General features: G+C 64.7%; 51 protein-coding genes (2 of these 51 only partly in view). 24 read left to right on the forward strand and 27 right to left on the reverse strand.

The window, feature by feature from the left end; all coding sequences use genetic code 11:
• Together dinG and LR961_RS01550 are read left to right on the forward strand one after the other, a co-directional pair.
• On the forward strand, nt 1-658 hold the end of the coding sequence (gene dinG, locus LR961_RS01545; protein WP_232146669.1) for an ATP-dependent DNA helicase DinG. The gene continues 1442 nt to the left of window position 1, outside the view; the window shows 658 of its 2100 coding nt (coding positions 1443-2100); the start codon falls outside the window, past its left edge; the stop codon is at nt 656-658.
• A 209-nt stretch (nt 659-867) separates the two neighbouring features.
• On the forward strand, nt 868-1281 hold the full coding sequence (locus LR961_RS01550; protein ID WP_232146670.1) for a hypothetical protein: 414 nt from the start codon (nt 868-870) through the stop codon (nt 1279-1281).
• A gap of 768 nt (nt 1282-2049) precedes the next feature.
• Here LR961_RS01550 and LR961_RS01555 read toward each other — a convergent pair.
• The 4 genes from LR961_RS01555 to LR961_RS01570 all read right to left on the reverse strand — a co-directional run bounded on the left by LR961_RS01555 (nt 2050) and on the right by LR961_RS01570 (nt 5788).
• Nucleotides 2050-2430, reverse strand: a complete 381-nt coding sequence (locus LR961_RS01555; protein WP_232146671.1) for a DUF1761 domain-containing protein — start codon at nt 2428-2430, stop codon at nt 2050-2052.
• A gap of 269 nt (nt 2431-2699) precedes the next feature.
• Nucleotides 2700-3881 (reverse strand): NO-inducible flavohemoprotein, encoded by a 1182-nt coding sequence (gene hmpA / locus LR961_RS01560; protein ID WP_232146672.1) that lies wholly within the window; start codon nt 3879-3881, stop codon nt 2700-2702.
• Nucleotides 3882-3976: 95 nt separating this feature from the next.
• Nucleotides 3977-4240: a hypothetical protein gene (locus LR961_RS01565; RefSeq protein WP_232146673.1), complete on the reverse strand. Its 264-nt coding sequence runs from the start codon at nt 4238-4240 to the stop codon at nt 3977-3979.
• 171 nt (nt 4241-4411) lie between these two features.
• Complete coding sequence (locus LR961_RS01570) at nt 4412-5788, reverse strand: amino acid permease (protein WP_232146674.1); 1377 nt, start codon at nt 5786-5788, stop codon at nt 4412-4414.
• A 132-nt stretch (nt 5789-5920) separates the two neighbouring features.
• Here LR961_RS01570 and LR961_RS01575 point away from each other — a divergent pair, with 132 nt between their 5' ends.
• Nucleotides 5921-6664: a hypothetical protein gene (locus LR961_RS01575; protein WP_232146675.1), complete on the forward strand. Its 744-nt coding sequence runs from the start codon at nt 5921-5923 to the stop codon at nt 6662-6664.
• Between the two features lie 276 nt (nt 6665-6940).
• Here the strand turns inward: LR961_RS01575 and LR961_RS01580 are convergent, their stop codons facing one another.
• The 4 genes from LR961_RS01580 to LR961_RS01595 form a co-directional block, all read right to left on the reverse strand.
• Nucleotides 6941-8083 (reverse strand): nitrilase-related carbon-nitrogen hydrolase, encoded by a 1143-nt coding sequence (locus tag LR961_RS01580; RefSeq protein ID WP_232146676.1) that lies wholly within the window; start codon nt 8081-8083, stop codon nt 6941-6943.
• Nucleotides 8084-8324: 241 nt separating this feature from the next.
• A complete protein-coding gene (locus LR961_RS01585; RefSeq protein WP_232146677.1) occupies nt 8325-8831 on the reverse strand; it encodes a hypothetical protein in 507 nt (168 codons plus the stop codon).
• 50 nt (nt 8832-8881) lie between these two features.
• On the reverse strand, nt 8882-9244 hold the full coding sequence (locus LR961_RS01590) for a hypothetical protein (RefSeq protein ID WP_232146678.1): 363 nt from the start codon (nt 9242-9244) through the stop codon (nt 8882-8884).
• Entirely contained in the window at nt 9241-10428 is a 1188-nt protein-coding gene (locus LR961_RS01595) for a class I SAM-dependent methyltransferase (protein ID WP_232146679.1), read from the reverse strand. The genes LR961_RS01590 and LR961_RS01595 overlap by 4 nt, the downstream gene beginning before the upstream one ends.
• Nucleotides 10429-10860: 432 nt before the next feature.
• Between LR961_RS01595 and LR961_RS01600 the strand changes: the two genes are divergently transcribed.
• From LR961_RS01600 to LR961_RS01645, 10 genes are all read left to right on the forward strand, one after another.
• Entirely contained in the window at nt 10861-11712 is an 852-nt protein-coding gene (locus LR961_RS01600; protein WP_232146680.1) for a DUF1838 family protein, read from the forward strand.
• Between the two features lie 90 nt (nt 11713-11802).
• Complete coding sequence (locus LR961_RS01605; RefSeq protein WP_232146681.1) at nt 11803-14238, forward strand: TonB-dependent receptor; 2436 nt, start codon at nt 11803-11805, stop codon at nt 14236-14238.
• A gap of 161 nt (nt 14239-14399) precedes the next feature.
• A complete protein-coding gene (locus LR961_RS01610) occupies nt 14400-15800 on the forward strand; it encodes an NAD(P)/FAD-dependent oxidoreductase (RefSeq protein WP_232146682.1) in 1401 nt (466 codons plus the stop codon).
• A gap of 56 nt (nt 15801-15856) precedes the next feature.
• A complete protein-coding gene (locus tag LR961_RS01615) occupies nt 15857-17029 on the forward strand; it encodes an acyl-CoA dehydrogenase family protein (protein WP_057634261.1) in 1173 nt (390 codons plus the stop codon).
• A gap of 3 nt (nt 17030-17032) precedes the next feature.
• The gene (locus LR961_RS01620; RefSeq protein ID WP_232146683.1) at nt 17033-18049 is read left to right on the forward strand and encodes an NADP-dependent oxidoreductase; all 1017 of its coding nucleotides are present in this window, start codon (nt 17033-17035) and stop codon (nt 18047-18049) included.
• Entirely contained in the window at nt 18046-19623 is a 1578-nt protein-coding gene (locus LR961_RS01625; RefSeq protein ID WP_232146684.1) for an alpha/beta fold hydrolase, read from the forward strand. The genes LR961_RS01620 and LR961_RS01625 overlap by 4 nt, the downstream gene beginning before the upstream one ends.
• A gap of 15 nt (nt 19624-19638) precedes the next feature.
• The gene (locus LR961_RS01630; protein ID WP_232146685.1) at nt 19639-21201 is read left to right on the forward strand and encodes an FAD-binding oxidoreductase; all 1563 of its coding nucleotides are present in this window, start codon (nt 19639-19641) and stop codon (nt 21199-21201) included.
• A gap of 417 nt (nt 21202-21618) precedes the next feature.
• A complete protein-coding gene (locus LR961_RS01635) occupies nt 21619-22482 on the forward strand; it encodes a PA4780 family RIO1-like protein kinase (RefSeq protein WP_232146686.1) in 864 nt (287 codons plus the stop codon).
• Nucleotides 22483-22986: 504 nt separating this feature from the next.
• Complete coding sequence (locus LR961_RS01640) at nt 22987-23886, forward strand: LysR substrate-binding domain-containing protein (protein ID WP_232146687.1); 900 nt, start codon at nt 22987-22989, stop codon at nt 23884-23886.
• Between the two features lie 116 nt (nt 23887-24002).
• Complete coding sequence (locus tag LR961_RS01645) at nt 24003-24878, forward strand: hypothetical protein (RefSeq protein WP_232146688.1); 876 nt, start codon at nt 24003-24005, stop codon at nt 24876-24878.
• A gap of 75 nt (nt 24879-24953) precedes the next feature.
• Here LR961_RS01645 and LR961_RS01650 read toward each other — a convergent pair whose 3' ends face one another.
• The 15 genes from LR961_RS01650 to LR961_RS01720 all read right to left on the reverse strand — a co-directional run bounded on the left by LR961_RS01650 (nt 24954) and on the right by LR961_RS01720 (nt 38324).
• On the reverse strand, nt 24954-25277 hold the full coding sequence (locus LR961_RS01650) for a DUF3325 domain-containing protein (RefSeq protein WP_232146689.1): 324 nt from the start codon (nt 25275-25277) through the stop codon (nt 24954-24956).
• A complete protein-coding gene (locus tag LR961_RS01655) occupies nt 25270-26937 on the reverse strand; it encodes a PepSY-associated TM helix domain-containing protein (RefSeq protein WP_232146690.1) in 1668 nt (555 codons plus the stop codon). The genes LR961_RS01650 and LR961_RS01655 overlap by 8 nt, the downstream gene beginning before the upstream one ends.
• 14 nt (nt 26938-26951) lie before the next feature.
• Nucleotides 26952-27269, reverse strand: a complete 318-nt coding sequence (locus LR961_RS01660; RefSeq protein ID WP_232146691.1) for an iron uptake protein — start codon at nt 27267-27269, stop codon at nt 26952-26954.
• Between the two features lie 400 nt (nt 27270-27669).
• Nucleotides 27670-29289 carry a TonB-dependent receptor gene (locus LR961_RS01665; protein WP_232146692.1) on the reverse strand — a complete coding sequence of 540 codons (1620 nt, stop codon included), beginning with the start codon at nt 29287-29289 and terminating at the stop codon, nt 27670-27672.
• Nucleotides 29290-29817, reverse strand: coding sequence for a TonB-dependent receptor plug domain-containing protein (locus tag LR961_RS01670; protein ID WP_232146693.1), 528 nt, complete (start codon nt 29815-29817; stop codon nt 29290-29292).
• 397 nt (nt 29818-30214) lie between these two features.
• On the reverse strand, nt 30215-30877 hold the full coding sequence (locus tag LR961_RS01675) for a Pr6Pr family membrane protein (RefSeq protein WP_232146694.1): 663 nt from the start codon (nt 30875-30877) through the stop codon (nt 30215-30217).
• Nucleotides 30878-30960: 83 nt separating this feature from the next.
• A complete protein-coding gene (locus LR961_RS01680) occupies nt 30961-31974 on the reverse strand; it encodes a hypothetical protein (RefSeq protein ID WP_232146695.1) in 1014 nt (337 codons plus the stop codon).
• Nucleotides 31975-32040: 66 nt separating this feature from the next.
• Nucleotides 32041-32397: a ribonuclease E inhibitor RraB gene (locus LR961_RS01685; RefSeq protein ID WP_232146696.1), complete on the reverse strand. Its 357-nt coding sequence runs from the start codon at nt 32395-32397 to the stop codon at nt 32041-32043.
• A 68-nt stretch (nt 32398-32465) separates the two neighbouring features.
• The gene (locus tag LR961_RS01690) at nt 32466-32846 is read right to left on the reverse strand and encodes a YbjQ family protein (protein ID WP_232146697.1); all 381 of its coding nucleotides are present in this window, start codon (nt 32844-32846) and stop codon (nt 32466-32468) included.
• Between the two features lie 283 nt (nt 32847-33129).
• Complete coding sequence (locus tag LR961_RS01695) at nt 33130-33678, reverse strand: dihydrofolate reductase family protein (RefSeq protein ID WP_232146698.1); 549 nt, start codon at nt 33676-33678, stop codon at nt 33130-33132.
• Nucleotides 33679-33811: 133 nt separating this feature from the next.
• Nucleotides 33812-34012 (reverse strand): DUF677 domain-containing protein, encoded by a 201-nt coding sequence (locus LR961_RS01700; RefSeq protein WP_232146699.1) that lies wholly within the window; start codon nt 34010-34012, stop codon nt 33812-33814.
• Between the two features lie 186 nt (nt 34013-34198).
• On the reverse strand, nt 34199-35095 hold the full coding sequence (locus LR961_RS01705; protein WP_232146700.1) for a hypothetical protein: 897 nt from the start codon (nt 35093-35095) through the stop codon (nt 34199-34201).
• A 472-nt stretch (nt 35096-35567) separates the two neighbouring features.
• Nucleotides 35568-36026, reverse strand: a complete 459-nt coding sequence (locus tag LR961_RS01710; protein WP_232146701.1) for a hypothetical protein — start codon at nt 36024-36026, stop codon at nt 35568-35570.
• Between the two features lie 730 nt (nt 36027-36756).
• Nucleotides 36757-37191: a gamma-glutamylcyclotransferase gene (locus LR961_RS01715; RefSeq protein WP_232146702.1), complete on the reverse strand. Its 435-nt coding sequence runs from the start codon at nt 37189-37191 to the stop codon at nt 36757-36759.
• 209 nt (nt 37192-37400) lie between these two features.
• Nucleotides 37401-38324 carry a LysR family transcriptional regulator gene (locus LR961_RS01720; protein ID WP_232146703.1) on the reverse strand — a complete coding sequence of 308 codons (924 nt, stop codon included), beginning with the start codon at nt 38322-38324 and terminating at the stop codon, nt 37401-37403.
• A gap of 107 nt (nt 38325-38431) precedes the next feature.
• Here LR961_RS01720 and LR961_RS01725 point away from each other — a divergent pair, with 107 nt between their 5' ends.
• Entirely contained in the window at nt 38432-39949 is a 1518-nt protein-coding gene (locus tag LR961_RS01725) for an FAD-binding protein (RefSeq protein ID WP_232146704.1), read from the forward strand.
• Nucleotides 39946-40137: a hypothetical protein gene (locus tag LR961_RS01730; RefSeq protein WP_232146705.1), complete on the forward strand. Its 192-nt coding sequence runs from the start codon at nt 39946-39948 to the stop codon at nt 40135-40137. The genes LR961_RS01725 and LR961_RS01730 overlap by 4 nt, the downstream gene beginning before the upstream one ends.
• A gap of 361 nt (nt 40138-40498) precedes the next feature.
• Here the strand turns inward: LR961_RS01730 and LR961_RS01735 are convergent, their stop codons facing one another.
• Nucleotides 40499-41239: a GntR family transcriptional regulator gene (locus LR961_RS01735; RefSeq protein ID WP_232146706.1), complete on the reverse strand. Its 741-nt coding sequence runs from the start codon at nt 41237-41239 to the stop codon at nt 40499-40501.
• 16 nt (nt 41240-41255) lie between these two features.
• Complete coding sequence (locus tag LR961_RS01740; RefSeq protein WP_232146707.1) at nt 41256-42500, reverse strand: acetyl-CoA hydrolase/transferase C-terminal domain-containing protein; 1245 nt, start codon at nt 42498-42500, stop codon at nt 41256-41258.
• A 107-nt stretch (nt 42501-42607) separates the two neighbouring features.
• Between LR961_RS01740 and LR961_RS01745 the strand changes: the two genes are divergently transcribed.
• The 5 genes from LR961_RS01745 to LR961_RS01765 are packed head-to-tail and all read left to right on the forward strand — an operon-like array spanning nt 42608 to nt 49400.
• Nucleotides 42608-43984, forward strand: a complete 1377-nt coding sequence (locus LR961_RS01745; protein WP_232146708.1) for an MmgE/PrpD family protein — start codon at nt 42608-42610, stop codon at nt 43982-43984.
• A complete protein-coding gene (locus tag LR961_RS01750) occupies nt 43984-45375 on the forward strand; it encodes an MmgE/PrpD family protein (protein WP_232146709.1) in 1392 nt (463 codons plus the stop codon). The genes LR961_RS01745 and LR961_RS01750 overlap by 1 nt, the downstream gene beginning before the upstream one ends.
• Nucleotides 45372-46769: an AMP-binding protein gene (locus LR961_RS01755; protein ID WP_232146710.1), complete on the forward strand. Its 1398-nt coding sequence runs from the start codon at nt 45372-45374 to the stop codon at nt 46767-46769. The genes LR961_RS01750 and LR961_RS01755 overlap by 4 nt, the downstream gene beginning before the upstream one ends.
• Nucleotides 46770-46779: 10 nt before the next feature.
• Complete coding sequence (locus tag LR961_RS01760) at nt 46780-48177, forward strand: amidase (protein ID WP_232146711.1); 1398 nt, start codon at nt 46780-46782, stop codon at nt 48175-48177.
• A complete protein-coding gene (locus tag LR961_RS01765; protein ID WP_232146712.1) occupies nt 48174-49400 on the forward strand; it encodes a CaiB/BaiF CoA-transferase family protein in 1227 nt (408 codons plus the stop codon). The genes LR961_RS01760 and LR961_RS01765 overlap by 4 nt, the downstream gene beginning before the upstream one ends.
• A gap of 333 nt (nt 49401-49733) precedes the next feature.
• On the opposite strand, the gene trmL is transcribed toward LR961_RS01765, so the two are convergent.
• Complete coding sequence (gene trmL, locus LR961_RS01770; protein WP_232146713.1) at nt 49734-50213, reverse strand: tRNA (uridine(34)/cytosine(34)/5-carboxymethylaminomethyluridine(34)-2'-O)-methyltransferase TrmL; 480 nt, start codon at nt 50211-50213, stop codon at nt 49734-49736.
• 40 nt (nt 50214-50253) lie between these two features.
• Nucleotides 50254-50649: a hypothetical protein gene (locus tag LR961_RS01775; RefSeq protein WP_232146714.1), complete on the reverse strand. Its 396-nt coding sequence runs from the start codon at nt 50647-50649 to the stop codon at nt 50254-50256.
• A 351-nt stretch (nt 50650-51000) separates the two neighbouring features.
• Here LR961_RS01775 and LR961_RS01780 point away from each other — a divergent pair, with 351 nt between their 5' ends.
• From LR961_RS01780 to LR961_RS01795, 4 genes are all read left to right on the forward strand, one after another.
• Complete coding sequence (locus LR961_RS01780) at nt 51001-53865, forward strand: pitrilysin family protein (RefSeq protein ID WP_232146715.1); 2865 nt, start codon at nt 51001-51003, stop codon at nt 53863-53865.
• Between the two features lie 346 nt (nt 53866-54211).
• A complete protein-coding gene (locus tag LR961_RS01785; RefSeq protein ID WP_232146716.1) occupies nt 54212-54529 on the forward strand; it encodes a DUF4156 domain-containing protein in 318 nt (105 codons plus the stop codon).
• A 183-nt stretch (nt 54530-54712) separates the two neighbouring features.
• A complete protein-coding gene (locus LR961_RS01790) occupies nt 54713-55729 on the forward strand; it encodes a 3-oxoacyl-ACP synthase III (RefSeq protein ID WP_232146717.1) in 1017 nt (338 codons plus the stop codon).
• 255 nt (nt 55730-55984) lie between these two features.
• Nucleotides 55985-56174: the 5' portion of an alpha/beta fold hydrolase gene (locus LR961_RS01795; RefSeq protein ID WP_232146718.1), read on the forward strand. The gene runs 704 nt beyond the window's last position; only the first 190 of its 894 coding nucleotides appear in the window; its start codon is at nt 55985-55987; its stop codon lies beyond the right edge, outside the window.

Genomic DNA, 56174 nt, shown 5'->3' on the forward strand with positions numbered 1-56174 from the left:
CATCGACAACGGTATTCCCGAGGAAGCGGAGATGGTGTCGCTGGCCTCGCCGTTCGACCTGCCGAACCAGGCTGAGTTGATCGTGCCGCAGTTCCCGGTGACGCCGGACGACCGCGAGCGCCATCCCAAGGAAGTGGCCAAGTACCTGGCCGCGGAGTTGGACTGGGAGAAGGGCAGCATCGTGCTGTTCACTTCGCGCTGGAAGATGGAAAAAGTGGCCGAGCTGATGCCGGCGACGCTGCGCAAGAAAGTGCTGGTGCAGGGTGAAAGCGCCAAGCAGAAGATGATCGACGAGCATCTCAAGCGCACCGCGGCGGGCGAGGGTTCGGTGCTGTTTGGTTTGAATTCGTTCGGCGAGGGTCTGGATCTGCCGGGCGAGGCCTGCACCACGGTGGTCATCACCCAGGTACCGTTCGCGGTGCCAACCGACCCGCAGACCTCGACGTTGAGCGAGTGGTTTGAGAGCCGCGGTTTGAACTCGTTCAACCTGATCGCCATTCCGCATGCATTGCGCACGCTGACGCAGTTTTCCGGGCGCTTGATTCGCACCTCGACCGACACCGGGCGGGTGATCATCCTGGATTCGCGCCTGCTGACGCGGCGTTATGGCAAGCGGATCATTGATTCGCTGCCGCCGTTCAAGCGGGTGATCGGGTAAGGCAACGGCTGCCCCCTCTCCCCAACCCCTCTCCCGCAAGGGGAGAGAGGCTTTGAAGGCTGGGTTGCAGGCAATGCTTCAGCTTGAAGCGTACTGAGCCCCTCTCCCCTTGCGGGAGAGGGGTTGGGGAGAGGGGGATGAAAAGCACTCCGCTGGCGCAGTAACAGCCCAACCCGTAAAGTCCGCCGCCTTCCTCCAGGTATCTCCTCATGCCCGATTTCACCGCCAACTTCCTTTGGGACGCCCAGTTGCAGCGACTCCAGCAGCGCGATGCGATCCTGGCGTCGCTGATGCTGTTTGCGGATACCGAGCTGACGGAGGCAGGCCATGCCTTGGAGCAGTTGCTGCAGGCCGGGCAGGCATTGGTGAAGAGTGAGGTGGACGTTGGGCTTGTGGCCGACGAGTTGCGTCGTTACCAGAAGTTCTCGCCGCCGGGCCGGCCGTCGTTGCAGATTGTGCAGTTGCGTCGGCAGCAATCGACGGTGCAGCAGGCGCAGCGGATGGCCAAGCAGGCATTCATCCGCCAGGCGGATGTGTTTGCGCGGGTCATGCAGTTGGATGTTCCTGCCAAGCTCGGAACGGTGGCTACGGTTGAGCGGTGGTTGCGAGCCAGGTTGGGCTGACGGTTGGCTGTTTGCTGAGCGTGTGATCGCAGCCGCGTGCCCGCAGCGCCTTGCCCTTGCCCTTGTCTTTGACTTGCCGGGTTCCCTTCCGCAGCGACGGAGCCGGCAGATAAGACCCCGAACGGGGCGCCGCACAAGGATGTGCGGCGTTTTTCGACGAGACAGGGATGTCTCGTCGAAAAATCCTGCTGGCGGAGTGGACCCGCGATGTGCAGCATCGTGGGCGCGTAGGCAGGGCGTGCTTGACCAGCCATTCGGCTGTTGAAGATCGTTTCTTTTGGTTAGCTTTTCTTTGCATAAGCAAAGAAGTGCCTTTCAACAGCCGAATGGCTGGTCAAAGTAACTCGCTCCCCGAACGGGAGTGAAAGCTCTGGCTTTGGGTTTGGTTGCGGCTTCGAGTGTGCAGAAGCACGGCAACATCAAAGGCAAAGACTTTCGTGCCCCTAAAGGGGCGCGAGCCACCTTTCTTTGCTTGTGCAAAGAAACCTGGCGCAAAGAAGAGCTTTTCAACAGCCGAAGGCTGGTCAAGCACACCCTGCCTGCGCGCCTTCCGCGCTGCGCGCTCCAGGTCCACTCCGCTACCGGGATTTTTCGACGAGACATCCCTGTCTCGTCGAAAAACGACGTGCATCCATGCACGTCGCCCCTGTGGGGTCTTGTCCGTCAGCTCCGTCGCTGCGGAAGGGAACCCGGTAGGTCAAAGGCAACATCCAAGGCAACGGCAAAAGCAGCAGCAAAAGCAGCAGCAAAAGCAGCAGCGATGCTCGCTTAGTGCCACAGCCCCAGGATCAACCCGAACAACACGAACTGCACCGTGTGGTAACCGCCATCAATCGCCCACAGCTTTCCACTGCGCTGGGCGAACTGATAGTTGATGCCAAAGCTGGCGGCGACCATGCCAAAGCCCACAACCACGCCGCACAACAGGGCCTTGCGCAGCTCCGGTTCCGGTCCGACGAACCAGGCAAACGCGAAGGCCGCCAGCAGCGAGAAGATGAAACTCACGCCGAAGACCTTGGCCGGATGCCCTTGCGGCACTTCGCCTCCGTTCTCGCGGTTCCAGGCGCGGCCGAACAACACCGGTGAATACCAAAGGCCGCCCAGCAGGAAGCTGGACACGGCGGCAACCACCACGGCAAAGACGTTCATGCGAATTCCCCCAATTCCCGATGATGCGCGCATCGTAACGCCCGGCGCGGGATTTGCGCTGCATGGTGCCGCCCGCACCTCCCTCCCTTTGCCGCAGGCCAAGGGGAAGGGGTGATGCTTCTGCACCTGTTCCCTGGCCAAAGGGCAGGCATGGTCAAGCGCATGGGGAGAGGGCACCCGCAGCACTCGTCCCGCCCGGGCAAAGAGAAAGGCCGGTGGATGTCCACCGGCCTTCTCTACCTCAACGCACGTCTACAACACTGTTCCGGTCAGGCTTCCAATGCCGCTGCCGGGCCGAAGAACTCGTAACGGCTCTGTGCTTCGGGCACGCCCACGTCGCGCAGCAGCTTCTTCACCTGCGCCATGAACGGCTTGGGGCCGAGGAAATAGGCGTCCACGTTGCCCGCTTCCGGCAACCACTGCTGCAGCAGCTCGTGGCTGAGGAAACCCTCGGCGTCGGCCTTGTCACCCGGTTGCGCGTCGCTGTAGCAGGTGTACGCGCGCAGGCGCGGATGCTGCTGCTGCTTGTGCGCGATGAACTCACGGAACGCATGTACCTGCCCGTTGCGTGCGCAGTGGATGAAGTGCACCTCACGGCCGCTGGCAAGGGCCTGCTCCAGCATCGGCAGGGTCGGGGTGATGCCGACGCCACCGGTGATGAACGCCACCGGGCGCTCGCTGGCAGCCAGGGTGAAATCGCCGGCCGGGGCAAACAGCTCCAGCGTGTCGCCGACCTGCACGTGGTCATGCAGGTGATTGGAGACCTTGCCGCCGTCCTCGCGCTTGACGCTGATGCGGTAGCTGCGGCCGTTCGGGGCGTCGGACAGGGAGTAGTTGCGGCGCACTTCCTGGCCATCGAGCAGCAGCCTCATGCCGATGTACTGGCCAGGCTGGAAGTCCACCACCGCGCCACCGTCGGCCGGAACCAGATGGAAGGAGGTGATTTCCTCGCTTTCACGCACCTTGTCGGCCACGCGGAAGCTGCGGCCGCCGCGCCAGCCGCCCGGGGCCTGCTCGTTGGCCGCATACACCGTTTCCTCGGCGCCGATCAGCAGGTCGGCCAGCATCTGGTAGGCCGCACCCCAGGCGTCGATGATCTCGTCGGTGGCCACGTCCGGGCCCAGCACTTCGCGGATCGCACGCAGCAGGTAATGGCCGACGATCGGGTAGTGCTCCGGCAGCACCTGCAATGCCACATGCTTGGCCACGATCTGCCCGACCAGCGGGCCCAAGGCCTCCAGCCGATCGATGTGCTTGGCGTACATCAGCACCGAGTTGGCCAGGGCGCGCGGTTGGTCGCCGGTGGCTTGGTGGACCTGGTTGAACAGCGGCCGGGCCGCATCGCTCTCGGCCAGCATCAGGCCGTAGAAGTGCTTGGTCAGCGCTTCGCCGCCGGTTTCCAGCAGCGGAACGGTGGCCTTGATCAGTTCGCGCTGTGCAGCAGTAAGCATGGTTTTTGGCATCCTTTTGGGGGTGCCTTATCAATCCATGCCGGCGCCGGCGCTGCCCTGACGAAAATCAAGGCATCGGGAAATGGACCCGGTTTTCAGCTCTCGGGCTTGTTCAGGGCTGCGGTCATCGCCGCGGCGTCTTCGCGCGACAGGAACAGGTATTCCAGCTCGGCACCGCCGAATTTGTCTTCCAGCTCGTGCAGGCGCACCGGGTGGCTGCCGAAGCGGTAGTGCATGTTGCCGTTGTCGGCATTCTCGATGGCATACACGCCAAAGGAGGGGGGATTGGTCAGGGTGCCTTCCAGCTTGACGGATGAAGGGTCGATGGCGCGCTGGATGAGGTCTTCTAGGTCGATCATGGCGTGGGGGTAAGGCAGGGGAGTGGGGGCGGCTACCGCGGGATCCTTGGGCGCGTCCTACGCCGGATGCGCGCAGCCTGCCGTCACTCGCGCACTAAAACAAGCCCGCCGTTGCGGCGGGCCTGCGAACAGCCTGTTCCGGCACGATTGTCCGTACCGGGGATGGGCGGCTCAGCCGCCGCGTGCGCGCCGCGCCAGCCCGCTGCACAGGGCGATGAAGGCGGTGAAGGCGGCCATCGACAGGAACTGCAGCCGGGTTTCCGGGGTGGCCATCAGCAGCACGAAGATCAGCGCCAGGATGGCCAGGGCCAGCAGGGTCAGGTACGGGAAGCCGGCCATGCGGAACGGCAGCACGGTGCCGTCGCGCTCGGCGCGGCGGCGCAGGATCAGCTGCGATACCAGGGTGATGGTCCAGACCAGCAGGCAGGTGGAGCCGACCACGTTCAGCAACACCGGCAGCACCTTGTTCGGGTACAGCAGCTCCAGCGCGGTGGCGGCGAAGCCGAACAGCACGCTGGCCAGTACCGCCAGCACCGGCACCTGGCGGGTGTTGGTATTGGCCAGCCAGCGCGGTGCTTCCCGGCGCGAAGCCAGTGAATAGATCATCCGCGAGGCGCCGTACAGGTTGGCGTTGAGCGCGGACAGCAGCGCGATCACGGCGATCAGGGTGATCGCGGTGGCGGCGCCGGGGATGTTGGCTACTTCCAGCACGGCGGCAAACGGCGAGTTGAGCGCCTTGCTGGTCCATGGCACCACCGCGATGATCACGCCGATGGAGCCGATGTAGAAGACCAGGATGCGCCAGGCCACGGTGCGGATGGCGCGGGCCAGGCTGCGCTCCGGGTCCTGGGTTTCGGCCGCGGCCACGGCCACGATCTCGGTGCCGCCGAAGGCGAAGATCACCACCAGCAATGCCGCGCCGATGCCGGTCAGGCCCTTGGGCATGAAGCCGCCGTGGCCGGTGATGTTGGACAACCCCGGCGAGGCCACGCCCGGCAGCAGGCCGCACAGCAGGGCAATGCCGATCAAAATGAAGGCGATGATGGCGCCGACCTTGAGGATGGCGAACCAGAACTCGAACTCGCCGTAGTTGCGCACGCCCATCAGGTTGATGACGGTGAATACCAGCATGAACGCCAGCGAGGTCAGCGGCACCGAAAGCTGTGGCCAAATGGTGGCCAGCAGCCCGGCCGCGCCCACTGATTCGGCGGCGATCACCACCACCAGCTGCGCCCACCACAGCCAGCCCACGGTGGCGCCGGCGGTCGGGCCCAGGGCGTCGGCGGCGTAGACCGAGAACGCGCCGCTGGTGGGCCGTGCGGCGGCCATCTCGCCCATGGCGTGCATCATGATGATGACCAGGGTGCCGGCCACCAGGTAGGAGATCAGCACGGCCGGGCCGGCGGCCTGGATGCCCACGCCCGAGCCAAGGAACAGGCCGGCGCCGATGGCGCTGCCCAGTCCCATCATGATCAGCTGGCGCGGCTTGAGCGCACGTTCCAGATTCTGCGACGGCGCGGTGGCCGGGGCCGAAAGGTTGGCGGGCATCGATGGGGTTCTGGTCACGAAAGAGGGCGACACCTTACCGCGTCCGCCCGCCATCGTGTCTGTCCCGTTGGTTGGGGCCGGGTAGGATGAGCGCTCCGGCGCGGATGTGCGCCTGCAGCAAGGAATGGACGCATGCGCGGCTTGGATTTCAGTTCGTGGCAGGGCCTGCTCTCGACCTTGCTGGGCCTGGCGATCATCACCCTGATCGGCGTGGGCATCCGCCTGCTGGTGATGCAGGCGGTGCAGCAGAAGCGGGAGGCGGCCAACCGTCAGATCAACGAGCGGCTGAAGACGCTGATTGCGGCCTACAAGACCCTGGGTGGCTCGTTCACCGGCGACCTGAGCGTGGACCCCAGCCATCTGCGTGACCTGCGCCGCCGCGCTGCCGAACTGGCGCAGGAGCAGCCGCTGACCACCGACGAAGGCGCGCTGATTCTGCCGGTGCCGGCCCCGGGCGATACCGGTGACCGCGCCCGGCGCATCCGTGATGCGGTGGAGGGCGCGTTGTCGGATGTGATCCTGCTGGGCACTGAAGACCAGGTGCGGCTGGCCGCGCGCGCTGCCACCGACATGGTCGAGGGCCGGCCGATCCATACCGCCGAGCTGGTGGTTTCGTTGCGTGACTTCATCCGTCAGGTGCTGGACCTGGATACGATTCCGGCCAGCGTGGCCATCCCACGCCAGGGTCCGGCGCGGCCGGCTGGCGGTGGCGGCGGCGGCGGCAACAAGGGTGCGGCCAAGGACGGGGAGCGTGGTGCCGCCGCCAAGGGCGGTGGTGGCGCGGGTGGTGCCGGTGGCATGGGCGCCGGCATGGGCATGGGGGCCGGACTGGGCTATGGCGCTGGCCGTGGCGCGGATGATGACGGGCGTGGCTGAGGGGGCTTTGGTTTTGGTTTTGGTTTGCGCTTGCGCTTGGCTCTGATCTTGCCCCCTCTCCCGTTTACGGGAGAGGGTTGGGGTGAGGGTAAGTGGTCAAGCAGCAGCCAAGGCAACAGCAAGTGCATGCCCTCACCCCTACCCCTCTCCCGTAAACGGGAGAGGGGATGAGCAACAGCTCAAGAGCAACAGCTCAAGAGCAACAGCTCAAGAGCAACAGCTCAAGAGCAACAGCTCAAGAGCAACGGTCCAGGCACCACAATCTGAAACTGCCGCTTACTTCCAGCGCGACTTGCCGCGGATGTAACGCGCCGCATCCTCCAGCGAAGTCGGCAGGTATTCCGACCACAGGTTCGGTGGGTAGGCGTTCTGGTAGGTGTCATAGATGTCGCGAAACAGGTCCATGTGTACGACCGGCTGGCGCTTGCGGGCGCGCAGGTCGGCGATCGGTACGCGGCCCAGCACCAGCGTTTCTTCCTTGCTCTGCGCCTCGGCGATGGCCTTGCCGGCCGGGTCGTACAGGGCGGTGCCGCCTGAACCCGGATCATCGAAGTACGGGCCGTTGTCCGGCGAGATCGAGTTGTTGACGATCGAGGAGTAGACGCCGTTGTACATGGCACAAGCGGCGATATCCATTTCCGAGAAGCCGCCCGAAGCGGTGCGCAGGAACACCTCCGCACCCTTGAACGCCATCGCGCGGAACAGCTCCGGCTCGCGCTGGGTCGAGCTGGTGCAGATGTTGCCCAGCGGGGTGCGGGTGACCGGCACCACCGCGTCGCGGCCGTACATTTCCACGTAGCGGTCGAGCACGTCGTAAGTAGTCGTGGTGAACAGCTCGAAGTCCGGGAACGCACCCTTCAGGTTGCGGGCCTTCCAGTGCTTGTCCACGATCTCGCCCTTGTCGTTCATGATCGTGGTGATCGACAGCACGTGGCCCGGCCAGTCCGGGTCGGTGGCGTAGGCACCGAACACGATCCAGGTGCCGTACTGGCGCGCCTTCTGCGCGATGGCCTCGGTTTCGGCGCCGGGAATGGTGATGGCGAACTTGAGGATTTCCTCGCGCGTCCACTTGCGCCAACCCGTCAGCGGGAATTCGTGGAACTGCAGCAGGTCGGGCTTGGCGTGGTAGTGCGCCTTGTCGATCAGTTCCAGCATGTGCGCCAGGTTGCGCCGGGTGCCGGCCTTCCATTCGCTGGCGTCGAAGCTGTGCACGCGTGACTGCACCAGCCCCAGTGTCCACGCCGGCTTGGCCAGTTCAACGGTGGCGTAGGTGCCATCGGTGCGTTCGTTCAATGCGTCAGGGCCTTTGCCCATGGCCGCCTGTGCGGGCGCCGGGGTGCCAAGCAGGGCGGGACCGACCGCGCCGAGTGCGGCCAGGCCGGCGGCGCTGCCGAGGAAATGTCTGCGGGTGTTGCTCATTGCGTACCTCGGTGGTTGATTGCCTGGATCAGGTTGGTTGCGGTTGCTGCTTGTCCCTTCTCCAGCGCAACGGTGCTCAGTTGGCTGCGAACCAAGGGTTCGCGAGCAAACCGCATCGCCCCGCAGGCGGAAGAGGGGCTTCACAGCTGCAACCGCTGGCTGCAAGGAGTGCTTCACTGCTGCACTACCGCAACAAACTCGGGGCGCCATGGCGCCCCGAGTCGTCGTTCTGCTGCTGCAATCAGATCGCGTCGCCGTTGAAGCTCTCGCCCTTGATCTTCTGCCAGTCGCGGCTGACGAACTTCTCGTCGATCAGGGTGCGCTGCACCAGCACGCCATGCTTGTACCAATGCCAGATGCGGTTGCGCATCTGCCCGTCGTCGGAGAGCTGGATCATCTCGTACAGCTCCAGGCCTTCCTCGCCCTTGCGCTTCCAGTACAGCATCACGGTGCGGTGGTAATCATCCAGCGGTACTTCGGCAGCCCAGCCGTAGATCAGCTCGTTGTCGAAGATGACACGGCCAAATTCGTAGCGGGTCGGGAAGTCGCGTACTTCCACCTTGCCGTCGGCCCAGCTGTAGTGGTTGGTCTGGTGGTACGGCACGTTCTCATCGCTGGGGAAGCGGCAGATCAGGCGCGACTTGTGCTCGTCGATCTTGTTGCCTTCGGCGTCGTAGTAGCGGTATACGCCGTCCCAGACGCCTTCGTGGCGGGCCAGCAGCGGCAGGTGCAGTTGCATGTTCGGCATTGCGGTTTCCCTTGTGGTCGTGTTGATGTCATCAGTTGAGGCGGCATGCCTCATTCCTTGCGAAGTGCGTCCATCACTTCTTCCATCGGCACGTCCATAGCACCGCTTTCCAACGCTTCGGTTTCCTGCTGCACGATGCGCAGCACCCGCGCGATGTATTCCTTCATCCACAGCGTGCGCTGTGCTTCGGCCTCTCGGTCCGGCCGGAACTGGTCCAGTTCCTCGCGGCTGAGCAGGCCCTTGCTTTCGATCAGGCGTTCCAGCGCGTCCAGGCGTTGATGGGTCACCGCGTTTTCCATCGCGATGGCCATGGCGATGGAGAGCACGCGCTCCACGTCCGGGTCCTTGAAGAAGTACGGACGCTTGCCACGGGCGCGGCTTCCGGCCAGGGCAATGGGGTCGATGCTGCTCATGCTTTCCACGCTCCAAACATGGTCCACAGCGCCGCACGGCCGTGGTCTTCTCCGCTCTCGCTGGCCACCGGGAAGATGTCCCGGTCCACCACGCCGCGTACCTTGGTTTCGAAATAGCGGTCGGCATCAAAGCCGGCCGCAGCCATCATCTGGCGCAGGTCGTATTCGTGCATCACGCTCCAGAACGGCTCGTTGTTGTTGTACGCATCCCAGTCACGGATGAACTGTTCGTACGGGTCCATGCCGTGGTACTGCGGCTGCTCCAGGTGCGCGGTGAGGCCACCCGGCGCGAGCAGGCGGTTGATCTCGCGCAGCTTGCGCGGCATCGCCGTGGACGAGCTCTCGTGCCAGAACATGGCCGTGGTGATCAGGTCGAAGTGGCCATCCGGGTACTCCAGCGCTTCGCCGTTGGCCTGCTGGAAGGCGATGTTGTTCACGCCAAGTGCGCGGGCACGGGCGTGCGCATAGCGCAGCATCGGTGCGGCCACGTCGATGGCGATCACTTCCGCATCGGGGAATGCCTGCGCCAGCGGCACGATGTTGTGGCCGACGGTGCAGCCGATATCCAGGATGCGGCGGGGTTTGAACTGGGGGTGTTGTTCCTTCAGCCATTGCGCCAGCGCCTGGCCGCCACCGTCGTTGTAACGGCCGAGCATGCCGCCGGTGGTGGCGAAGATGCCGCAGTCGTAGTTGGTCGCCGCCGACACGTCATCGGCCAGCAGTTCGGTGTGATAGCCGCCGGGCATGCAGTGGATGTCCACCGCGCTGGAGTAGCGCGGCACCTTGACCGAGGCATCCAGGCGCAGGCCATCGTCGCCTGCATTGAGTGCGCGGGTCTTTTCGATCAGCGCATCGACCTGCTTTAGCACCAGCCCGCGACCGGCCTGCTGACGCATCTCCATGCTGCTGCGGCGCAGGGCGCTCCAGGTCTGGTAGATGCCGTCGGCCGCCATGGCCTTGCGCACTTCATGCCGGGTTTCCGGGGCGCGGCCCTTTTCCTTCTCGAACGCCGGCTTCACCCGGCGCTCGTAGGCCACCTTGACCTTGGGGCTGAGCTGGGTGGCCAGGTAGCCGTTGAGGTTGGCCAGGAAGTCGAAGCGTGCGGTGTCGTCGTGCGTGCTTTCGGGAAAGACCGCGTGGCGGCCGACGTGCTGCCAACTAGGCGGCAGAGGGTGCTGGCTCATGGCGACTCCGGGCTCGGGGGTTAGGTTCTAAAGTTATATCTATATGTCATGTTGATCCGGACATGGTCAAGTGCCCCGATCAGACCTGTCTGTTGCTGCGACCGAAGCGGCCTGCGGTGTCATGGCGCCGACCCGAGCCTCTCAAATGTCCGGACAGCATGCTAGTGCTGCTTTCACATCCTGCGCAGCGAAATTTTTGTTGCGAAGCAGCATGTTGCGCATTGCGAGCGACGCATCCCGGGCACTGGATTTCACGCGGCCAGTGCGGCTGCGGGGTGCCGGATCCAGGTTCTATGAATGATTGGACATTCATGTACTAATGATATAGCTATATGTCATCTTCGCCGGGCCGGCAGCCATGTCGGTGGCGCATCGGGAAGGGGAAGCAGCAGCTTTCCAGGCCCATACAAACAGGGGGTTGTCGTGATCCGAATGTCATCGCTTTTACTGATTGCCGCAATTGCACTTTCGCCACAGGCAAACGCGCTGGATTTGCAGTCCGAACAGGGCAGCGTCGAAGCGATGGTCAAGCTGCGCTGCTCGCTGGACCCCAAGCAGGAAGAACTGCTGTGGTGGGCCGGCACGTTGTTCGCGCAGGAGCCGGGCAAGAAAGCCGCCCCGGTATTGGGCTTTGAGGGCTACAACATCTGCCGCGCCGAGAAGCAGGCCGACGGCGTGTGGCGCCTGTACACGCGTGAGCTGACGTTCTACCGCGACCTGAAGACCGGCAAGATCATCGACAGCTGGGACAACCCGCTCTCCGGCGAGCGCAACGAAGTCGTGCAGGTGGCCAACGATCCGGTCAACACCGTGATCAATGCACCGGGCCGTCCGCTGCACCTGCCGTGGGTGGAAGCCGGCGATCAGGTGATGCTGACCCTCAACATCCCGCTGGCCTATCCCAATCCGCTGCAGCCGGCCGAATTCCCGGCCGAATCCACCGGCCCGACCTACATGGGCTCGGAACATTTCATGTTCTTCGCACCGCGCGCAGATCTGGAAAACCCGGCGCTCAAAAGCGTGCCGGTCACCTACGGCTGGACCCGCATCGGGCCGTGGCTGCCCTGGATGAAGCTGGGCACCCGCCCGGGCAACCTGCTGTACGTGGCGCAAGGCAACAAGCGCGCCTCGGTCAGCGAACTGCCGGCCGACATCCAGGAACTGGTGCGTACCCGTTACCCGGAGTACGCCCGCGCACCTGAAACCTGGGTGCAACCCAACGTCACCAGCTGGAGCTACTACAAGCAGCTCAAGCAGGGCGCTGCGGAAAAACAGCAGGACTGAAGTACGGAAACACAGGACGGACCCCTCCCCCAAACGACGGCGCATCCATCCTCACATCTGTTCCGATCACACTTTCAAGTCGGGAATTTCATGAAGAACATCAAGCCAGACCTGCTGTGCTCCGCCATCGCCATGGCGCTGCTGTTGTGCACGGGCAACGCCGCCGCACAGGACGCGGCCGCAGCGAGCGCAACGCCGGCAGCCAGCGACGAAACCGTATACAGCCTGGACCAGATCACCGTCACCGCGCGTGGCGTGGCCGAGCCGCTGCAGCAGATGCCGCTGCCGATCACCGCCATGTCCGAGCAGACCATCGAGAAGAAGGGCCTGGTCGATATCCGTGACATCGCCAACCTGACCCCGAGCTTCTCGTTCAAGTCCGGCTATGGCCGTGGCTTCGACCGCCCGGTGATCCGTGGCATGTCCAACATCCAGGGCGAGGCCAACGCCTCATTCTTCATCGACGGCATCTATGTCGAAGGTGACGTCTCCAGCTACGGCCTGGAGAACATCCAGCGCGTGGAAGTGATCCGTGGCCCCCAGTCGGCAGCGTTCGGCCGCCGCACCTTCTCCGGCGCGATCAACTTCATCACCAAGCGTCCGGGCAGCGACCGCGGTGGCAAGATCCGATTGGGCGCGGGCAATTACGGCCAGGAGGAGATGGGCCTGTTCTACTCCGGTGGCAACGAAGACGGCTCGTTCGGCTACGACTTCAGCCTCAACAAGCGCGGCAATGACGGCGTGTTCTTCAACCAGGCTTCCGGTGACAAGGACCTGGGCGGCAATGAAACCACCAGCGTGATGGCTGCCGTGGCCTGGTCGCCCATCGATCAGCTCAACATCACCGCGCGGGTGATGCAGCAGAAGAGCCGCGATGAACATTTCCCGATTGCCCGCCTGGGCAGCGAGAACCTGAACTGCTACCTGCCCGAGTACACCGGTGCCAAGTATTTCGGCCTGTATCCGGTGCTGGATTCGCGCCGTCGCGGCTACTACTGCGGTGACCTGAAGGCACCGTCCGAGTACGCCATCAATACCAAGGAATTCGTGGCCGCCGGTTACTTCCCGGGCCGCAAGACCGACCTGCTGCGTACCAGCCTGGTGCTGGATTACCTGTTCGACAACGGTTGGAACTTCACTTCCACCTCGGCCTACAACGACAGCGAAACCTATTCGGCCAGCGACCAGGACTACAGCGCCATCCGCGGTTACGGCGGTGCGTTCGAAAGCTTCGCCAACAGCGGAATCAAGAACTGGTCGCAGGACTTCCGCCTGAGCAGCGACCAGAGCCTGCCGGTGTCGGGCATGGTCGGTGCGTACTACTACCAGCAGCAGGCGCAGCCGGGCTGGGGCGGCGACCTCACCGGCTTCACCATCGGCGGCAACAAGGTGGTCACCACCATCCCCACCGACCCGGATGACAAGACCACCAACAAGGCCATCTACGGCCTGATCAACTGGCACATCACCGACAAGTGGACCACCTCGCTGGAAGGCCGCTATGCGTGGGATGAGATCAGCAAGGGCGGCGTGGACACCCGCGTGCTGGGCACCACCACCTACACCCAGGCCTATGCGCTGAGCGAGACGTTCAAGAGCTTCACCCCGCGCTGGACGCTGAGCTACCAGGCCGCCGAGAACGTGAACCTGTACGGCCTGGTGTCCAAGGGCAACAAGCCCGGTGGCTTCAACACCGACGTGTACCGCGCCGACTTCCTGGAAGCCGAGCGTGACCTGCTGATCGCCCGTGGCCTTGAAACCTACGAGGAAGAAGAGGCCTGGAACTACGAGCTGGGCATCAAGAGCGACTGGCTGGACGGCACCCTGCGCCTGAACGCCAACATCTACCAGATCGACTGGACCAACCAGCAGCTGACCGAAACCGGCCCGGTGATGCGCAAGAACGGGACCCTGTTCGCGACCAGCTACACCACCAACGTGGGCGAGTCGCGCATCCGCGGTTTCGAACTGGAAGGCCAGTGGGCATTCGCCCACGGTTGGGTGGCGTCGCTGGCGTACTCGTACACCGATGCGGAAATCCTGCACTTCCTCAGCCAGGACCAGGCCGATCTGTTCTCCGATGCCAAGGCGCCGACCCTGGCCGACCCGGCAGCCGATGCCGCCGGCTACACGCTGCCGCGCGTGCCCAAGAACAAGGCCACGCTGGGCCTGATGTACGACGGCGCGCTGGGCAATGGTTGGGAGTACACGCTCAACATGGACACCACCTACGAAGGCCGTCGCTACGTGCAGGTGGACAACCTGGCGAGCCTGGCACCGTCCACCCGCACCAACTTCCGTTTCAGCCTGCGTCCGACCGAGCAGTGGCAGGTGTCGGCGTACGTGAACAACGCCTTCAACGACCGCACCCCTGAAGACGCACAGCGCACCATCAATCCGGACGCCTACATCGCGATTCCGGCGGTGCCGCCGTTGACCGGCCTGGCGGTGAGCAACCTGCGTGACTTTGGCGTCACGCCGTCGCTGCCGCGCATGTATGGCGTGGAAGTCAGCTACAAGTTCTAAGGAAAAACGTGGACCGGAACGGCGCGCTGCGGCGTTCCGGTTCGCGGCGGACGAGGCTGACGCAGGTGGTTTCGGAGCGTCATTCCCCCAGTGAGGGAATGACGACATTCAGAACAACGGCAACAGAAATGCCCTTTGCAGGGCAGTGAACGGACACAAGCATGCAACGACGCCATTTCATCCAAGGACTTTCCGGCATGGCCGCGCTGTCGCTGGTTCCCGGCGTGGTGCGTGCGGGCGTGCCCGCCAGTGACGTGATCGTGGTTGGCGCCGGCCTGGCCGGTCTGGCCGCTGCACACGCGCTGGAAGCGGCGGGCGCCAAGGTCACCGTGCTGGAAGCCAACCCGCGCGTGGGTGGCCGCCTGCAGACCGTGGAGCGCAACGGCCTGCGCTTTGAAATCGGCGGCGTGGAAGTAGGCACCGGCTACGCGCGCGTGCATGCCCACGCCCAGCGCGTGGGTGTCGGCATCGTGCCGCCGTCGGCCGCCCTGCCCACCGCTGCCGGCCTGGGGCTGGTGCTGGGCGATGCGCTGGTACCGGCACCGCAATGGGGGCAAAGCCCGCTCAATACGCTGCAGGGCCGCGAACATGGCCTGCTGCCGCCGATGCTGCTGTCCACCGCGATCGGTGAACTGGGCCTGCCGGCGGTGGACAGCTGGCGCGACCCGGCCAATCTCAATCTCGATATCCCGCTGTCCGAACTGATCGCCGGCAAGGGCTGGTCAGCGCAGGCGTTGCAGTGGATGGATATCGGCAACAGTTTTTCCTCGCTGCAGACCATCAGCGCGCTGGACGCATTGCGCCGCGATGCGCTGCGGCGGTTCGGCTCACGCGGCACCGGTTGGGTGCAGGGCGGCAGCCAGGCATTGCCGGAAGGCATGGCCGCCTCGCTGGCGCAGCCGCCGCTGCTGGGCGCGCAGGTGGTGCGGGTGGAATCCAGCGGCCGTGGCGTGCAGGTCCGCTGCGCCGATGGTCGCCGCTTCCGCGCCGCGCACCTGGTGCTGGCCCTGCCCAGCGGCCCGCTCAGTCGCATCGCCATCGATCCGGCACCGCCGGCCGAACAGCGCGCCGTCTGGTCGGCGCGTCGTTCCAACGCGGTCACCACCGTTCACCTGCATCCCACTCGCAAGTTCTGGGAAGAGGATGGCCAGCCGCTGTCGTTGTGGGGGGATGGCGCGTTGCAGCGCGTGTTCGCGGTGCCAGGCGGGGACGGGGAGATCAACCGCTTGATTGTCTGGCTCAACGGCGCCAGGGCGCAGCAGGCCGACCAGCTCGACCGCAACGCCCGCTTTGCCTGGGTCATCGATGCCATGGAGCGCCTGCGCCCGGCATCCAAGGGCGCGCTGCAGCCGCTGGAAACCCGCAGCTGGGGCAATGATCCGCTGGCCGACGGTGCCTTTTCGGAAATTGCGCCGGGCCGGTTCGCGCAGACCCTGCGCTGGAACAACACCCCGTTCGGGCGGATTCACTTCGCCGGTGAGCAGACCGAACTGCATGTGCCGGGCATGGAAGCGGCCGTCAGCTCGGGCGAGCGTGCGGCTGCAGCAATTCTTTCGGCCTGATTGAACTACCTTATCCCCTACCTTCCCGGGCGCGGACGCGCCTTCCAGAGACAGTAATGAGCCTGAAGACACTGAACCCCTACGATTTGTTCGACGTGCGTTCGCTGCTGAGCGAGGAAGAACGCGCTGTACAGGATTCCGTCGCCCGTTTCACCGATGAACGCGTGCTGCCGATCATCGGCGATTGCTTCGACCAGGGCCGCTTCCCGACCGAGCTGATCCCCGAGATCGCCGACATGGGCCTGCTGGGCTGCTCGCTGCCGGAACAGTACGGCGGCGCCGGCCTGAACGGTGTCAGCTACGGCCTGATCTGCCAGGAGCTGGAGCGCGGCGATTCGGGTATCCGCAGCTTCGTCTCGGTGCAGAGCTCGCTGTGCATGTACCCCATCTATGCCTACGGTTCGGAAGAGCAGCGCATGCGCTGGCTGCCGGACATGGCACGCGGCAAGGTCATAGGTTGTTTTGGCCTGACCGAAGCACACGGTGGTTCCGATCCGGCCGCGATGAAGACCCGCGCGGTGAAGGACGGTGGTGACTGGGTCATCAACGGTTCCAAGATGTGGATCACCAACGGCTCGGTGGCCGACATCGCCATCGTCTGGGCCAACACCGATGAAGGCGTACAGGGCTTCGTCATCGAGAAGGGCACCCCGGGTTTCACCACCCAGGAAATCAAGCACAAGATGAGCCTGCGTGCCTCGGTCACCGGCGCACTGTTCTTCGACAACGTGCGCGTGCCCGATGCCAACCGCCTGCCCAACGTGAAGGGCCTGAAGGGTCCGTTGGGCTGCCTGACCCAGGCCCGCTACGGCATCACCTGGGGCCCCATCGGCGCGGCCATCGCCTGCCTGGACGAAGTGCTGGCTTACACCAAGGAACGCATCCTGTTCGGCCGCCCGGTCGCGGCCACGCAGAGCGCGCAGATCAAGATGGCCGACATGGCCCGCCGCATCACCGCCGGCCAGTTGCTGGTGTTGCAGCTCGGTCGCCTGAAGGATGCCGGCGTGATGCAGCCGCAGCAGGTGTCGCTGGCCAAGTGGAACAACTGCCGCCTGGCCATCGATATCGCGCGCGAATGCCGTGACCTGCTCGGCGGTGCCGGCATCACCACCGAGCATGGCGCGATCCGTCACGCGCTGAACCTGGAATCGGTCATCACCTATGAAGGCACCGAGACCGTGCACCAGTTGGTGATCGGCCGCGAGCTGACCGGCATCAACGCGTTCTGATCGATGGACGGCTTGCACACCACCATGCAGGCCGTCTGCCTGCGGCAGGTTCCGCAAGGGATGCCGCAGGAGCAGGATTTCGAACTGCTGCAACGGCCTACACCGGTAACCGGTGATGGCCAGTTGAAGGTGCGGGTGCAGTGGTTGTCGCTGGACCCGTTCCTGCGCGCGCAGCTGGGTGGCCGTTATGCGGTGCCGTGCCCGCCGCTGGGCAGCATCGTGCCGGGCTACGGCATCGGCACCGTGCTGGAAGACCGCAGTGGCCGCTTCGCCGTGGGCGAGGTGGTCAGCGGCATGACTGGCTGGGCCGAACACGCCGTGCTCGATGCGGGCAGCGTGTCGCGCGTGGATACCACGCAGGCGCCGCCCAGCACCGCGGTTGGTGTACTGGGCATTCCCGGGCTGACCGCATGGGCCGGCGTACGCCACATTCTTGAACCCCAGGCCGGTCAAACCATTCTTGTTTCGACCGCTGCCGGTGCCGTGGGCAGCGTGGTCGGGCAGCTGTGCAAGGCTGCCGGTTGCCGCGTGGTCGGCATTGCCGGCAGCGCCGAAAAATGCGCCATCGTCACCGATGAGTTCGGCTTCGATGCCTGCGTGAATTACCGCGCTGCCGACTTCCCGCAGGCGCTGCATGCAGCCTGCCCGGAGGGTATCGATGGTTACTTCGACAACGTCGGCGGCGCTGTGCTGGAAGCGGCGCTGTCACTGCTGCGCCTGCACGCCCGCGTGGTGCTGTGCGGCCTGAGTGATCAATACAACCGCGCCGAGCGTCCCGCCGGCCCCAACCTCGGACCGGTGATTGGCGCGCGTGCGCGCCTGCAGGGGCTGGTGGTGTACGACCACCTGCATGAATTCGAACGTTGCCGCAGCGAACTGGCCGCGATGATCGCCGCCGGCACCCTGCGTTATCGCGAACACATCCATGACGGCCTGGCCAGCGCGCCGGCCGGCTTCATCGGTCTGCTCAACGGCGACAACCTGGGCAAGGCGCTGGTACGGCTTCAAGGAAACGCATGACTTCGATCCAACGGCGCTTCGTGTCCGTCAACGGACGCCAGGTGCATTACCGCATCGCCGGCACCGGCCCGGCCCTGCTGCTGATACACCAGTCGCCGCAGAACTCGCGCATGTGGCACACGATGATGCAGCGCTTCGCCGACCGCTACACGGTGATCGCGCCGGATACGCCGGGTTTTGGCTATTCCGATCCGCTGCCCGGCAACCCGATGACGATTGCCGATTTCGGCACGGCCACGCTGGCGTTCTGCCAGGCCATCGGCCTGCAACGCTTCGCCGTGTTCGGCATGCACACCGGCGGGCTGATCGCCACCTGGCTGGCCTGGGCGAATCCGCAACGTGTTGCTGCGCTGGTGGTGGATGGCTATGCCGCTTTCACCCCGGAAGAAAGCGCGCTGTATGGCGACGCCTACCTGCCGCCGTTCGTGCCGCAATGGGACGGTTCGCACCTGCGTTGGCTGTGGTCGCGCATGCGCGAGCAGAAGTATTACTTCCCGTGGTACGACGGTCGCGCTGAAGCGGCAATGCGGATCGCGCCGCAGACCACCGAAAGCACGCGCGAGACGGTGATGGACGTGCTCGACGTGGGGGACACCTACCGCGCCGGCTATGCCGCCGCGTTCCGTCACAACGATCATCATTGGGTCAGCGAACTGAAGATGCCGTCGTGGCTGGTGTTCCGCCACGGCGACCCGCTGCTGGCGCATATGCCGCGCCTGCTTGATCTGCCGGGCAACGTGCAGTTGATCGAAGAGCCCGATGGCATCGCGGCGATGCACGCGAAGATGGATGCGTGGCTGGCGCAGGTGCTCTCCGTCGAGCCTGTGTTTGAAGCAAGGGTGACTGAAGCATCCAGCGCAGGCTGGCAACGCCGCATCATCGCCACCGCTGCCGGTGACATGGCGGTATGGGAGTGTGCCGGCGAAGGTCCGCTGCATCTGGTGCTGCACGCGCCGGGCACGCGCCCGCTGTCGCCGGCGCAGCTGCCGGTCAGCGAAGGCGCCTGGCTGCTGCCGGATCTGCCCGGCCATGGCGCCTCCTGCGAAACCGACAGCGAACTCGGTGCCGATGTCGTCGTGCAGGCGCTGCTCGACGCCCTGCGCGGCAACGACACGCAACCACTGCTGATCGAAGCACACGGCGGCGCAGCCGGTTACGTGCCGGCGCTGGTTGATGCATTGGGCGCACGCGTGCAGAACGTACTGCTGCATTCGCCATGGCTGCTCGACGCCGCCGAACAAGCGGTGCTGCTGGACAACCTGCCGACCACCGTCATCGATCGCGCCGGTGGCTATCTGTGCGATGTGTGGCAGTGGGAGCGTGAGCGCCACCTGTTGTGGCCGTGGATGGCGCCCAGCGCCGACGCACGCCGTCGCGTCGATGCACCGTCGCCGGCATGCGTGCATGCCAACGTGGTCGAACTGCTGCGGCTTGGCCCGCGCCTGCACACGCTGCTGCGTGATGCCACCGCACCGGATCTGGCTGCGCGGCTGCGTGCCTTGCCGATGCCATTGCAGGTCAACGCCGATTCCGAATCCGACTTCCAGGGCCGCGCCGCCGCGCTGTCCGCCTGATCCCGAAGGACCCCCATGAGCAACGCCACCGCAACCGCGCAAGATGTCATCGCCCAGCTGAAGCTCAGTTGGGGCAAGGACATCGTTACCGATGCCAACGAGCTGGAATACTTCGGCACCGACGTCTATTCGCAGGGCCAGCCGCTGCTGGCGGTACTGCGCCCCGGCAACGCCCAACAGCTCGCCGACGCGGTCAAGCAGCTCACCGATGCCGGCATCGCGGTGGTGCCGCGCGGTGGTGGCATGAGCTACACCGGGGGTTACACCGCCGCGCGCAGCCCGAGCGTGCTGGTCGATACTGGTTCGCTCGACAAGATCGTCGAGATCAATCTGGAAGACGCCTATGTCGTTGTCGAAGCCGGCGTCACCTGGCGTGCGCTGAAGGAAGCACTGGATGCCAAGGGCGTGCGCACGCCGTACTTCGGGCCGATGTCCGGCTCGCATGCGACTGTCGGCGGTGGCATGTCTCAGAGCGCCATCTTCCACGGCTCGGCGCGCTACGGCTGCTCGGCCGACGTGGTGCTGGGGTTGCAGGTGGTCACCGCCAATGGCGACATCCTCACCACGGGTTCCGCGGCTGCGGCGAACACGTCGCCGTTTTTCCGTTGGTACGGACCTGACCTGACCGGCCTGTTCCTCGGCGATTGCGGCCTGCTCGGCATCAAGACCCGCATCGTGCTCAAGCTGATCCCCAAGCATGCGCACATCGATTACCTGTCCTGGCAGTTCGGCACCCCCGAGGGCCTGTTCGGCGCATTGAGCGCGCTGGCCCGCGCCGGCCTGGCCAGCGAGACGGCCGCGTTCGATCCGGCGCTGACCAGCATCCGCATGCGTCGTGCCAGCCTGTCCAGCGACGTCAAGGCGCTGACCAATGTCATCAGAAAGGGCGGGCTGATCTCCGGCCTGAAGCTGGCGGTGAAGGGCCGCGACATCGTCGACCAGCAGCAGTTCTCGCTGCACATCACGCTGGAAGGCGACAGCGCCGCCGAAGTAGCCGACCGTGTGTCGCGGGCGCGCAAGCTGGTGGAGGGTTTTGGCCAGAGTGTGGAACCGTCGATACCGAAGATGATGGCGGCCAATCCGTTCGCCGCCTGGAACTCGATGCTCGGCCCGCAGGGCGAGCGTTGGGCGCCGGTGCATGCCATCGTTCCGCATTCGAAGTCGGTGGCCGTGTTCAATGCGCTGCAGGAGCTGTTCGCCCGCGAGCAGGAAACCATGGACCGGCACGGGATCTTCATCGGCACGCTGATGTCCAGCGTCGGCGCACAGGCGGCGGTGATCGAGCCGTGCATCTACTGGCCGGACAGCCACAACGCCTTCCATGTACGCACCGTGGACGCCGACCACCGCGAGCGCATCGGCTGCCCGGGCGAGCACCTTGAGGCCCGCGCCGCAGCTGACACGCTCAAGCGCCAGATCGCCGATGTCATGCGCGCACATGGCGCAGCCAATCTGCAGCTGGGCAAGTTCTACGACTACCGCGCCGGCCGCGACCCGGCCGCGCTGGCGCTGCTGGATGCCATCAAGGCCCAGCTCGACCCCAAGGGCTTGATGAACCCGGGCGTCCTGTCGCGCTGAGCGATCAAGGCCCCTCTCCCGCCTACGGGGTGAGGGGCTGTTTGTGAATCAGCGCTTCGCGGCCCATCGAACGCCCTGGCACAAAGGCCGGAGCGCGGTGCAGGGGTGGGATGAGGGCGGGCTTGGCTGGGTTCAGGGCCCGGCCGGAGCGTCCTGGGCCTTGCGCGCCGCCGCCGCCCTTCACATGACGTACCCAACGGCCAAGCCCAACCCCGGGCCGTTCTGCCGTGCGCCGTTTCCGGCTCCCAGTGGCCAAATAGCCAGCGCAACGCACCGCTGAATGCTTCTGCCTGTTTTCATTTCGCGCCATCGGCAACAATATGCGCCCTTGATCCCCTCCTATCGGGCCACGTTCGACGCTGTTCGTTCGAGCGCCCTTCCTGTGCCGAGGCATCGGCCACCACGCACCGAGGAACTGTGAAGACACCCCAGCAACTACAGGCATTGATCGACGACGGCGTCATCGAAGAAGTGCTGCGCCCGCTCAAGAGCGGCAAGGAAGCAGCGGTCTACGTTGTCCGCAGCGGCGGTGAAGTGCGCTGCGCCAAGGTCTACAAGGACATGGCCCAGCGCAGCTTCCAGCAACGCGTGCAGTACCAGGAAGGCCGCAAGGTCCGTGGCAGCCGTGAGGCCCGCGCCATCGGCAAGGCCAGCAAGTACGGCCGCAAGCAGCAGGAAGTGGCCTGGAAGAACACCGAGGTGGACGCGCTGTACCAGCTGCGCGAAGCCGGCGTGCGCGTGCCCGAGCCGTTCGGTTACTTCCACGGCGTGCTGGTGATGGAGCTGGTCACCGACGCCGAGGGTTTCAGCGCCGCGCGCCTGGGCGAGGTGGAGCTCAGCGCCGAGCAGGCACGCCAGTTCCATGCGGTGCTGGTGGAGCAGGTCAAGCTGATGCTGTGCTGCGGCCTGATCCATGGCGATCTGTCGGCCTACAACGTGCTGGTGGGTCCGGATGGCCCGGTGGTCATCGATTTCCCACAGGTGGTCAGTGCCGGCGGCAACAACGCCGCGCGCACGATGCTGCTGCGTGACGTCAACAACCTCACCGCCAACCTCGGCCGCTGGGCACCGGAACTGCTGGAGACCTGGTACGGCGAGGAAATGTGGGAGTTGTTCCAGGCCGGCGATCTGTCGCCGGACACCGTGCTGACCGGCGAATTCACCCCGGACGAAAGCGCCGTGGATCTGGACAGCGTCCGCCACGCCATCAACGACGCGCGCGAGGAAGCACTCATCCGCCAGCAGGGCCGCGAGGCGGCAGCTGAGGAAGAGGGTTACTGACGCGTCGCCCCTTCCCTATGCCGCAGGCAAGGGGAGGGGTGAACTTCGCGGGATACACGGCTGTAGCGCCGAACCATGCTCGGCGTTGGCCTGGTCGGTGCAGCCCCCGCCGAGCATGGCTCGGCACTACCGATCGCCTGTCAGGCGCGGGGCATCTGCTCTGCTCCCTCCCTTTGCCGCAGGCAAGGGGAGGGCTGGTGAGGGGTGAACTTCGCGGGATACACGGCTGTAGCGTCGAGCCATGCTCGGCGTTGGCCTTGCCGATGCAGCCCCTGCCGAGCATGGCTCGGCACTACCGATGGCCGAATCCGACTCTGACCCCGGTTTCTCCTCAGCCAACGTACGGGCCAGGTCCACATTGGCGATATGGCCGTGCAGGAACAGCAGGTCGGTGAAGATGCGCATGTCCGTACTCCCACTTGAGTGATGCTCACGGTACGTCCAGGCAGAAGTCCAAACCAGCGAGTATTCTTCAACCAATTCTTGAGAAGAGCTAAAGGCTCCATGTCCAAGCCACCGCTCCATTTCCTGCAGGGCTTTGTCGCTGCCGCACGCCTGGGCAACCTGTCGCGTGCGGCCGAGGCGATGAACGTCACCGTCAGTGCGCTGAGCCACCAGATGCGGCAGCTGGAGGAGCGGCTGGGCTATCCGCTGCTGGTGCGGCAGGCGCGTGGGGTGGCGCTGACCGTGGAAGGGCGGCGCTTGTTCGAGCAGGTGGCGCCGCATCTGGATGCAATCAACGAAGCATTCCGGCCATTCGCCGCGCGGCACGAACGGGTGCTGACGGTGAGTGCGGTGCCGAGCATGGCCTCGGCGTGGCTGGTGCCGCGGTTGGGTCGATTCGTGGCGCTGCACCCGCAGATCGAGATCAACCTGCAGTCCAGCCAGCACCTGGTCGATTTCGAGCGGCAGTTGCAGTTCGATGCGGCGCTGCGCGTGGGCGACGGGCGCTGGCCGGGGCTGATCGCCGAGCCGCTGATTGATGAGTGGCTGGTGCCGATGGCCAGCCCGGCCCTGATCGAACGCATGGGCGGCATGGACGCGCTTCCGTTGTCGCAGTGGCCGCTGCTGGGCGATACGGGTGACGAATGGGATCGTTGGTTCGCGTTGATCGGCGAACAGGCCCCCAAGCGTTACGTGGCCATTCTTGATGACTCCGAATCGCACCACCGCGCAGCGTTGGACGGCGTGGGTGTCGCGCTGGGCCGGGTGACGCGCGCACGCCTGCTGTTGGAGTCCGGGCAGCTGGTGGCGTTGTCAAAGCAACGCCTGAAAACGCCGTGGTCGCACTGGCTGGTGTATCCGGAGCGCTCGGCCACGCATGGTGGCTTCCTGGCCTTCCGCGAGTGGCTGCATGCCGAGGCCGCCGAACATCGTCGACATATGGATGAAGCAGACACATAGTCGAGCGCGTGATTCCGTGCAGCATTCGCCGGCGCTGCAGTGAAAATCACATCGAAAATCCGATCCTCTGTTGTCGCTATAGTCGGCCCATTCCGACAACGGATCCCTGAGCAGACATGGAACGTCCCTTTCATACGCGTGCGGGTTTCTGGGTTGGCGCGCTGGGCCCGGCGCTGCTGACGCTGCTGGTGCTGGTCGAGTTCAACAAACCCCATCCCGCCGCGCCGAATGTTGCGGGTCTTGGTGCGGTGGTCATGGGTTTTCTGGGTACCGTGGTGCTGGGCATCGTCTGGCTATGGGTGATGCTGCACAGTCGCGCGTGGCGGGCCAGTCTCACTGGCGCAGCGCTGGGTGTGGGGCTCGCGCTGGGAGTCGCCCTGGTGCATGGCCATATCAGGGCTGAGGCCCAACACCGTGCATGGGTCCAGGCCTCCGCCGAGGAGACGATTGAGCGGCAGCGGTTGTTGCTGGCCCTGGACGCTGCCCGCCGCGACGACAAAGCGGGAATCCGCTCTGCACTGGCGATGACGTCTTCGTTTCAGCCAACCGAGAGTATGTGCGCGCTGGTCGCTACGCCCGGTCGATCGCTGTACTCGGTACTGGAGGGCGCGCCCCAGATCAGCCGCATGAACGGTGACGCCGATGAGGGTGTGGAAAGCGAATCGCTGCTGCGCATCGCCGCGGAGATGGCGAGCAACGGCGACACCGTGCAGGGCAAACAATCCATGCTGTTCGTACTGCTGGAGGCGCTTGCAGTGCGCAGTGATGGCGCAGCGGCGTTGCCTGCATGGCGCAGCCTGTGGGAGCGCGTAGAGCATCGGGCGGGGATCACGGCGGCATGGCCGCCGGTTTTCGCAAGCCCCGGGCCACGTACCTACAGGAAATACTGCGGAGGCGGATACGATGCCGAGTTGAGCCGGATCATCGAGTACATGACGCCGGAGCCGGCGAATGTAGATGCGGATGAAGCAGTGGCTCCACCCGCCCGATAGTCCTTGGCCAGAAAGAAAACCGGGGTCAGAGTCGGGTTTTCCGAGAAAACCCGACTCTGACCCCGGTTTTTTCTCTTACTTCACCCAGGGCGCCAGCAGCCGCAACCGCTGTGGTTTCGAGGAAAGGGTGAAGGCCACCAGCAACGCCCCCCCGGTCAACGCCATCACCCATACCAGCACCGCCATCGAGGCGTGGTCCACCGCCAGGCACAGGCACAGCGCGATGCCGATACCGACGATACCGAGCCAGCGCAACACGCGCTTCATCGCGGCCGATGGTCTGGTGCCCCACACCAGCTGCGCATGCACGTCCATCGACAACGCCAGCCAGCCCATGCCGGCAAGGCTGACCAGCAGCGCGGCAGCGAGCAGCAGATTGGTCATCAGGTGCTCAGACATGCGCTGCTTCCTCGTTGCTCATCCGTGACTGCCTGGCAGTGCCGCGCAGGCCCAGCCGGCGTGCGACGAATGCTGCCAGCGCCGCGCTGCACAGCAACGACAGATCAATGCCAGCCACCGGCCAGTAGCCTTCGGACAAGGTGCGCAGCAGGTGGTCACCGGTGGTGATCCAGTTCAGCAGCACCGCAGCGATGGCGAGCACGGCGATGGCCCAGCACTGTTCGCGCCAGGCCGGGTTGGTCAGGCCGCGTGCGACCGGCGCACTGCGCAGGCCCGCATGCAGCAGCGCCAGTGCCCAGGTGCCCCAGAACGCATAACGTTCCCAGTCGCCGCGTGCCGGCAGGGTTTCGGGCAGCAGGCGGTTGGCGATCAGGATGCCCAGCGTGGCCAGCACCATGCCGGTGACCGTGGTGACCGCCAGTGCATCGACAATGCGCGCGCCCTGGCTGCCTTGCTGGGCATGTTGGCGCTTGCGCTTTTCAACGAAGAAGATGAAGCCGGTGGCGATGCACACCGCGCCGGCCAGGCCGCCCAGCACGTACAGCCAGCGCAGCAACCAGTGACGGAAGTGCTGCAGGTGCAGGCCGGTAAGGAACTCGGCAACACGCGCGCCGGCCGTTGCCGGCGGATCTTCGCCGATCAGTTCGCCGGTGGCGGCCTTGAAGTGGATGCCATCGCCGACCAGCGCGATGCGGTCGGTGCCGGCGCGATACACGCTGACGTAGCCATTGGCATCGCCCACGTGCTGCAGCACCAGGAAGCCGACATCACCGGCCTTGTCATTGGCCTGCCAGCGGCGCTGTGCTTCGGCCACCATTGCATCCACCGATGCCAGCCCGGCCGGCACGCCGGCGCGTTCGTGCGGCAGGCCGGTGTGCTGGGCTTCCAGCTGCGCATGCAGATCGTGCAGGTCATGCAACTGGGTATGCCCGACCGGGAAATAGTAGGTGGCGGCGAAGATCAGCAGGCCGGTGAAGGCGAAGAAGAAGTGGAACGGCAAGGCCACCACACCGGTGAGGTTGTGCAGGTCCAGCACGCTGCGCAGGCGCGCCTTGTCCGGGCGGAAGGTGAAGAACTCGCGGAACAGCTTGCGGTGCATCACCACGCCGCTGATCAGCGCGGCCAGCATCACCAGTGCGGAGAAACCCACGATCCAGATGCCGAGGTTCTTCCAGTCCAGGGTGAGCCCGTAATGCAGCGGGAAGAAGAAGCCGCTGCCGATCTTGAGGCGGTCATCCGGCAGCGCGGTGCCGTCGCGTGGATCGATGGTGCCCAGCGCCCAGATGGCTTCTTCCGGGTCCTTGGCGTTGGGCACTTCGTAGCCGGCAAACAGCGCCAGCACCGGATCGCGGTGGGTGGTGTAGGCGCTCCAGCTCACCACCGTGTCGTAGTGCTCGGGCATCGGCCCGTTCACGCGCGGGCGCATCGCATCGATGGCGGCGGCGTTGGGTTGCATGCGCTCGAATGCTGGCCGCAGCACTTTTTCGAACGACGGCATTGGCTGCGGTTCGATGCGTGTGGCCGGAATGCTCCAACGGTCGAATTCGCGGTCGAACACCGACAGCGCGCCGAAGAAGAATGCGGCCATCAGCACGAAGCCGAGCACCAGTCCGAACCAGGTATGCAGCCAGGCCATCGCCTGGCGGAAGCTCTTGAACATGATGGGCCTCCGCCTCAGAGCAACAGGGATTGAACGATCGAGCCGACACCGGCCAGCAGCGCACCGCCGACCAGCAGCACGGCCCAGACCACGCCCAGCCGCCGCGCGGCGATGGCCCACAGGAACACCGCCACGTAGGTGAGCACGCCGATCATCGCGCCGAGGAATTCAGCGTCATGGAACTTGAGGCCGGCAGCGGTGAGCAGGCTGGTGGATGCCGCAACCGCGGCCCAGGCAAAGCCGTAGCCGGCGAAAACGGCCGCAAGCACGCGTGCGATGACATGCAGGCGCGAGGCGCCGGATGAAGCAATGGTGGTGGATGGCTGGGACATGGCGTTGGCTGGTGTCTTGTGTGATGCGGCGAAGTGGAATCGGTGGTAACGCTGATGCTTTGCTCGGCTTTGCTTTGCCTTAGCCCCTCTCCCGCTCGCGGGAGAGGGGTTGGGGTGAGGGGAGCTTCTAGCTGAGAGCACCCTCACCCGCCTTCCGGGCACCCTCTCCCGCAAGCGGGAGAGGGGATGAAAAAGCTGTTGCGTTACCTGGGCCACTCCTGCGAGCGGGAATGAAAAGCTGTTGCTTTGCCTTAGCCCCTCTCCCGCTCGCGGGAGAGGGGTTGGGGTGAGGGGAGCTTCTAGCTGAAAGCACCCTCACCCGCCCTCCGGGCACCCTCTCCCGCAAGCGGGAGAGGGAATGAAGCCGTGCACCAATGACGCACACGGCCTCGGCAACGCATCAGAACCGATAGTCAAAACTCAACGAATAATTGCTCGGCGCTCCGTAGTAACCAATCTGGTACAGGCTGTTGATGTACTTCTCGTCGGTAAGGTTGTTGACGTTGGCGCGCAGCGTGGCGTTGGGCAGCACGTCCCACGCAACGAAGGCATTGAGCACCGCATAGCTGCCCTGGCGCACGGTGAAGCCGGTGTAGTTTTCCTTGGTGGAGATTTCGCTCTGCCAGCGGCCCCCGATGCCGAAGGACAGCGCCTCGTAGTGGGGCAGGCGCGAGCTGAGCATCAGGTTGGCGGTGCGGCGCGGCACCCAGGTGTAAGTAGCGCCACCGTCCTGGTTGGTCATCTTCAGGTTGGTGTAGCCAAGCACCAGCTGGGTGTTGTCGGTGAGCTTGCCGGTGGCCTCGAACTCGATGCCTTCCGATTCCACGTCCACGCCGTAGTACCAGTAATTGTTGGTGGCGAAGTCGTAGCCGCCGTAGGTGGCCAGGCCTTCCTGCTTTGCGTTGAACCAGGCCAGCGTGGTGAGCAGGCGGCGGTCCAGCCATTCGGCCTTGATGCCCACTTCGTAATTCACACCCTTGGTCGGGTCCAGGTAGACGTGGTTGATGTCGAACTGGTCCTGCGGCTGGTAGATATCCGAATAGCTCACGTAACCCAGCACCTTGTCGGTGAAGTCCCAGGTCAGGCCCGCATACGGACTGATGTTGTCCTCGGTCTGGTCGAAGGGCACGCCGTTGTCGCCGTCGCGGTGGTACTCGGCCCAGTTGAAGCCGACCACGGCCTTGAGCCGGTCCGTGAACGCCAGGCGGGTTGCGCCGTAGCCACGCTTCAGGCGCTGGTTGATGGTGCTGGATACGGTCCGTGCGCCCCACTGCGGTTCGGGCACGACGTTGCCGGCGTAGGGGAAGGCCGGCAGTGCGCCGAACGAGGGATCGCTGCTGTCCAGCGGGTGGTCCCAGAGTGTCTGTTCGCTCTTGGCCACGCTGAAACCCAGCATTGCCTCCTGCTCGCGGCCGAACAACTGGAAGCGGCCATTGACGGTGATGTCGCCCAGGTGCGAGCTGATTTCATCAATGCCCTTGTAGGCCCAGCCGACCAGGCCTTCTCCGGTCACCGGGTCCAGCCCGGTGGTGGTGTAGGCGAAGAACAGCTGATCGTCGCTGGCGATGTCGCGGTAGTTGTACGACGCCTTGACCTGCCAGTCGGAACCGAGCTGGTGGGTGTACTCGACGAAGGCGGTCTGGGTCTTGGTGTTCCAGTACGCCCAGTCCTGCGTGGTGGATGCGCTGCGGCTCCATTCGGCCTGGCTGCCATCGTTGTTGACGAAGGTCAGTGCGCCCCACATGTTCTGGTCGCTGTCGGCCTGCTGCCACGAATAGCCCAGCGTCAGCGTGCCGTTTTCGCCGATCTGGCCATCGACCACGCCGTACAGGAAGTTGCGGTCGTTCTGGTAACCGCGCAGGTAGGAGTCGCCATCTTCATGCGCGGCCACCACGCGGCCGGCCCAGCGGCCGTCCTCGGTGAACGGCGTGGAGTAGTCCACCTGCACGCGGCGGTTGCCCCATGAGCCGAAGCTCACCCCGACCTGGCCCTTGGGCTCGTTGGTGGGGCGCTTGCGCACTTAGTTGATCGTGCCCGAGGCATTGCCCACGCCGGTCAGCAGTCCGTTGGCGCCGCGGATCACTTCCAGCTTCTCGTAGCCGAAGGCGTCCATCGCACCGGTGACGATGCCCCAGTCGTTGGGCAGGCCGACGCCGTCGATCTGCGTGTTCTTGATCTCGAAGCCGCGCGCCAGATAGTTGGTGCGGTTGGTTTCCCATTCCTCCACCTGGATGCCGGTGGCAAGGCGCAGTGCATCGTTGAGGTTGTCCACGCCGAACTGTTCCATCTGCTCGCGCGAGACCATGCTGATCGACTGCGGAGTTTCCTTGACGTCCAGGTCCAGATTGGTGGCGCCGTTGCTGACGCGGTTGGCGCGCTGCGACACGACCCGTACCGTATCCAGCTGGGTAGCGGTGTCATTCTGCTTGGTGGCTGCATCGCCCCCAGCGGCCTGCGGCGCGGCCATCGCCAGTCCCGGGATGGCGGCAAGGGCAAGGCTCATCGCGACGTTCAACACGCTGACAGCCGGTCGGGAAGGGGGTGTCATGCCAGCACGAAGGAACCGGCGGCAGATCGAACGCTTGGGGTGCATGGGGAGCCTGGAGGAAGGTGGAAGCGGAATTCGCAGCCTCAAGCGCGGGCGTGTCCCACTTCCGTTGTGGGCAAGGGACGATGTAAAGATGGCCAGGCGCGACTGTAGTTGCGAAATTAAATGCGAATGATTTGCATTTTGCAACAGCGGGCCAGTCAGCTTTGTGCCCATCTCCGGGCCTGAATGGGTTGAACTGTGCGGGATTCGGCACGCGCGATCATCGCCGATGCCTTGGCTGGTCCCGTTTGCGGGCCGACATGAGGCCCTGCGCCAATGGTTGGCCAAACGCTGGACCGATGGAGAAGAGAAGCGGGCATTGGCCCGGCTTCCACATCATTGCGCCACTGCCGGCTTACCCTGCAGGTGAGTCGCGCCGCCGACCACCAAGCACCGCAATGGCACGGACCAGGGCACCAACCGCAAGGAAAGCACCGAACATCCCTGCTGCATTGAGCATCACCTTGGGATATCCAAGGTTCGCCGCGTCGATGAAGTAGTACGGATACAACCCGGTCAATGCGCCACGCACCAGCACGTACGCCAGGTAGCCGAGTGGATAGAGGCACCAGACAAGCGGGGCCAGCATGCCGAGCCGGACGCGCGGTGCGAACACAAGCCAGTACACGAGCGTCGCTACCGGAACGACGTAATGCAGCAGGTTGTCGGCCACCCGTTGCAGGCCCTGCGGGTCCCATACATCGCGCAGCAACAGGTGGTAGCCGGCACCCACCATGACGATTGCCGTTGTCGCGCAGCCAAGCACCGTGGGTCTTGCGAAGAAGCGCCCAAGGCCGGTGTTGCCCGCAATGAGCGGCAACGCGGCCGCGAGCGCGACGAACAGGTTGGTCAGCACGGTGAAGTAGCTGAAGAATGCCTCGACACCATCCAAGGCGGTCTGCCCGCTGGCCAGTGCCGCCCTGATGGACAGCATGAATTGCAGCAGCGCGGCGGTCCATGCAGTCACCGCGAGGGCAGCGCGTACCCGCTGGCTGCTCGCGTCATTCGCCGTTGTCATGCGCTGGACTTCTCCGGGTGAATTGCTGCTTCGGGTTGAGTCTGATGATCCGGCCGGGCGCAGGAAAGCCGAGCATGACGGAATCAGCTTCCACCTGCCCGGATGGCCGCGGTCTTCTCCATCGACTCACTGCGCCGCTTGTAGAGCGACAGGATCGTGTCCAGGAAATCATTGCCCAGCACCCGCGAGACGGGCACGGCGTAAGCGTTGATCGTGGTGGAAAGCCGGTAGTGCGCCACGATCTGCAGATGGGTCTGGCCAACGCCGATGGGCGTCAGCTTGAACGTGGTGTCGCGCAGGTCGAAGTAACGCCCACCAATGGCGACATGCTCGTCCATCGAGCCAGTGGGGAACGAGTCCGGATCAAACATGTAGCGCCAGCTGACCGATCGGTTCGCCTCGCTGTGGGTAACGTGGGCACGGAAATGCACGCCGCGTTCCCAGCGCGAGAACCGCACCTCACCGTCTTCGGTCTGCACGTTGATGCCTTCCAATGGCTTGGGCACACCGATCAGGTGGGTCAGGCTGAGCGGCAGCTCCTGCGGCTGGATCGCGCGTGCGCTATGGATCTGCTGCCAGATGGTTTCCGGCGTGGCATCCACCACCAGCTCGCGGCGAAGCTCCATGTCCCGGTCCACCAGTGGCATGTGCATCTCGGCCAGCAGCATCAGCAGCGGCAGGGCCGCAATCGCCGACACGTGCGCGGCGCCGGCTTCGCGAAAGTGCAGGATCGCGCCCATGATCAGGCCGCCGACGCTGGCGCAGGCGAAGAACAGCGGCGCCATCAGCGCCAGGCAGATCGAACCTTCCAGCATTGCCAGTGCACAGCCCAGCAGCATGAGCAACATCGCCAGCCACGGGGCAAAGATCAGGTACGACCAGGTGCGCTGCTGCCTGGGGGTACCGACGATGGTGATGGCGCCAACGGCAAGCGGCGTACCGACCAGGAAGGCCAGCGACATCGGCCCCTGCATGTCGCGTGGAAGCATGCCGAACAGCAGTCGAAGCGCGACGCCCAGCGCCGCACCGATGATGAACCATGCCCAGAACGGCAGCTTGCCGGTGATGCTGCTGGCAGTTTCTGACGGTACCTGCATCCGATCGTTCCCCTGTATCCCCATGTACACCCGGCGCGAGCGATTCCAGTCACACGGGATGAGTTGCTACTCCACGACGCTGGTTCCCCAGCCATCGTAGTTGCCGCCGTATCTGGCCGCGATTGCCTCGAGCGAACGGGTGGTGGCCGTCATCGTCTTGAGAAGCGGCGCCATGCGCCGCACCGCATGGATTTCCCAGTCCGTCGGATCGCGCCTCTCATCGATGGACATGACCGTGTAGCCAAGGCTCTGCAGGTCCTTGGCGGCGGACTCCGCGCGCGCCTTGTCGGGCAGCTGCATGAAGAAGTCGATGTCGTGCTCCTTGGTGATATCAGAGCCGGCGGCAACCAGGTTCTCGATGGCGCGCGCATCCTGCTGCTCGGCGATGGACTGCGCGTGGCAAAGGCCGGTGGCAAGCAGCAAGCAGCCGCACAGCCAGGACAGTCGTCTTGAGTTTGTCGTCATTGCTGGTTGCATGATTTGGCACTCTGCTATTGGTTGGATTCCACCACCACCGCCGTGCCATAGCACAGCACTTCGGTCAGGCCGGTCATCAGCTCGGTTGCGTCGTAGCGCACGGCGATGATCGCGCTGGCGCCGAGCAGCCTGGCGTGGTTGACCATGTCGCGATAGGTCTCCTCGCGCGCCTGTTCGCACAGTTCCGTGTAGATGGTGATGTTGCCGCCGAAAAGAGTCTGCAAGCCGCCCAGGAAATTGCCAACGATGGAGCGGGAGCGAACGGTGATCCCACGCACCAGGCCGAGACTGCGAACAACCCGGTAGCCGGCAAGATCGGGTGCGGTGGTCACCATCGCATCGGTCAAAAGAGCTGCGGTGGAACGCGATGAAGAGGAGTTGTACGGGTCTGCCATGAGGTCGCCTTGCTGAGCGTAGGTTCAATATTGGATAGCGGAGCATGCAGCGCGGATAGGTGTAAACCAGCCCGCCCAACAATGGATTGTGCGGGCAGACGCAGATGGATCAATGGCCTCGGGATGACGCCGGCGAGGCTGCGCATTGAGGCGGCAATGTGATGCGTCGTCTGTCAGTTCGGTCATCGCAATCCCGTTCATGCCTGTCCGCGCGTTGTTACGACCTGAAGTTCCAGCATTTGAATCCGCCAGGGGCCAAAGTGATCAGGTGCCGGGCCGGTGGCTATCGCTTCGGAACAAAGCGCAACGCCACCGCGCCGGAAGCGAATTCCCTGCGGCTGACCAGCTGCAGGTCAACGTGCCTGGACAAACCTGCGAACAAGGTCGGCCCATGGCCCACGAGCCGGGGATGCACCACGAACTCGTACTCATCAATCAGCCCCAGCTCCGACAGTGCCAAGGGCAGCTTCAAGCCGCCGACGAACAGCCCCTTGCCCGGCTCCTGCTTGAGCTTGCGGACGGCCTTGCCCAGATCACCATCAACGAGTGTTGCATTCCAGCTGACCTGCGCCAGCGTGCCCGATACGACGTACTTCTTCGCTGCGTTGATCGTTCGCGCGAACGGCTCCATCCAGTCAAGCAGCGCCTCGGTCTGCTGCGACGGCCGGAACGCCGCCTCCATCATTTCGTAGGTCACCCGGCCAAACAGCAGGGCGTCGGCCCGCTCAAGGTTCTCAACCGCATGGCGATGCAGTTCTTCATCGGCCGGCATGGCGCGGTGATCGCAACAGCCATCCAGGGAGACGTTGATGGAATAGCGGAGAGGTCGCATCACGTTCTCCTGAAGGGAAAAGTGCTGGAGCTGGCATGCGCCAAGCATGAACCTTGATCGGCATTCGTGCCCTGAAGCACGGCTGCCGTGTACCGGCTGGTGTCGGCCCGGCCGCCCGAGCCGTGCCGGGAGGTCAGTCGCCTGCCTGGGATTGCCAGCGAAAGCTCAGCCACAGCCCAAGCAGACCCAGCGGTACGCACAGCAGCCAGGCGAGCCCCGCCGTAGGGACGGCCAGCACAATCAAGCCACACAGCAGCGCGGTCATGCCGATGCCGACGAAAAAACGCCAATGGACAAACATATCGGCAATATCAAGCAGGTCCAGCAGTGACATGCATCCCCCGGCAGTTCTACTGAAAGGACCACCCATCGGCGGTGTGGGGCCGAGTATGGGCGTTTCCAGGGCCGGTGTGAATCGTGGCTTGGCGCGGCCAGACGGCGAGCTGGATGGACAGGCCGGGGCCGGGATCAGAGGCCTATGAGCACATCCGGATCACCCGCCTGGATCACGCCTGCCGACTCACTGCGCCTTTGGCGGAACGATGATCTTCAGGGTCACGTCCCGGTAGGGGGAGACTTCGCAATCGGCGCAGTCGCTGAGGCGGTAGCTTGTCTGGATGACGTAGCGACCGCTGTGCGGGATTCGGATGGTGCTGTCCGGAGTGGACATGCAGTACTCGGCGCCGTTGCATCCGTACTTCTGTCCATCGCGGTCCAGCAGCGACCATGTGTACACATCGCCGCTATCCAGCGACAGATCCTGGCCTTCGGCCACCTGGATGGCGAAACTCTTCTCGTATCCCACCGGGCCAGCCCAATCAAAGGATGTCTCGCCCCTGCCGAATCGCACTTCCACGGTCTGATCCAGGCCGGCCGGGACCACGGCCACGCTGCTGGGTGCGACTTCTGGTTCCGGGGGCGCGTGCACGGCCGGCGCTTTCGGTGCGGCAACCTGGGTTTCGGCAAGTGCCGGGATTGCAGCCGCTGGTGCTGTGCTGCCTGCGCTGGAATTCTGCTCGGCATCGGCATCGGCATCGGCATCGGCATCGGCATCGGCCTGGCGCACAAAGAACTCGCAGGTGCTCTCCCAATCCGTGCCCATCAACCCACAGTGGTTGGTAGGCACGACGAAGGAGATTTCCCGGCGGACGGAGTCCTTTGGCCACACCCGTCCGGAACAGGTCTCAGTGCCCACGGTTTCGGAGGTGAATCTGTTCTTCAGCCCGACATGGACGCAGGACGTTCCCGCGGTCCAACCCATGTTGGTGAACTGGCAGTTGCCCTCGCCCAGACGATTGGCCTGGCACTGCGCCGTAATCTGTTTACCGACCCCGCTGAATACATAGACGTATGTTCCAACGCACGCCAGCGCCGCGAGCAGCGCGATGGTCTTTGCCGGGTTTGACGCATTGCTCATGTAATCGTCCAGGTCGGAGCAGTTGGCGGGTTGGAATTATGCCTGTCGGGCGTGCTGGCGAGGCGCCATGATCTGGCCCCCCTGCTGACGCTACGGAAACCCGCTTGCTCATGAAGCTCATCGACGTTTTGGGTAATGACCTCTACCTCAAAGGCTGACTCCAAGGCGGCTATTGCGGAATGTGCGGTATTTGGTGAGGCGTTCCATGCCTTTAGCCGACGCTCGTTGTAAAAGGCGAGGACGGCCTCGGGGCGCAACCTCCAAACGTCAGGGCTGGCAACCTCCAGCCAGGAATAGTTGTTCCAGAGGCCGTTTGAGTCGCGGAACGTGGGCAAGCCACTTTTCGCGCTCAGACCGGATCCGGAGAGGACAACTATTTTGTTTGGAACCACATCAGGTTTCATGCGGGCTCTAACGCCTGAATTAAGCCGACCCGCGAAGCGGGTTCGGCTTGAATGAATTGTTAGGCGCGCTATCGAGACTGCCGCCGATAGCGCCACCCGAGATACAGAGTAGATAGCGAAAAGGTAACGAAGAGCCAGAACGCCCACTTGCCATTGGAGAGCCGTGCCTCGTGCGCACCAGCTGGTTGAACAATGGGTTGGCCATTGACAGCTAGCTCCCACAACTCTGGCTCGCCAGGGCCGATATAGCCAATTGCCACAGTATTGCCGGGCTTGAGGACCTCTGCTGCCGTCCCGTAGGCGGGCAAGATGCTGGGGTAAGTGAACTCCTGGCTGGAACCATCGATGTGGAAGTGAACTGTCCGAGCGCGGCCCGCACGCACCTCCTCGGAGCTCGTAATGGGCCCGGAAGCATGCTCAAGCTGTGTTGGCATCGCTGAAAGCGAAAGCCGCCAGCCATAGAAGGCTGCGACTGATACGGCAAGCCCGATCAGCAAATGTAACCAATGCACGCGTTGCTGGGACATAGCGCCTAACGCCTGAATTAAGCCGAACCGCGAAGTGGCTTCGGCTTGAATGAATTGTTAGGCACCAGCCTACCGACTACTCAACTGGCTGAGAAGAGATTTTGTGGATGCCTTTGAAGTAGTGACCGCCCCTGCAATTCTCAGAATCTTGGCGGGAGCGATGCTCAACATGATCTTGCGGCCCGTGCGCAACCTGTCGCTGATGAATACGTACAGCGCCGTGGCAGTGGGTACAACGAATGTCCTTGCCGCTCTTGCCGATTGCTTCTGAGACGGCTACCTCTTTCCAGCGCCACTCGTGTTGGCCGTCGATCTTGTACTGAGTCCTGCGCTCACACACGGTCATCTGATCAGTTGACATTAACGTGCCTCGCAATTGATCTGGTGCCTAACGCCAGAGTAAGCCGAGCCGCGAAGCGGCGTCGGCTTGAATGAACTGTTATGCCTCAGCCCACCTTCTCAGCTGAGATAGTCCTGCCAAACGGCGGATACATTGAAGTTGAGTCCTTGACAATCCACTTGGCGACAACGACACCGCTCTCGTCGACTTGGTCGTACCAGTAAGTATCCGTGTCTTGGCCTTTACTCTGGCGCCACTTTGTCTCTGTCTGTACCAGTTTGTGATTGCTGGGAATTCCAGCTTCCTTTTTATGATCATCCATAGATTTCCCCTGAGGCATAACGCCTGAATTAAGCCGCGCCGCGAAGCGGCGTCGGCTTGAATGAATTGTTAGAACTCAGCCATGCGAGCTAGCAGCGCCCCGTTCTTGGCCGAGCGACCAGTGTCCGGATCCGTGATAGATGGAACGGACTCAAGCTCTGCAATGTACTCATCCGGAAAGCGGTGGTAGCGTGCTCCACACAAAACTAGCTGTTTGTACCAGTGGTAGGGGTTGAGCGATTTGTCGATGTGCGAAATGGACGCAACATAGACAAAGGCCTGGTAGGTGACGTTGTTGAGCGGAAAGGCAACCGTAGCCTGGCGATATCCATGACCAAGCCCTTCTGCAGCATCAAGCCCGGGCTTGTCGGCTAAGTTGAACTCGTAGAGCGCGCCATAAGCAATGGCTTCTGGGTTTGAGTCAATTAGGTCGCACTTGCCAGAATGGTCCGTACTCTTCTTGTGGAACCTGACGCTGCGGCCAGGCATGGGTACAACACCCAAGAATATTGCCGAGGGTAAGTGGATGGAAGATCCAAGTTCTTCCTGCCGATCAGGCACTTGGCTCGGTCCGTCCCCATCCGCTCCAACGCGGCCCAGACGGAAACTACCGCTGATTAGCGGCCATATGGATTACACCCCTGTTTTGTCCGGTGTAACCCGCTGAGCCGAGAGCCATTTCAAGGTGGGATTGCCGAGCCAGGCAAGCCCTCTCACGCTACTTCTCTTACCTTCGCCAGCTCCGCCGCATTTCTCAACGCCTGCAGAAACCTGGCCAGTGGCGCGCTCTGCGGTTCGCCATCGCGCGTGTAAACCATCACTGGCCGTTGCCAGGCGAACCCCGGTGCATCCAGCTTTACCCACTGCCCGGCCAACAACTCCGCCTGCGCCAGGCGGCTCGGCAGCAGGGTGAGATAACCGCCGTCGCGGATCATCGCGCGCATGAATTCCGGTGATCCGCTTTCCATCGTGTTGAGTGGTGGCTCCAATCTGGCTTCGTGGAAGCGTTGACGAAATGCGCCTTCCACCGCGCCCAGGCGGCGACCGAATATCCATGCCTGCTCCAGCAGCTGCGCGGCGTTGATATCGCGTTGCCGGGCGAGCGGATGACGCACGCTGGCCAGCACCCGGTACTCGTCATGCATCAGCACTTCGCTGCGGATGCGCGGGTCGGGGTCGCCGTCACCGAAGGTGTGCAGGGTGACCACGGCATCCAGTTCGCGCGCGAGCAGGTTGGGTAGCAGCTCGGGCAGGATGCCACCACTGACGTGGATGCCGATCTTCGGCCAGTGCCGGCGCAGCGCCAGAACTGCCGGGGCGACCAGCGAGCCGGCAGTGCTGGGGCCGGTGCCGATGCGGACCTGGCCTTCGGCGCCAGTCTGCAGCTCCTGCAGGCGGTCCTCGAAACGGCGTACGGCGTCGTGGGCGGGCTGGGCGTGCTCCATCAGCAGCCGGCCGACGTCGGTCAGCCGCGCCTCGCGGCTGCCGCGCTCGAACAGGCGTGCACCGAGCTGCTGCTCCAGCGCCTGGATGCCCTTGCTCAGGGCCTGCTGGGTGCGGCCGGTGGCGGCAGCGGCGCGGGTGAAGCTGCCGTGCTCGACCACGGACAGGAAGTAGCGGAGCTGGCGGAGGTCCATGGGTGTCCATCAATACAACCAATGGTTGTGGATCGTACGCGAATTGGTTGGCGGTCAGCGGGGCGGGCCGCTGATAGTCGGGGGATCGCAACTCCCGGAGGGGAACCATGGCCAGCCTCAACGCCGTCAAACAGTGGGACCAGCAGTACGACCTCGTCATCGCCGGCTTTGGCCTGGCATCGATGTGCACCGCCATCGAGGCGCATGACTTGGACCCGAATCTGTCCATCCTTATCCTGGAAAAGGCCAACGAGGCCGAGACCGGCGGCAACAGCCGGGTTGCCGGTCAGTCGCTGCTCATCACCAAGAACGCCAAGGTGCTGGCCGAGTACCAGCGCAAGATGAGCGAGGCCAACCCGATCCCGGAAGACATGCTGGTGCCGTGGTCCGAGGCCATGGAAGCGCTGGAGCCGTGGATCCAGGAGCGCGCGGCGCAGGCCGGTGCGCAGTTCATCCACGGCACCGGCTTCTCCGAGCGCGATGCGGTGCTGGAGTTTCCGGAGTTCGGCGCGCGCGAGGCCGTGCATTGCACCGCCACCATCCTGCCGATCCCGTCGGGCGTGTATCTGGCATTCCGCGAGAACATCCGCCTGCGCCCGCGCATCCAGATTGCGTTTGAATCGCCGATCAAGGACCTGGTGCAGGACCCGGACACGCTGGAAGTGTTCGGCGTGATTGCCGAGCAGAACGGCCAGCGCATCGCCATCCGTGCCAACAAGGGGGTGGTGATGGCCACCGGTGGCTTTGAAGCCAACCTGGACATGCAGCGCAATTATTTCGGGCTGGCCAACCCGGCGCCGTTGGGCACGCCGCACAACACCGGCGACGGCATCAAGATCCTGCAGAAGGCCGGTGCCGACCTGTGGCATATGCGCAACCAGGGCCAGTCCGGTGGCATCTGGCCGGGCTTCAAGCCGGAAGGCTTCGTCAACGGCTTCCTGCGCAACTTCTTCTGGCAGAGCTTCAGCTGGATTGAAGTGGACGCCAACACCGAGCGTTTCTACAACGAAACCGCCGAACTGCAGCTCACCCACTACAAAGAAAAGAAGCACGGCCACTGGGTGGACACGCCGCACTATCGCGCGCAGCCGGTGCACATGATCTTTGACGCCATCACCTGCCAGTACAACAAGCTGGTGGTGGAAGTGATGAGCTGGAATCCGGTGGTGCGTGGCTACAAGTGGTCCGACGACAACGCGGTGGAAATCGAGAAGGGCTGGATCCAGAAGGCCGATACGCTTGAAGAATTGGCAGTGAAGATCAACCGTGACCCGGCCAAACTGCGCGCAGCGGTGGACCGCTACAACGCGGCCTGCACTGCCAAACAGGATGCCGATTTCGGCCGCAACCCGGACACGCTGTTCCCGATCGCACAGGGCCCGTTCTACGGCGTGCGCGTGGACCCGGTGATCGTCTGCACCGGCGGTGGTGCGCGCCGCAACATCAAGTCCGAAGTGCTGGACCACGAAGGCCAACCGATCCCGCGCCTGTACGAAGCCGGCGAGATGGGTTCGATGTTCTCGGACCTGTACCAGAACGGCTCGTATCTGACCGAAGCGATGATCTCCGGCCGCGCGGCGGGCCGTGAAATCGTCGGACTGAAGCACTGGGAGGGCGGCGCATGAAGGTTGCGACCCCGGCGATGAAGCTCGACGTGCGCATCAATGACGTCAAGGCTGAGGATGGTTTGCTGGTGATGGACGGTGTCGCCGGCATGCTGCCGTGCAAGACCAGCCTGACGCCTGCGGAGTTCCGGCAGATGATGAAGCTGGCATTGCGGCCGAGCGTGTTGGCGTTGTTGTTCAGGAGGTGAAGCTCGAAGCCTGGGGCTTGGGGTCTTCGCCCTTCTGGGACTGATGTTGAGGGTGGGGTAAAGCCGGAGCCGGAGCCAGAGCCAGAGCCAGAGCTACCCCTCCCCAGCCCTCCCCTTGGCTACGCCAAAGGGAGGGGGCAGTCCTGGAGCCCCTCCTCAATGCACTTCGCGCTTATGCAAATGGAGACGGGGCAGCTTTCAAGCCCCTCCTCAACGCTCTTCGTGGCTATGCCAAAGGCGGCGGGACAGTCTTCGAGCCTTTCCTCATGGCACTTTGTGGTCATGCCAGAAGAGCCGGGGCAGCTTTAATGCCCCTCTCCCGTGTACGGGAGAGGGGTTGGGGTGAGGGGGCGCTCTACCCTCAGCGATGATTGCGCGAGAGCACCATCGAGTACGCGAAGCGGCCCGGCGGGTGCAGGCTGATCGCCACCAGCAGCAGGCGGCCGTTGGCATCGCGGTACCGGCGTTGCACGCGCATGGCCGGTTCGCTCTTCTTGATGTCCAGCAGCTTGGCGTCGCTGGCCTCGAATGAGGCCGCGTCGAACACCTGCTCCACGCGCGAGAGCCGGGAAGGATCAAGGAACTTGGCCACCGCCCGCGCCGCACCGGCCACGTCCAGCAGCTTGTCGGTGGGCACACCGTTGCGTACCGGCACCAGCATCTCGGTTACCGCGATCGGTTCGCGGGTCTGCTCTTCCAGGCGCAGGCAGTGCAGGCGCAGGTATTCCTTGCCTTCGGCGATATCCAGCCGCTGCGCGATCGTCGCGTCGGCGACCAGGCGCTCGGCCTCGAGCACCTTCAGGCGGGTGCTGTTGCCGTACTGCATCAGCAGGTCGACCGTGTCGATCTCGTGTTCGTAGCGCATGGCTGCGCTCTGTGCGATCACCCGCGTGCCGGCGCCGGGCCTGCGCTGCACCAGGCCGGCGCTGATCAGCTGCGCCAGCGCCGCGCGTGCGGTGTGGCGGCTGACGGTGAAGCGCTCGCACAGTTCCAGTTCGGTGGGCAGCAGGGTACCGACCGCGTATTCGCCTTTCTCGATTGCCGTCTGCAACAGATCGCCAAGCTCGGCGTAGCGGGGCTTGCTGCGTCGCGTACCGGTCATATGTACAAGTCCTTGTTCAAAGTCTGAGCGAAAGTTCCTGCCAGCTGGTTTCCAGTGCGTGCCTGTGTTCGGGAGCGGCAATGGCGATCAGGGCGCGGGCGCGTGCGTGGACATCCAGGTAACGCAGGTCAGCGACACCATGTTCGCTGACGATGCAGTCGGCATCCACGCGCGCCAGGCTCACTGGCCCCGCGGGAAGCACCGGTACGATCCTGCTCTCACCCTTGGGAGTGCTGGCAGGGAGTGCAATGATGCCGCGACCACCGGGCGATTGGCGAGCGCCTTGCAGGAAATCGGGCAGCCCGCCGACACCACTGAGTTGGCGTCCAGACAGGAATTCGCCGTTCACTTGTCCCAACAGATCGATGGATAACGCGCTGTTGATGGCGGTCAGGCGGGGGATTGCACCAAGGATGGAATGATCGTGTGTGTGGCCCACTTCGCGGAACGAAATGTTGCGCTGCGCGACGTCATAAAGCGCTTGCGTGCCCAGCGCGACGCCTGCCACCACCGCATCGGGCGCGGCTGACAGGGCGCCGGATTCAAGCAGGCCGAGCAGGCCGTCGGAGACCATGCCGCTGTGGATGCGCAGGTTGCGGCGGTCACGCACCGCGCGCAGCACCGCCGATTGCAGCCGGCCAAGGCCCAGTTGCAGGGTGGCGCCATCGTCCACCAATGTGGCCACCTGCGCGGCGACCGCATCCATGGCCGGATCGGCCGGGGGATCGGGGATTTCCAGCAGCGGCATGTCCTGCTCGATGGCAGCGGTGATCCGTGCCAGCGGAATCGACGGCCCCCGCGTGCGCGGCATGCGCGGGTTGATGTGCGCCAGCACGCGGGTCGCGCGCGGCCACGCCGCCGGGGTGAAGTCGCAGGCCAGGCCCAGTGAGCAGTTGCCGTCGTCATCCGGCGGCGCCACCTGCACCAGCACCGTGTCGAAGCTGACCACTTCGCGCAGCCAGCGCCAGGTGGCGGTATAGGTCAGCGGCAGGTAATCGACGCGGCCGTCCAGCCACGAGGCACGCAGGTCGCCGCTCAGGAAGATCGTGCGTTGCCGCGTCTGCGGGTGCAGGCCGGCGAAGTCGAACGTGTTGACCGTGGGGATGTGCACGCCGGTGAAGCGCAGTCCGGCGCAGCGCTCGGGGCTGGCACGCAACCATGTTTCAAACAGCAGCGAATGGCCGGCGCAGCCCGGCGCGAAGATCTCGCAGCCCTGGCCCAGCAGGTCGAAGAAGGTGTCAGCATCCAGCGGTCTTGGCATGTGGGTGATTGCAGGTTCCGGAAAGCGGATCATATGATATGTCCGGACAAAGTCGGTTATGCTCCTTTCACGGCATTGCCTCTGATTCCGGTTCCCTTCCACCTGCCATGACATCACGCCACGCGATGACTCCAGCCGCTGCCAGCCTCACCGAACAGCTCGCCCAGCGCCTGCAACGGCCGGTGGATGACGCGGCCCGCCAACGCGCCGCGCTGTTGCTGGTGGATTGGCTGGGCTGCGCGCTGGCGGCATTGCGCTACCCGCTGGCGCGGCAGCTGCGCGGCATCGTGCAGGCACAGCCGGCGGGGGCCGTGGTTGCGCTGGGGACGGGCCGGCGCAGCGTCGCTGATGCGTTGCTGCTCAATGGCGCGCTGGGCAACGTGCTGGAAATGGACGACGTGCACCGCGGCGCCATCCTGCATCCGGGCCCGGTGGTGATTCCGGTGGCGCTGGCGGTGGCGCAGGTCGAAGGCGCCGATGCACATGCACTGCTGGATGCGGTGGTGCGTGGTTACGAAGCCACCATTCGTGTCGGACGTGCGCTGGGGAGAGGGCACTACCGATACTGGCATCCCACGTCCACCGCCGGCGCGTTCGGCGCGGCGGCAGCGGCGGCCTCGGTGCTGCGCTTGCCGGCCGACGCGGTGGCCGACGCGCTGGGCAATGCCGGCAGCCGCACCGGTGGCCTGTGGCAGATGCGCCACGAACCGGTGCCGACCAAGTCGCTGCACAACGCCGAAGCCGCACGCAGTGGCTGGCTGGCGGCGCAATTGGCGCTGGCGGGCGTGCGTGGGCCGCGCAGGATACTGGAAGGCGAGCAGGGTTTGTTTGCCGCTACCGCGCTGGATGCCATGCCGGACAAGGTGGTTGCCGAGGAAGCGGACTGGTTGATCCACAGCACCAGCCTCAAGCCGTGGCCGGCCTGCCGCCACGCGCACCCGGCCATCGACGCAATGCTGGACGCGCTTGAAGGCCTTGCGTTGGCAGATATCGCCCAGATCCAGCACGTCCAGGTGCGCACCTACGCCGAAGCCCTGCGCTTCTGTGACCGCGCGCAGCCACAGACCGAACTGGACGCCAAGTTCAGCCTGCAACACGCGCTCGCTTCGATCCTCGCCTACGGCCGGCCGCAGTTGGCGCATTACACCGACGAGAGTTGCAGCGACGAAGACGTGGCGCATTGGCGCGAACGCGTGCACCTGGCCGAAGACACGGCATGCAGCGAACGCTTCCCGGCGCATTACGGCGCCACGGTGGTCCTGCACCTGGCCGATGGCCGGCAGCTGGAAGCAGCACGCACCGACGCCTGTGGCGACCCGGAATGCCCGATGTCGGCCGACGAGGTGATCGCCAAGGCGCTGGCGCTGGCGCAGTGGGGTGGTGTATCGGCCGGGCTGGCGCAACCCCTCTTTGGGCAGGTGCGGGCGCTGTCCGATGGCGGCAGTCTGGACGCCCTGAACACGATCTTGGCGCGGGTGTCCTGATGCGATTGACCGAAGCCCTGTTGCAGCATGCCAGCACGCTGCGCTTTGAGGATCTTTCACCCGAAGCGGTCGCGGCCACGCGCGTGTTCGTGATGGATTCCACGGCGGTAGGCCTTTCCGGCTCCGGCCCGCAGGTGCCTTTGACCCAGGTGGTGCGCCGCAGTGCGGCCGGTTTTGGCACCGGCAGCGGCGCGCGGGTGTGGGTGACCGGTGAAGCCTTGCCTGCCGCCAGCGCGGCAATGGTCAACGGCTACCAGATCCACAGCCAGGAATTTGATTGCGTGCACATGCCGGCGGTGGTCCATCCGCTGGCGGTGATCCAGTCGGCGCTGTTCGCCGCGGCCGAGCAGCGCGCCAACGTTGACGGCGTTCCGGTCGATGGCAAGGCGCTGATCACCGCGCTCAATGTCGCGGTCGATGTGGCCACGCTGATCGGCATCAGCGGCCGTGCACCGATGCGTTTCTTCCGCCCGTCGATGTGCGGTGCGTTGGGTGCAACGGCCGGCATCGCGCATCTGTACGGCGCCGACGAAGCACTGCTGCGGCGCGCGCTGGGCCTGATCTACAGCCACCTGTCCGGCACCATGCAGGCGCATGTCGAAGGTTCGCCGACGCTGGCCTTGCAGGTTGCGTTGAATTCGCGTGCCGCCCTGAGCTGCTGGGACCTTGCCCGCAATGGCTTTCCGGCGCCGCGCGACATGCTCGAAGGCCCGTTCGGCTATCTGCCGCTGATCGAAGGCGAGTTCGATACCGGGCCGTCGTTGCAGAAGCTGGCCACGCGCCAGGCGCAGATCCTCGCCGTCAGCCACAAGGTGTTTCCGACCGGCGGCGCCGCGCATGCCGCGCAGGACATGCTGATGGAACTGCGCCAGCAGCACGGGCTGACCCTGGCAGATGTCGCATCGATCCAATTGCAGGCGCCGCCGCTGGTACGGCGCCTGGTGGGGCGCACCTACCGCAGCGGCATGGAAACCAGCTACGCGCGGCTGTGCCTGCCGTTTCTGCTGGGCACCGTGCTGCTCGACGGCAAGGTCGGCCTGTCGGCCTATGCGCCGGAGAAACTGGCCGACCCGTACCTGGCCGCGTTCGCAGCCAACGTCACGCTGGTGCCCAACGCGTGCGAGGACCCCAACGCGCTGGTGCCGCAGTCCATCAGCGTCACCCTGCGCGACGGTCGCGTGCTGCACAGCCACCGCGATGCCGCCATCGGCTCACCGCAACGGCCGCTGTCACGTGCGCAGCAGCTTGAGAAGTTCCACCACTGCCTTGACCACGCCGCGCGTCCGTTCGACGCCGGCCGCCGCGATGCCCTGATATCCCACTTCGACCATCTGCAGGACATCGACGATGTCCGCCGGCTGGTCGACCTGCTGATTGTCGAGACCCCATGACCTACGCCACCTATTTCGAGTCGTTCGATGTCAAGGAGCTGCTCAGGCAGTTCCCGCTGGACCAGGCCTTCACCGACAAGTTCAAGAACATCAGCCGCGAGCAGCTGCGTGCCGAGCAGAATGCGATGTTCCTGCGCTGCGTGGCACGCGCCTGGCAGATTCCGTTCTACCAGCGGCTGTGGGGCAATGCCGGGATCAAGCCGGAAGACATCCAGAGCCTTGACGACATCACCAGGCTGCCGGTGTTCGGCAAGCACGAGATCATGGCATCGGTGGAAGCCAACCCGCCGCTCGGCGATTTCCACGGCTGGCAGGACGGCACCGAAGCCGGCAACAAGCCGCTGGTGTTCCACACCACCTCCGGCACCACCGGCCGCCCGCAACCGCTGGTGTTCTCGCCGCATTCGCGCGAAGTGCAGAGCCTGCTGCTGGCCCGCCTGTACCGCTGGCAGGGCATGCAGCCTGGCGACGTGGTCCATTCGGTGTACGGCCACGGCATGATCAACGGTGGCCACTACGTGCGCGAAGCGGTAACGCATTACACCCAGGCGCTGTTCTGTTCGGCCGGCACCGGCATCGAGATGCGCTCGGCGCAGCAGGTGCAGCTGATGAAGAACATGGGCGCCACCGTCATCGTGGGTTTTGCCGACTACATCAAGAAGCTGGCCGACGTGGCCCGCGAAAACGGCCTGGTGCCGGGCAAGGACATCCCGGTGCGGATGATCTGCGGCCACCTCGGCCGCGAGTCGCGCGAGTCGCTGTCGGCGGCCTGGGGCGGCGTGGAGCTGTACGACTGGTACGGCGTGGGCGACACCGGTGCGATCGCTGGCCAGGGCCCGGACCAGGACGGCCTGTACCTGATGGAAGACGCCCAGTACGTCGAGATCCTCGACGTGGACAGCGGCGCCCCGGTGGCCGACGGCGGTACCGGCGACATGGTGGTCACCTGCCTGTACAAGGACGACATCTACCCGATCATCCGCTTCAACACCCACGACGTGACCCGCGTGCTGACCACGCCTTCGACGCTGGGCATGAACCTGCGTCGCATCGAAGGCTTCCTGGGCCGCAGCGACAACATGGTCAAGATCCGCGGCATCAACGTGTTCCCGCAGGCGATGGCACCGGTGCTGGAAGAACATGCCTCCTTTGCCGGTGAGTTCATCTGCGTGGCCAGCCGTGACGAAGGCGGTCGCGACGACCTGGCCGTGCACGTGGAAACCCGTGGCGCATTGGATGATGCGCAGCTGGCCGCCGAGTTCAGTGCATTGCTCCGGCAGCGTCTGGGTGTTGAGATGAGCATCGTGCTGGCCGCACCGGGTGCGCTGGCACCCCTGACCGGCATCGAAGTACGACAGAAGCCGGTGCGCCTGATCGACAAACGTTTCGCCTGAGGAAAGCCCCGTGAGCAAGGCCGATGCGCAACTGCTGAGCCAGGACCTGACCGCGCAGGTGGTGCTGCTTGCCTCCGCCGAGTTGAGCTGCGTGGAGCTGATGCAGCAGCAGCTGGCGGCCATCACGGCCAGCCAGCGGCTGATCAACAGCTACATCCACGTCGATGCCGAAGGTGCGTTGGCGGCCGCGGCCGAGTCGGACGCACGTCGTCGCAACGGCCACGCACGGCCGCTGGAAGGGCTGCCGGTGGCGATCAAGGACAACATCGACGTGGCCGGCATGGTCACCACCGCCGGCATGGAAACGCGCCGGCATGATGCGCCGGCCACCCACGACAACCCGGCCGTTGCCGCGCTGCGCCGCGCCGGCGCGGTGGTCGTGGGCAAGCTCAACATGCACGAAGCGGCGATGGGCGCCGACAACGACAACCCGTTCTACGGCGCCTGCCACAACCCGCATCGGCCCGGCCATACGCCGGGCGGTTCCAGCGGCGGCAGCGGCGCAGCGGTGGCCGCTGCCTTGTGTTCGGCCGCACTGGGCACCGACACGATGGGCTCGGTGCGCATCCCCGCCAGTTACTGCGGCGTGGTCGGGCTGAAACCGAGCTGGGGCGCGATCAGTACGCGCGGCACGGTGGCGCTGTGCCGCCGGCTCGATCACATCGGGCCGTTGACCCGCTCGGCGCGCGACCTGCGTCTGTTCACGCGCCTGATGATCGGCTTCGACCCCGATTGTGCGCAGTCGCGTGCGATCCATTTCCTGCCGGTCTACGAAGGCCCGTTGCGCATTGGCGTGGTGGACTTCGGTGACGCGGCAGACATCGCGCCGGATGTGCAGGCCGCCTTCGAGCAGGGCCTGCATGTGTTGCGCGGTCTTGGCCACACGCTGCATGCACTGCCGCCGCCCGCCTTTGCATCCGGGCGCGCGCGCCGCGCCGGCCTGCTGATGAGCGAAGCCGAACTGCTGGTCGAACATGCCGATGCCTGGGCTGGCGACCGCAGCAGGTTCTCACCGCTGCTGGCCAAGCTGATGTCCTGGGCCGAAGGCCGCAGCGCCGCCGAACTGGCGGCGGCTTCGCAACTGGCTGACCGCGCGCAGGTGCAGTTGCAGCAGTGGCTGGCGCACTGCGATGTGCTGGTGATGCCGACCGCCCCGCAACGGGCGTTCGCTTTCGGCACGCCGGCACCGGCCAGCCAGGCCGACCTGACCGCCTACGCCAACATGGCCGGAAACCCGGCCTTGTCGGTGCCGTTGCCGGTGGCTGCCGGTGAGTTGCCGGTGGGCATGCAGCTGGTTGGCGAGATCGGTGATGAGATGACCCTGATCACCCTGGCCGAGGCGTTCCAGCAGGCCATTGCCTGGCAGCCGTCGCTACCGCAAGCCTGCGCCGCATGGTGGCCGCAATGAAGTTGCTTGAAGGCGTGCGCGTGCTGGACCTGTCGCGCATCCTCGCCGGCCCGTGGGCCACGCAGGTGCTGGCCGATTTCGGCGCTGACGTGATCAAGGTCGAACGTCCCGGCGTGGGCGACGACACGCGCACCTGGGGCCCGCCGTACCTGAAGGACGGGCAGGGCAGGGACAGCAGCGAGTCGGCGTATTACCTGTGCGCCAATCGCGGCAAGCGCTCGGTCGCCATCGATTTCACCCAGCCCGAAGGGCAGGCACTGATCCGCGAGCTGGTCAGCCGCTGCGACGTGCTGGTGGAGAACTACAAAGTCGGCAGCCTGAAGAAGTACGGGCTGGATTTCTCCAGCCTGCACGCGATCAATCCGAGGCTGGTGTACTGCTCGATCACCGGCTACGGCCAGGACGGCCCCTATGCGCAGCGCGCCGGTTACGACGCCGCCATCCAGGCCATCGGCGGGCTGATGAGCGTCACCGGCGAGCCGGACGGTTCGCCCGGTGCAGGCCCGCAGAAAGTGGGCGTGGCGGCCACCGATCTGATGACCGGCATGTACGCGGCCACGGCGATTCTCGCGGCACTTCGTCATGCCGAGCGCACCGGCGCAGGCCAGCAGATCGACCTGGCCCTGCTGGACACGCAGGTGGCCTGGCTGGCCAACCAGGCCTCGAACTATCTGGTTGGCGGCGTGGTGCCGACCCGCCAGGGCACCGCGCATCCGAACATCGTGCCGTACCAGGTGATGCCGGCGGCCGACGGCTATTTCATGTTGGCGGTCGGCAACGACGGGCAGTTCGCGCGTTTCTGCGAGGTGATCGGCGAGCCGCAGCTGGCCGTCGACCTGCGTTACGCGACCAACAACGCGCGCGTGGCCCATCGTGCCGAGCTGGTGCCGTACCTGCAGCAGCGGCTGCGCACGCGCCTGGCCAGCGAATGGTTGGCCGCGCTGGAAAAGGCAGTGGTGCCGGCCAACCCGGTCAACCGCATCGACCAGGTCTTCGACGACCCGCAGGTGCTGGCGCGCGGACTGCGCATCACCTTGCCGCATGCCGGTGGTGGGGAAGTGGCGATGGTGCGCAATCCGCTGAAGTTCTCGGCCACACCATTGCACTACACGCAGGCTGCCCCGGTACTGGGCCAGCACACCGTGCAGGTGCTGGACGAAGTGCTGGCGGTGAATGCGGCACGGCTGCAGGAATTGCAGGCCTTGGGTGTGATTGGCGGGTAGCGGAAAGCGGAAAGCGGAAAGCGGAAAGCGGAAAGCGGAAAGCGGAAAGCTACCCCTCCCCAGCCCTCCCCTTGCCTGCGGCAAAGGGAGGGGGTGAATCACGTGGACGAACAGATTGCAGCGGACTGCTTTTGCTCCCTCCCTTTGCCGCAGGCAAGGGGAGGGCTGGGGAGGGGTAACGCTTTTCAGCGATCAGCACCCGCAAAGCCCCAAACTCACGGCCACCATGCCCCCTGCCTTGCGCCGAAGGCCGAGCGGAGAGCTGAACGGGTAACGCTCTTCAGCGGATAGACGCAGCAAGCTTCGCGACGTGAACCGCTCCTGCGGAACCCATCACGCCCCGCCCACAAACCCGTGCTGCCGCCACGCTTCGAACACCACCACGGCGACCGAGTTGGACAGGTTCAGGCTGCGGTTGTTGGGCTGCATCGGCAGGCGCAGGCGCCGGCCGTCGGGCAAGGCGTCCAGCAGGTCCTGCGGTAGGCCACGGGTTTCCGGGCCGAACAGGAATGCGTCGCCATCGGCGAAAGGCACGCTGTCGTAGCGCACGCTGCCGCGGGTGCTCATTGCGAACAGGCGTTTCGGAGCGATGCGCGCCAATGCGGTTTCCAGGTCGGGGTGGACCTGCACCTTGGCGTACTCGTGGTAATCCAGGCCGGCGCGCTTGAGCTGCTTGTCACTGAGGTCAAAGCCCAGGGGCTCGATCAGGTGCAGCCGCGCGCCGGTGTTGGCGCATAGCCGGATCACGTTGCCGGTGTTCGGCGGGATCTCGGGCTGGTACAGCAGGACATCGAAAACGGGTGCGGAAGTCATCGGCGAAGTTTACGCCGGGTGGCTTGCCGCAGGGCCTGGATCAGTTCTTGACCAGGCCCTTGGCGACCACGTTGCCGATGGCATCGGCGGCCAGTTCGGCAGCCAGTGCCTGCACCTGCTGCACGTCCGGGCGGACGGTGACGGCGGGCAGCGACACAACCCAGTTGGCAACGCTGGCGACCGGCGTGGCCGAGGCCAGGCGGGTGGCGGCTTGTTCGGCCATCAGCTCGACGATCTGGCCGACGGTCGGGCGGACCTGCACCGCTGCCAGGGTCGGGATGGTGCTGGTGGCTTCGTGTTCGGCCTGGGCCAGCTGTTCGACCGACGGGCGGACCTGCACGGTTTCCAGGGTGACGATGTCTGCGGCCTGCACGGAAGAAGCAAACCCGGAGCCGGCAACGATGGCGATGGCGAGAGCGAGGGACTTGGCGTTCATGGCGGGACCTGTCTGGTGTGTGTGAACAGCGGTGTGGTAGTAAGGTAGTACACCAAATCTCGGGAGGCAAGAACTATTTGAAATTCCCGGCATTTGTTCAGCTGGTAGTCATGTTGATTTCGACTGTTCCTGCTGCATCCAGGTATACGCAGAACGCGTGCCAACTTTATCTATTTGAAATAAAAGGATATTTGTCGGTTCGAAAGTGTCCGCTGTCCGGACACTGGCCGTTTGTCCGTGTCGTACGCGGACACCGGAGTCCTTCAGGGAAGGCATGACGCATGGCGTGTGCAGCGGCTGCCGGGCTGCGGTTAGGATCGACGTTCACATTCATTGCTCAAGGAAAGTGGAATGAACGCAGCTGCACCCCGTACCGCACTTCTGACACTGGCCCTCAGCGCCGCCCTTGGCGGATTTGTCGGTACACCGTTGACCGCCGAAGCCAAGACCAGGCCTGCCGCCGCAGCGACCGTGGACATTCCCTATGAGGAGTTCACCCTGCCCAACGGCCTGCGCGTACTGGTGCATACCGACCGCAAGGCACCGATCGTGGCGGTCAACCTCTGGTACCACGTCGGCAGCAAGGACGAGCCGGCCGGCCGCAGCGGCTTTGCCCACTTGTTTGAACACCTGATGTTCAACGGCAGCGAAAACGCGCCGGGCGAATACTTCACTCCGTTCGAGGCGGCCGGTGCCACCGACATGAACGGCACCACCAATACCGACCGCACCAACTACTTCCAGAACGTGCCCACCACCGCGCTGGACATGGCGTTGTGGATGGAATCGGACCGCATGGGCCATCTGCTCGGCGCCATCGACCAGAAGACCCTGGACGAGCAGCGCGGCGTGGTGCAGAACGAAAAGCGCCAGGGCGAGAACCAGCCCTACGGCCAGCTGTGGGAAGTGATGGTGCGCACCATGTACCCGAAGGGGCATCCGTACCACCACTCGGTCATCGGTTCGATGAACGATCTCAACGCGGCATCGTTGGATGACGTCAAGACCTGGTTCCGCACCTGGTACGGCCCCAACAACACGGTGCTGGTGCTGGCCGGTGACATCGACGTCGCCACCGCGAAGGAGAAGGTTGCCAGGTACTTCGGCCACATTCCGGCCAGCCCGACGATGGCCCAGCCCAAGGTCGACGTGGCGGTGCTGGCAAGCAATGGCCGCACCGAAATGGAGGACAAGGTGCCGCAGGTGCTGGTGCAGCGCACCTGGAACGTGCCGCAGGTAGGTGAGGCCGATGCCGACCTGCTCGACATCGCATCGCATGTGCTCGGTGCCAGCGCCAGTTCGCGCCTGGATGAGCGCCTGGTCCATCGCGACAAGCTGGTGGACAGCATCAGCACCAGCAACTACGGCTCCCAGCTCAGCGGTACCTTCAGCATCCGCGCCATGGTCAAGAAGGGCGTGGATGAAGCCAGGGTTGAAGCCATCATCGACGAGGAGCTGCAACGCCTGATCAAGGATGGCCCGACCGCTGAGGAACTGGCCCGCGCCAAGACCGACTACCGTGCCGGTTTCATCCGCGGCATCGAACGCATCGGCGGCTTCGGTGGCAAGGCCGATGCGCTGGCCTCGTGCACCACCTTCACCGGCAACCCGGCCTGTTTCCGCGAGTCGCTGGCTACCGTTGCCAACGCGACGACCGATTCGGTGCGCGCGGCCACCGCCAAGTGGCTGGGCAACCCCAGCCACACCTTCGTGATCAAGCCCGGTGAGCGCAAGCCGCTTGCCGAAGAACCGTCGGTGAAGCCGGCACCGTTCGAGCTGCCGGCTGTCGATGCCAAGTACAGCACCACCGCCAGCACCGTGGATCGCAAGCTGGGTATTCCCAAGGTTGAGTCGTTCCCGTCGCTGAGCTTCCCGGCGTTGCAGCACGCCACGCTGAAGAACGGCAGCAAGCTGATCCTGGCCGAGCGTCATGACGTGCCGGTGGTAAACATCAACTATGAGTTCGCCGGCGGCTACTCCAGCGACCATGGTGGCAAGCTGGGCACCGCCAACTTCGCCAGCCAGATGCTCGATGAAGGCGCTGGCGATCTGAACTCGCTGGCGTTCAAGGCGCGTGCCGAAGACCTGGGTGCACAAGTCGGTGCCGGCGCCGCACTGGACGGCTCCAACGCATCGCTGTCGGCGTTGAAGGAGAACCTGGACCCGTCGGTGGAGCTGTTTGCCACCATGCTGCGCGCACCGCGTTTTGATGCGGGCGAAATTGATCGCGTGAAGGGCCAGTGGCTGTCAGGCATCGCCCAGGAAAAGGCGCGTCCGCAGACCGCCGCCCTGCGCGTGCTGCCGCCGCTGCTGTACGGCGCCGACCACCCGTACGGCATGCCGTTCACCGGCAGCGGCACCGAGGCATCGGTTACCGCGATCAATCGCGAGGACCTGCTGAACTACCAGAAGCAGTGGCTGCGTCCGGAACAGGCCACGGTGATCGTGGTCGGCGACACCACGCTGGCGCAGATCGTGCCGGTGTTGAACAAGCACTTCGGTGACTGGAAGGGCGAAGGTGCCGCGCCGGCCAGGGTGGAAGCGCCGCAGGTGGCACGCCCGTCGGCTTCGCGCGTGTTCCTGATCGACCAGCCCGGTGCGGTGCAGGCCAACATCTACGCCGGCCAGCTGGTGCCGTCGGTCAAGGATGGCGGGGCGGTGCAGTTGGAGCTGTCCAACGACATCCTGGGTGGCTCGTTCACCTCGCGTCTGAACATGAACCTGCGTGAGGACAAGCATTGGTCCTACGGTGCTTTCACCGTGGTGACCCAGGCCCTTGGCCAACGTCCGTTCCTGAGCATCGCCCCGGTGCAGATCGACAAGACCGCCGAATCGGTGGCCGAGATGCAGCGCGAAATTGCCGACTACAGCAGTGGCAAGGTGCCGGCCACCCAGGCCGAAGTGACCAAGGTGGTGGACAACGACCTGCGCAGCCAGCCCGGCGCCTATGAAACCGCGCGTGCGGTGATGAGCACCATTGGTGGCATCGTCCGCTACGGCCGCCCGGACAACTGGGTGGAAGTGCGCAATGCCCAGGTGGCGGCATTCCAGCCGGACAAGGCCAATGCAGCGGCCAAGACCTTCGACGCGAATGCACTGACCTGGGTGATCGTGGGCGACCTGTCCAAGATCGAAGCCCCGGTGCGCGCACTGAAGCTGGGCGAGGTCACCGTGATCGACGCCGACGGCAAGCCGGTGGCGGGCAAGGCGAAGTAAATCCGAGTCATCAAGCGGCCAGAGCAGCCTGCTGTTGCTTGAGCCCCGGGCTGTTGCTTGAGCCCCTCTCCCGCTCGCGGGAGAGGGGTTGGGGTGAGGGGAAGCTCCTGGCGAGCCAAACCAAGCCAAAGCCCCTCATCCACCCTTCGGGCATCTCGTTTCGCGCCCCTGCGTAGCGAAGCGTGCTGGGCGTCCGGTCCAGTGCGAGCCGATGGCTCGTGAGCAACAAGCCCTTATCCAGCCCGCCGGAGAAGGGGGCAAGCCCAACTGCCGTATCGCGTGCCAGATCATCACGCGTTCATCGATTCACGGCACAATCCGTTCTGATCTTCACAAGGAAACCTCCATGCGCGTCCTGCTTCTGTCCGTCCTCATCGCCAGCACCGCTGCCTGCACCTGGGTGCCGATCGAGTCAGGCGGCAAGGCCGTGCGCGTGTTGCCCGCCGGGCCTGTCGCGCCGGGTTGCGTGGCCAAGGGCGAGATCGTGGTCTCGGTGAAGAACAAGGTCGGCTTCTACAACCGCAACCCGCTGCGCGTGCAGGAAGAGCTGGAAACCCTGGCCCGCAACGAAGCGCCCAGCGCCGGTGCCAATGCCGTGCAGGCCGCCGGCCAGCCGGCTGATGGCAGCCAGCGCTTCTCCGCCTGGCAGTGCCCGCCGCGCTGAACAATGCTGCACACGCCCGTAAACGCCCGGCCCGAGCCGCATCCTGGGCCGGTAATACGTGCCATACCGCACAAACCCGGTACTTCGGCGTTCCATACGCCGGGGTGCTGATTTGTAAAGATGCGGTAAAAAAGCGCAGACGCTAGAATAGCGCCCCCTTCGCCTGAGTCCTGGCGCTTTCCGATGCCTTTCCAGAATGTCTCGATCGCGGGACTGGCGCATATTGATGCGCCGCATACGCTGACCTCCAAGGAAATCAACGAGCGGCTGGCCCCCACGCTTGAGCGCCTGGGCATCCGTGCCGACGTGCTGGGCGATATCGCCGGCATCCACGCGCGCCGTCTTTGGGACCAGGGTACGCAGGCCTCGGACGCGGCCACCATGGCCGGCCAGAAGGCGTTGGAAGACGCCGGCATCACCGCCGACAAGGTGGGCCTGCTGGTCAACACCTCGGTCAGCCGTGACTACCTGGAGCCGTCCACCGCTTCGATCGTGTCCGGCAACCTGGGCATTGGCGAGGAATGCGTCACCTTCGACATCGCCAACGCCTGCCTGGCTTTCATCAATGGCATGGACGTGGCTGCGCGCATGCTTGAGCGCGGCGATATCGACTACGCGCTGATCGTTGATGGTGAGACTTCCAACCTGGTCTATGAAAAGACGCTTGAGCGCATGATGTCCCCGGACATCACCGCCCAGCAGCTGCGCGACGAAGTGGCCGCGCTGACCACCGGTTCCGGTGCTGCGGCGATGGTGCTGGCGCGCTCGGAGCTGGTGCCCGACGCGCCGCGCTACAAGGGCGGCGTGACCCGCGCGGCCAACCAGTGGAACAAGCTGTGCGTGGGCAACCTGGACCGCATGGTCACCGACACCCGCCTGCTGCTGATCGAAGGCATCAAGCTGGCCACCAAGACCTTTGAAGCCACGCGCATCGCGCTGGGCTGGGCGGTGGACGAGATCGACCAGTTCGTCATCCACCAGGTCAGCCAGCCGCACACCAATGCCTTCATCAAGGCCTTCGGCATCGACCCGAAGAAGGTGATGACCATCTTTGGCGAGCACGGCAACATCGGTCCGGCTTCGGTGCCGATCGTGCTGAGCAAGCTGCGCCAGCTGGGCAAGCTCAAGAAGGGCGACCGCGTCGCGCTGATGGGTATTGGCTCGGGCCTGAACTGCACGATGGCCGAGGTGGTCTGGTAAGCAGGCCAAGGCCTGATGCTTCATTCCTTCTCCCCTTGCGGGAGAAGGTGCCCCGAAGGGGCGGAAGAGGGGACGTGCGAGGCACGTTCCGGATCACGAAGTCTCGGGGTTGAGTGGTGGTTCCAGCTCCTCCACTTCGTTCCACCCTCTCCCCAACCCCTCTCCCGTGAAGGGAGAGGGGCTTATCCGCCGCATGGTGCAGGCGGGTGCATTCCCAAGGCCGGTTCTGCCGGCCTTTTTCGCAGGTGCGACCCGATGAGCAAGTTCCCCGGCTACCCCAGCAACACCCATCGCTTCGAAGTGCGCCCCGGCCTGTCGATGAACTACATCGACGAAGGCCCGCGCGATGGCGAAGTGGTGGTGATGCTGCATGGCAATCCGTCGTGGAGCTATCTGTGGCGGCACCTGGTCAACGGCCTGAGCGACAAGTACCGCTGCATCGTGC

Origin of the sequence: Stenotrophomonas sp. SY1, from assembly GCF_021202945.1 — a bacterium.
GTDB lineage: Bacteria > Pseudomonadota > Gammaproteobacteria > Xanthomonadales > Xanthomonadaceae > Stenotrophomonas.

What these genes read in the sequence shown, in the direction of transcription:
- LR961_RS01550 (WP_232146670.1), top strand. Translation starts at nt 868, where the DNA reads ATGCCCGATTTCACCGCCAACTTCCTTTGGGACGCCCAGTTGCAGCGA.
- LR961_RS01555 (WP_232146671.1), bottom strand. Translation starts at nt 2,430, where the DNA reads ATGAACGTCTTTGCCGTGGTGGTTGCCGCCGTGTCCAGCTTCCTGCTG.
- hmpA (WP_232146672.1), bottom strand. Translation starts at nt 3,881, where the DNA reads ATGCTTACTGCTGCACAGCGCGAACTGATCAAGGCCACCGTTCCGCTG.
- LR961_RS01565 (WP_232146673.1), bottom strand. Translation starts at nt 4,240, where the DNA reads ATGATCGACCTAGAAGACCTCATCCAGCGCGCCATCGACCCTTCATCC.
- LR961_RS01570 (WP_232146674.1), bottom strand. Translation starts at nt 5,788, where the DNA reads ATGCCCGCCAACCTTTCGGCCCCGGCCACCGCGCCGTCGCAGAATCTG.
- LR961_RS01575 (WP_232146675.1), top strand. Translation starts at nt 5,921, where the DNA reads ATGCGCGGCTTGGATTTCAGTTCGTGGCAGGGCCTGCTCTCGACCTTG.
- LR961_RS01580 (WP_232146676.1), bottom strand. Translation starts at nt 8,083, where the DNA reads ATGAGCAACACCCGCAGACATTTCCTCGGCAGCGCCGCCGGCCTGGCC.
- LR961_RS01585 (WP_232146677.1), bottom strand. Translation starts at nt 8,831, where the DNA reads ATGCCGAACATGCAACTGCACCTGCCGCTGCTGGCCCGCCACGAAGGC.
- LR961_RS01590 (WP_232146678.1), bottom strand. Translation starts at nt 9,244, where the DNA reads ATGAGCAGCATCGACCCCATTGCCCTGGCCGGAAGCCGCGCCCGTGGC.
- LR961_RS01595 (WP_232146679.1), bottom strand. Translation starts at nt 10,428, where the DNA reads ATGAGCCAGCACCCTCTGCCGCCTAGTTGGCAGCACGTCGGCCGCCAC.
- LR961_RS01600 (WP_232146680.1), top strand. Translation starts at nt 10,861, where the DNA reads ATGTCATCGCTTTTACTGATTGCCGCAATTGCACTTTCGCCACAGGCA.
- LR961_RS01605 (WP_232146681.1), top strand. Translation starts at nt 11,803, where the DNA reads ATGAAGAACATCAAGCCAGACCTGCTGTGCTCCGCCATCGCCATGGCG.
- LR961_RS01610 (WP_232146682.1), top strand. Translation starts at nt 14,400, where the DNA reads ATGCAACGACGCCATTTCATCCAAGGACTTTCCGGCATGGCCGCGCTG.
- LR961_RS01615 (WP_057634261.1), top strand. Translation starts at nt 15,857, where the DNA reads ATGAGCCTGAAGACACTGAACCCCTACGATTTGTTCGACGTGCGTTCG.
- LR961_RS01620 (WP_232146683.1), top strand. Translation starts at nt 17,033, where the DNA reads ATGGACGGCTTGCACACCACCATGCAGGCCGTCTGCCTGCGGCAGGTT.
- LR961_RS01625 (WP_232146684.1), top strand. Translation starts at nt 18,046, where the DNA reads ATGACTTCGATCCAACGGCGCTTCGTGTCCGTCAACGGACGCCAGGTG.
- LR961_RS01630 (WP_232146685.1), top strand. Translation starts at nt 19,639, where the DNA reads ATGAGCAACGCCACCGCAACCGCGCAAGATGTCATCGCCCAGCTGAAG.
- LR961_RS01640 (WP_232146687.1), top strand. Translation starts at nt 22,987, where the DNA reads ATGTCCAAGCCACCGCTCCATTTCCTGCAGGGCTTTGTCGCTGCCGCA.
- LR961_RS01645 (WP_232146688.1), top strand. Translation starts at nt 24,003, where the DNA reads ATGGAACGTCCCTTTCATACGCGTGCGGGTTTCTGGGTTGGCGCGCTG.
- LR961_RS01650 (WP_232146689.1), bottom strand. Translation starts at nt 25,277, where the DNA reads ATGTCTGAGCACCTGATGACCAATCTGCTGCTCGCTGCCGCGCTGCTG.
- LR961_RS01655 (WP_232146690.1), bottom strand. Translation starts at nt 26,937, where the DNA reads ATGTTCAAGAGCTTCCGCCAGGCGATGGCCTGGCTGCATACCTGGTTC.
- LR961_RS01660 (WP_232146691.1), bottom strand. Translation starts at nt 27,269, where the DNA reads ATGTCCCAGCCATCCACCACCATTGCTTCATCCGGCGCCTCGCGCCTG.
- LR961_RS01670 (WP_232146693.1), bottom strand. Translation starts at nt 29,817, where the DNA reads ATGACACCCCCTTCCCGACCGGCTGTCAGCGTGTTGAACGTCGCGATG.
- LR961_RS01675 (WP_232146694.1), bottom strand. Translation starts at nt 30,877, where the DNA reads ATGACAACGGCGAATGACGCGAGCAGCCAGCGGGTACGCGCTGCCCTC.
- LR961_RS01680 (WP_232146695.1), bottom strand. Translation starts at nt 31,974, where the DNA reads ATGCAGGTACCGTCAGAAACTGCCAGCAGCATCACCGGCAAGCTGCCG.
- LR961_RS01690 (WP_232146697.1), bottom strand. Translation starts at nt 32,846, where the DNA reads ATGGCAGACCCGTACAACTCCTCTTCATCGCGTTCCACCGCAGCTCTT.
- LR961_RS01695 (WP_232146698.1), bottom strand. Translation starts at nt 33,678, where the DNA reads ATGCGACCTCTCCGCTATTCCATCAACGTCTCCCTGGATGGCTGTTGC.
- LR961_RS01700 (WP_232146699.1), bottom strand. Translation starts at nt 34,012, where the DNA reads ATGTCACTGCTGGACCTGCTTGATATTGCCGATATGTTTGTCCATTGG.
- LR961_RS01705 (WP_232146700.1), bottom strand. Translation starts at nt 35,095, where the DNA reads ATGAGCAATGCGTCAAACCCGGCAAAGACCATCGCGCTGCTCGCGGCG.
- LR961_RS01710 (WP_232146701.1), bottom strand. Translation starts at nt 36,026, where the DNA reads ATGTCCCAGCAACGCGTGCATTGGTTACATTTGCTGATCGGGCTTGCC.
- LR961_RS01720 (WP_232146703.1), bottom strand. Translation starts at nt 38,324, where the DNA reads ATGGACCTCCGCCAGCTCCGCTACTTCCTGTCCGTGGTCGAGCACGGC.
- LR961_RS01725 (WP_232146704.1), top strand. Translation starts at nt 38,432, where the DNA reads ATGGCCAGCCTCAACGCCGTCAAACAGTGGGACCAGCAGTACGACCTC.
- LR961_RS01730 (WP_232146705.1), top strand. Translation starts at nt 39,946, where the DNA reads ATGAAGGTTGCGACCCCGGCGATGAAGCTCGACGTGCGCATCAATGAC.
- LR961_RS01735 (WP_232146706.1), bottom strand. Translation starts at nt 41,239, where the DNA reads ATGACCGGTACGCGACGCAGCAAGCCCCGCTACGCCGAGCTTGGCGAT.
- LR961_RS01740 (WP_232146707.1), bottom strand. Translation starts at nt 42,500, where the DNA reads ATGCCAAGACCGCTGGATGCTGACACCTTCTTCGACCTGCTGGGCCAG.
- LR961_RS01745 (WP_232146708.1), top strand. Translation starts at nt 42,608, where the DNA reads ATGACATCACGCCACGCGATGACTCCAGCCGCTGCCAGCCTCACCGAA.
- LR961_RS01750 (WP_232146709.1), top strand. Translation starts at nt 43,984, where the DNA reads ATGCGATTGACCGAAGCCCTGTTGCAGCATGCCAGCACGCTGCGCTTT.
- LR961_RS01755 (WP_232146710.1), top strand. Translation starts at nt 45,372, where the DNA reads ATGACCTACGCCACCTATTTCGAGTCGTTCGATGTCAAGGAGCTGCTC.
- LR961_RS01765 (WP_232146712.1), top strand. Translation starts at nt 48,174, where the DNA reads ATGAAGTTGCTTGAAGGCGTGCGCGTGCTGGACCTGTCGCGCATCCTC.
- trmL (WP_232146713.1), bottom strand. Translation starts at nt 50,213, where the DNA reads ATGACTTCCGCACCCGTTTTCGATGTCCTGCTGTACCAGCCCGAGATC.
- LR961_RS01775 (WP_232146714.1), bottom strand. Translation starts at nt 50,649, where the DNA reads ATGAACGCCAAGTCCCTCGCTCTCGCCATCGCCATCGTTGCCGGCTCC.
- LR961_RS01780 (WP_232146715.1), top strand. Translation starts at nt 51,001, where the DNA reads ATGAACGCAGCTGCACCCCGTACCGCACTTCTGACACTGGCCCTCAGC.
- LR961_RS01785 (WP_232146716.1), top strand. Translation starts at nt 54,212, where the DNA reads ATGCGCGTCCTGCTTCTGTCCGTCCTCATCGCCAGCACCGCTGCCTGC.
- LR961_RS01790 (WP_232146717.1), top strand. Translation starts at nt 54,713, where the DNA reads ATGCCTTTCCAGAATGTCTCGATCGCGGGACTGGCGCATATTGATGCG.